Source organism: Streptomyces griseoruber (genome assembly GCF_001514205.1).
Lineage (GTDB): Bacteria > Actinomycetota > Actinomycetes > Streptomycetales > Streptomycetaceae > Streptomyces > Streptomyces griseoruber.
On record NZ_KQ948775.1, the window covers coordinates 233891 to 289268 of the forward strand.

Annotated in this window: 58 protein-coding genes (1 of these 58 only partly in view); 34 read left to right on the plus strand and 24 right to left on the minus strand. The window is 72.2% G+C overall.

Annotation, left to right across the window (positions count from 1 at the left end):
• On the plus strand, window positions 1-1155 hold a 1155-nt coding region (locus tag AQJ64_RS30000), incomplete at its 5' end, for a tetratricopeptide repeat protein (RefSeq protein ID WP_159060316.1).
• On the opposite strand, the gene AQJ64_RS30005 is transcribed toward AQJ64_RS30000, so the two are convergent.
• Window positions 1156-2877: a bifunctional 3'-5' exonuclease/DNA polymerase gene (locus AQJ64_RS30005; RefSeq protein ID WP_055638008.1), complete on the minus strand. Its 1722-nt coding sequence runs from the start codon at window positions 2875-2877 to the stop codon at window positions 1156-1158.
• Between the two features lie 69 nt (window positions 2878-2946).
• Entirely contained in the window at window positions 2947-3681 is a 735-nt protein-coding gene (locus AQJ64_RS30010; RefSeq protein ID WP_055638009.1) for a Clp protease N-terminal domain-containing protein, read from the minus strand.
• Window positions 3682-3773: 92 nt separating this feature from the next.
• Between AQJ64_RS30010 and AQJ64_RS30015 the strand changes: the two genes are divergently transcribed.
• Entirely contained in the window at window positions 3774-4883 is a 1110-nt protein-coding gene (locus AQJ64_RS30015; RefSeq protein WP_240512922.1) for a DUF2786 domain-containing protein, read from the plus strand.
• 6 nt (window positions 4884-4889) lie between these two features.
• On the opposite strand, the gene AQJ64_RS30020 is transcribed toward AQJ64_RS30015, so the two are convergent.
• The 4 genes from AQJ64_RS30020 to rpmB all read right to left on the minus strand — a co-directional run bounded on the left by AQJ64_RS30020 (window position 4890) and on the right by rpmB (window position 6794).
• Window positions 4890-5432, minus strand: coding sequence for a DUF4232 domain-containing protein (locus AQJ64_RS30020; protein WP_055638011.1), 543 nt, complete (start codon window positions 5430-5432; stop codon window positions 4890-4892).
• Between the two features lie 127 nt (window positions 5433-5559).
• A complete protein-coding gene (locus AQJ64_RS30025; protein ID WP_055638021.1) occupies window positions 5560-6048 on the minus strand; it encodes a hypothetical protein in 489 nt (162 codons plus the stop codon).
• Between the two features lie 187 nt (window positions 6049-6235).
• Window positions 6236-6541 carry a 30S ribosomal protein S14 gene (rpsN, locus tag AQJ64_RS30030; protein ID WP_055638012.1) on the minus strand — a complete coding sequence of 102 codons (306 nt, stop codon included), beginning with the start codon at window positions 6539-6541 and terminating at the stop codon, window positions 6236-6238.
• A 16-nt stretch (window positions 6542-6557) separates the two neighbouring features.
• The gene (gene rpmB, locus AQJ64_RS30035; RefSeq protein ID WP_055638013.1) at window positions 6558-6794 is read right to left on the minus strand and encodes a 50S ribosomal protein L28; all 237 of its coding nucleotides are present in this window, start codon (window positions 6792-6794) and stop codon (window positions 6558-6560) included.
• A gap of 62 nt (window positions 6795-6856) precedes the next feature.
• Here rpmB and rpmG point away from each other — a divergent pair, with 62 nt between their 5' ends.
• The 5 genes from rpmG to AQJ64_RS30060 all read left to right on the plus strand — a co-directional run bounded on the left by rpmG (window position 6857) and on the right by AQJ64_RS30060 (window position 9530).
• Window positions 6857-7021, plus strand: coding sequence for a 50S ribosomal protein L33 (gene rpmG, locus AQJ64_RS30040; protein ID WP_007383717.1), 165 nt, complete (start codon window positions 6857-6859; stop codon window positions 7019-7021).
• A 2-nt stretch (window positions 7022-7023) separates the two neighbouring features.
• The gene (locus AQJ64_RS30045) at window positions 7024-7293 is read left to right on the plus strand and encodes a type B 50S ribosomal protein L31 (RefSeq protein ID WP_055638014.1); all 270 of its coding nucleotides are present in this window, start codon (window positions 7024-7026) and stop codon (window positions 7291-7293) included.
• Complete coding sequence (locus tag AQJ64_RS30050; RefSeq protein ID WP_055638015.1) at window positions 7290-8477, plus strand: CobW family GTP-binding protein; 1188 nt, start codon at window positions 7290-7292, stop codon at window positions 8475-8477. Before AQJ64_RS30045 ends, AQJ64_RS30050 begins: the two co-directional genes overlap by 4 nt.
• A gap of 4 nt (window positions 8478-8481) precedes the next feature.
• Window positions 8482-8715: a 30S ribosomal protein S18 gene (rpsR, locus tag AQJ64_RS30055; RefSeq protein WP_055638016.1), complete on the plus strand. Its 234-nt coding sequence runs from the start codon at window positions 8482-8484 to the stop codon at window positions 8713-8715.
• A gap of 596 nt (window positions 8716-9311) precedes the next feature.
• Window positions 9312-9530: a DUF397 domain-containing protein gene (locus AQJ64_RS30060; protein WP_052183895.1), complete on the plus strand. Its 219-nt coding sequence runs from the start codon at window positions 9312-9314 to the stop codon at window positions 9528-9530.
• Between the two features lie 90 nt (window positions 9531-9620).
• Here the strand turns inward: AQJ64_RS30060 and AQJ64_RS30065 are convergent, their stop codons facing one another.
• The gene (locus AQJ64_RS30065; protein ID WP_055638017.1) at window positions 9621-10100 is read right to left on the minus strand and encodes an ATP-binding protein; all 480 of its coding nucleotides are present in this window, start codon (window positions 10098-10100) and stop codon (window positions 9621-9623) included.
• A gap of 374 nt (window positions 10101-10474) precedes the next feature.
• Here AQJ64_RS30065 and AQJ64_RS30070 point away from each other — a divergent pair, with 374 nt between their 5' ends.
• From AQJ64_RS30070 to AQJ64_RS30080, 3 genes are all read left to right on the plus strand, one after another.
• On the plus strand, window positions 10475-11299 hold the full coding sequence (locus AQJ64_RS30070; protein ID WP_055638018.1) for a helix-turn-helix domain-containing protein: 825 nt from the start codon (window positions 10475-10477) through the stop codon (window positions 11297-11299).
• Window positions 11300-11420: 121 nt separating this feature from the next.
• The gene (locus tag AQJ64_RS30075; protein ID WP_055638019.1) at window positions 11421-12881 is read left to right on the plus strand and encodes an aldehyde dehydrogenase family protein; all 1461 of its coding nucleotides are present in this window, start codon (window positions 11421-11423) and stop codon (window positions 12879-12881) included.
• Between the two features lie 43 nt (window positions 12882-12924).
• Window positions 12925-13524 carry a PadR family transcriptional regulator gene (locus AQJ64_RS30080; RefSeq protein WP_055638020.1) on the plus strand — a complete coding sequence of 200 codons (600 nt, stop codon included), beginning with the start codon at window positions 12925-12927 and terminating at the stop codon, window positions 13522-13524.
• 171 nt (window positions 13525-13695) lie between these two features.
• On the opposite strand, the gene gad is transcribed toward AQJ64_RS30080, so the two are convergent.
• On the minus strand, window positions 13696-15096 hold the full coding sequence (gene gad / locus AQJ64_RS30085) for a glutamate decarboxylase (protein WP_055638251.1): 1401 nt from the start codon (window positions 15094-15096) through the stop codon (window positions 13696-13698).
• Between the two features lie 241 nt (window positions 15097-15337).
• On the opposite strand from gad, the gene AQJ64_RS30090 reads away from it, so the two are divergent.
• Complete coding sequence (locus AQJ64_RS30090) at window positions 15338-16105, plus strand: MerR family transcriptional regulator (RefSeq protein WP_055638252.1); 768 nt, start codon at window positions 15338-15340, stop codon at window positions 16103-16105.
• A 20-nt stretch (window positions 16106-16125) separates the two neighbouring features.
• Here AQJ64_RS30090 and AQJ64_RS30095 read toward each other — a convergent pair whose 3' ends face one another.
• Window positions 16126-16491 (minus strand): YbjQ family protein, encoded by a 366-nt coding sequence (locus tag AQJ64_RS30095; RefSeq protein WP_055638253.1) that lies wholly within the window; start codon window positions 16489-16491, stop codon window positions 16126-16128.
• Between the two features lie 138 nt (window positions 16492-16629).
• On the opposite strand from AQJ64_RS30095, the gene AQJ64_RS30100 reads away from it, so the two are divergent.
• Window positions 16630-17484, plus strand: a complete 855-nt coding sequence (locus AQJ64_RS30100) for a DedA family protein (RefSeq protein WP_059203159.1) — start codon at window positions 16630-16632, stop codon at window positions 17482-17484.
• A gap of 25 nt (window positions 17485-17509) precedes the next feature.
• Here AQJ64_RS30100 and AQJ64_RS30105 read toward each other — a convergent pair whose 3' ends face one another.
• Window positions 17510-19102 (minus strand): threonine/serine exporter family protein, encoded by a 1593-nt coding sequence (locus AQJ64_RS30105; protein WP_055637901.1) that lies wholly within the window; start codon window positions 19100-19102, stop codon window positions 17510-17512.
• Between the two features lie 115 nt (window positions 19103-19217).
• Window positions 19218-19709 carry an inorganic diphosphatase gene (locus AQJ64_RS30110; protein ID WP_055637912.1) on the minus strand — a complete coding sequence of 164 codons (492 nt, stop codon included), beginning with the start codon at window positions 19707-19709 and terminating at the stop codon, window positions 19218-19220.
• A 124-nt stretch (window positions 19710-19833) separates the two neighbouring features.
• Between AQJ64_RS30110 and dacB the strand changes: the two genes are divergently transcribed.
• From dacB to folE, 6 genes are all read left to right on the plus strand, one after another.
• Complete coding sequence (gene dacB / locus AQJ64_RS30115) at window positions 19834-21450, plus strand: D-alanyl-D-alanine carboxypeptidase/D-alanyl-D-alanine endopeptidase (protein ID WP_240512915.1); 1617 nt, start codon at window positions 19834-19836, stop codon at window positions 21448-21450.
• Between the two features lie 79 nt (window positions 21451-21529).
• Window positions 21530-22663 (plus strand): zinc-dependent metalloprotease, encoded by a 1134-nt coding sequence (locus tag AQJ64_RS30120; protein ID WP_055637903.1) that lies wholly within the window; start codon window positions 21530-21532, stop codon window positions 22661-22663.
• Window positions 22664-22866: 203 nt separating this feature from the next.
• Window positions 22867-23910, plus strand: a complete 1044-nt coding sequence (gene tilS / locus AQJ64_RS30125) for a tRNA lysidine(34) synthetase TilS (protein WP_055637904.1) — start codon at window positions 22867-22869, stop codon at window positions 23908-23910.
• Window positions 23911-23964: 54 nt separating this feature from the next.
• The gene (gene hpt, locus AQJ64_RS30130; RefSeq protein ID WP_055637905.1) at window positions 23965-24525 is read left to right on the plus strand and encodes a hypoxanthine phosphoribosyltransferase; all 561 of its coding nucleotides are present in this window, start codon (window positions 23965-23967) and stop codon (window positions 24523-24525) included.
• Window positions 24526-24710: 185 nt separating this feature from the next.
• Complete coding sequence (ftsH, locus tag AQJ64_RS30135) at window positions 24711-26750, plus strand: ATP-dependent zinc metalloprotease FtsH (RefSeq protein ID WP_055637906.1); 2040 nt, start codon at window positions 24711-24713, stop codon at window positions 26748-26750.
• A 147-nt stretch (window positions 26751-26897) separates the two neighbouring features.
• Window positions 26898-27503 (plus strand): GTP cyclohydrolase I FolE, encoded by a 606-nt coding sequence (folE, locus tag AQJ64_RS30140; protein ID WP_055637907.1) that lies wholly within the window; start codon window positions 26898-26900, stop codon window positions 27501-27503.
• Between the two features lie 39 nt (window positions 27504-27542).
• Here folE and AQJ64_RS30145 read toward each other — a convergent pair whose 3' ends face one another.
• The 6 genes from AQJ64_RS30145 to AQJ64_RS30170 form a co-directional block, all read right to left on the minus strand.
• Window positions 27543-28028, minus strand: a complete 486-nt coding sequence (locus AQJ64_RS30145) for a DUF3180 domain-containing protein (RefSeq protein WP_055637908.1) — start codon at window positions 28026-28028, stop codon at window positions 27543-27545.
• Between the two features lie 77 nt (window positions 28029-28105).
• On the minus strand, window positions 28106-28717 hold the full coding sequence (gene folK / locus AQJ64_RS30150; RefSeq protein ID WP_055637909.1) for a 2-amino-4-hydroxy-6-hydroxymethyldihydropteridine diphosphokinase: 612 nt from the start codon (window positions 28715-28717) through the stop codon (window positions 28106-28108).
• Window positions 28714-29073 (minus strand): dihydroneopterin aldolase, encoded by a 360-nt coding sequence (gene folB, locus AQJ64_RS30155; RefSeq protein ID WP_055637910.1) that lies wholly within the window; start codon window positions 29071-29073, stop codon window positions 28714-28716. Before folB ends, folK begins: the two co-directional genes overlap by 4 nt.
• Window positions 29074-29311: 238 nt before the next feature.
• Window positions 29312-29827, minus strand: coding sequence for a nuclear transport factor 2 family protein (locus AQJ64_RS30160; RefSeq protein WP_055637911.1), 516 nt, complete (start codon window positions 29825-29827; stop codon window positions 29312-29314).
• Window positions 29824-30684: a dihydropteroate synthase gene (gene folP / locus AQJ64_RS30165; protein ID WP_059203160.1), complete on the minus strand. Its 861-nt coding sequence runs from the start codon at window positions 30682-30684 to the stop codon at window positions 29824-29826. The genes AQJ64_RS30160 and folP overlap by 4 nt, the downstream gene beginning before the upstream one ends.
• A 132-nt stretch (window positions 30685-30816) precedes the next feature.
• Window positions 30817-32631, minus strand: a complete 1815-nt coding sequence (locus AQJ64_RS30170; protein ID WP_059203161.1) for a phosphatidylglycerol lysyltransferase domain-containing protein — start codon at window positions 32629-32631, stop codon at window positions 30817-30819.
• Between the two features lie 237 nt (window positions 32632-32868).
• Here AQJ64_RS30170 and AQJ64_RS30175 point away from each other — a divergent pair, with 237 nt between their 5' ends.
• Both AQJ64_RS30175 and AQJ64_RS30180 read left to right on the plus strand, forming a co-directional pair.
• Complete coding sequence (locus tag AQJ64_RS30175; RefSeq protein ID WP_055632792.1) at window positions 32869-33987, plus strand: alpha/beta hydrolase; 1119 nt, start codon at window positions 32869-32871, stop codon at window positions 33985-33987.
• Window positions 33988-34090: 103 nt separating this feature from the next.
• The gene (locus AQJ64_RS30180) at window positions 34091-35638 is read left to right on the plus strand and encodes a hypothetical protein (RefSeq protein ID WP_055632793.1); all 1548 of its coding nucleotides are present in this window, start codon (window positions 34091-34093) and stop codon (window positions 35636-35638) included.
• Between the two features lie 96 nt (window positions 35639-35734).
• On the opposite strand, the gene AQJ64_RS30185 is transcribed toward AQJ64_RS30180, so the two are convergent.
• Window positions 35735-37078 carry a PH domain-containing protein gene (locus AQJ64_RS30185; RefSeq protein WP_055632794.1) on the minus strand — a complete coding sequence of 448 codons (1344 nt, stop codon included), beginning with the start codon at window positions 37076-37078 and terminating at the stop codon, window positions 35735-35737.
• Window positions 37075-37599, minus strand: a complete 525-nt coding sequence (locus AQJ64_RS30190) for a PH domain-containing protein (RefSeq protein WP_055632795.1) — start codon at window positions 37597-37599, stop codon at window positions 37075-37077. The genes AQJ64_RS30185 and AQJ64_RS30190 overlap by 4 nt, the downstream gene beginning before the upstream one ends.
• A gap of 32 nt (window positions 37600-37631) precedes the next feature.
• Here AQJ64_RS30190 and AQJ64_RS30195 point away from each other — a divergent pair, with 32 nt between their 5' ends.
• The gene (locus AQJ64_RS30195; RefSeq protein ID WP_055632796.1) at window positions 37632-38783 is read left to right on the plus strand and encodes an NADH-quinone oxidoreductase subunit D; all 1152 of its coding nucleotides are present in this window, start codon (window positions 37632-37634) and stop codon (window positions 38781-38783) included.
• A gap of 34 nt (window positions 38784-38817) precedes the next feature.
• Here the strand turns inward: AQJ64_RS30195 and AQJ64_RS30200 are convergent, their stop codons facing one another.
• On the minus strand, window positions 38818-39831 hold the full coding sequence (locus AQJ64_RS30200) for an SAM-dependent methyltransferase (protein WP_055632797.1): 1014 nt from the start codon (window positions 39829-39831) through the stop codon (window positions 38818-38820).
• Window positions 39832-39949: 118 nt separating this feature from the next.
• Here AQJ64_RS30200 and AQJ64_RS30205 point away from each other — a divergent pair, with 118 nt between their 5' ends.
• Both AQJ64_RS30205 and AQJ64_RS30210 read left to right on the plus strand, forming a co-directional pair.
• Window positions 39950-41152 carry a sensor histidine kinase gene (locus tag AQJ64_RS30205; RefSeq protein WP_055632798.1) on the plus strand — a complete coding sequence of 401 codons (1203 nt, stop codon included), beginning with the start codon at window positions 39950-39952 and terminating at the stop codon, window positions 41150-41152.
• An 81-nt stretch (window positions 41153-41233) separates the two neighbouring features.
• A complete protein-coding gene (locus AQJ64_RS30210; protein WP_055632799.1) occupies window positions 41234-41905 on the plus strand; it encodes a response regulator transcription factor in 672 nt (223 codons plus the stop codon).
• 27 nt (window positions 41906-41932) lie between these two features.
• On the opposite strand, the gene AQJ64_RS30215 is transcribed toward AQJ64_RS30210, so the two are convergent.
• From AQJ64_RS30215 to AQJ64_RS30225, 3 genes are all read right to left on the minus strand, one after another.
• On the minus strand, window positions 41933-43039 hold the full coding sequence (locus tag AQJ64_RS30215; protein ID WP_055632800.1) for a DUF5937 family protein: 1107 nt from the start codon (window positions 43037-43039) through the stop codon (window positions 41933-41935).
• Window positions 43040-43170: 131 nt separating this feature from the next.
• The gene (locus AQJ64_RS30220; RefSeq protein WP_055632801.1) at window positions 43171-44157 is read right to left on the minus strand and encodes an aldo/keto reductase; all 987 of its coding nucleotides are present in this window, start codon (window positions 44155-44157) and stop codon (window positions 43171-43173) included.
• Between the two features lie 32 nt (window positions 44158-44189).
• Window positions 44190-44918, minus strand: a complete 729-nt coding sequence (locus AQJ64_RS30225) for a thioesterase II family protein (protein WP_240512540.1) — start codon at window positions 44916-44918, stop codon at window positions 44190-44192.
• A gap of 582 nt (window positions 44919-45500) precedes the next feature.
• Here AQJ64_RS30225 and AQJ64_RS30230 point away from each other — a divergent pair.
• The 10 genes from AQJ64_RS30230 to AQJ64_RS30275 all read left to right on the plus strand — a co-directional run bounded on the left by AQJ64_RS30230 (window position 45501) and on the right by AQJ64_RS30275 (window position 53755).
• Entirely contained in the window at window positions 45501-46448 is a 948-nt protein-coding gene (locus AQJ64_RS30230; protein ID WP_055632803.1) for a Rossmann-like and DUF2520 domain-containing protein, read from the plus strand.
• On the plus strand, window positions 46445-47455 hold the full coding sequence (gene panC, locus AQJ64_RS30235; RefSeq protein ID WP_055632804.1) for a pantoate--beta-alanine ligase: 1011 nt from the start codon (window positions 46445-46447) through the stop codon (window positions 47453-47455). Before AQJ64_RS30230 ends, panC begins: the two co-directional genes overlap by 4 nt.
• A complete protein-coding gene (locus tag AQJ64_RS30240) occupies window positions 47452-49167 on the plus strand; it encodes an L-aspartate oxidase (RefSeq protein ID WP_055632805.1) in 1716 nt (571 codons plus the stop codon). The genes panC and AQJ64_RS30240 overlap by 4 nt, the downstream gene beginning before the upstream one ends.
• A gap of 5 nt (window positions 49168-49172) precedes the next feature.
• Window positions 49173-50159 (plus strand): carboxylating nicotinate-nucleotide diphosphorylase, encoded by a 987-nt coding sequence (nadC, locus tag AQJ64_RS30245; protein ID WP_055632806.1) that lies wholly within the window; start codon window positions 49173-49175, stop codon window positions 50157-50159.
• Window positions 50160-50175: 16 nt separating this feature from the next.
• Entirely contained in the window at window positions 50176-50973 is a 798-nt protein-coding gene (locus AQJ64_RS30250; RefSeq protein ID WP_055632808.1) for a type III pantothenate kinase, read from the plus strand.
• Window positions 50974-51081: 108 nt separating this feature from the next.
• Window positions 51082-51783, plus strand: coding sequence for a hypothetical protein (locus AQJ64_RS30255; RefSeq protein ID WP_059203162.1), 702 nt, complete (start codon window positions 51082-51084; stop codon window positions 51781-51783).
• Between the two features lie 83 nt (window positions 51784-51866).
• Window positions 51867-52046, plus strand: a complete 180-nt coding sequence (locus AQJ64_RS30260; protein ID WP_055631917.1) for a hypothetical protein — start codon at window positions 51867-51869, stop codon at window positions 52044-52046.
• A 173-nt stretch (window positions 52047-52219) separates the two neighbouring features.
• Complete coding sequence (locus AQJ64_RS30265; protein WP_055631916.1) at window positions 52220-52627, plus strand: BlaI/MecI/CopY family transcriptional regulator; 408 nt, start codon at window positions 52220-52222, stop codon at window positions 52625-52627.
• A 9-nt stretch (window positions 52628-52636) separates the two neighbouring features.
• Complete coding sequence (locus AQJ64_RS30270) at window positions 52637-53194, plus strand: amino-acid N-acetyltransferase (RefSeq protein ID WP_055631915.1); 558 nt, start codon at window positions 52637-52639, stop codon at window positions 53192-53194.
• 225 nt (window positions 53195-53419) lie between these two features.
• On the plus strand, window positions 53420-53755 hold the full coding sequence (locus tag AQJ64_RS30275) for a histone-like nucleoid-structuring protein Lsr2 (RefSeq protein WP_055631914.1): 336 nt from the start codon (window positions 53420-53422) through the stop codon (window positions 53753-53755).
• Here AQJ64_RS30275 and AQJ64_RS30280 read toward each other — a convergent pair.
• Window positions 53734-54375: an SCO3374 family protein gene (locus AQJ64_RS30280; protein WP_055631919.1), complete on the minus strand. Its 642-nt coding sequence runs from the start codon at window positions 54373-54375 to the stop codon at window positions 53734-53736. The genes AQJ64_RS30275 and AQJ64_RS30280 overlap by 22 nt on opposite strands.
• Window positions 54376-54805: 430 nt before the next feature.
• Between AQJ64_RS30280 and AQJ64_RS30285 the strand changes: the two genes are divergently transcribed.
• A protein-coding gene (locus AQJ64_RS30285) for an ATP-dependent Clp protease ATP-binding subunit (RefSeq protein ID WP_055631913.1) crosses the window boundary here: on the plus strand, window positions 54806-55378 show its start. 1953 nt of this gene lie beyond the right edge of the window; 573 of the gene's 2526 nt are visible here — the first part of the coding sequence; its start codon is at window positions 54806-54808; its stop codon lies off the right edge, out of view.

The following is a 55378-nucleotide window of genomic DNA, read 5'->3' on the forward strand; positions in this document are numbered from 1 at the left end:
ACCGCAACAACCACCCCCCGAACAACCGCCCTGCACTGGTACGCCGCCGTCGCCGAGCGGGCCCTTGTCGCCGTGCTCGAACCCGGTCTCGACCAGGACGACCGGTGCCGCCCCACCTCCGCCCAGCCGGCGGCCCACGCGGCGTACGTCCGGGACGTACCGGCCTTCCCGGGGCCCGAGGAGGCCTTCATCTGGGCCGACACCGAACTGGAGAACATCGTCGCCCTGGCCGAGCCGGCCTTGGCCGAGGGCGGGGCCGGGGACGTCGAGGCCGCGCTCGTCTCCACCCTCCTCCGGCTCCTCTTCCCCTGCCTCCAGCGCCGGGGGCGGGTCGCCGAGATGGAGGTGCTCGGGCAGGTCGCGCTGCGCACGGCCCGGCGGCTCGGGGACGCGCCGGCGGAGGCGTACGCCCTCGGTGACCTCGCCGGTCTGCACTTCCTGACCGGCCGGCTCCAGGACGCCCTCGCCCTCAACGGCCGTGCCCTGACCATCTGGCGGCGGCTCGGCCGGCTGTCCTGGATCCGCCGCTGCCTCAACAACCGGGGGCTGCTGCTGGAGAGCCTCGGCCGGTACGAGGAGTCAGGCGACGCCCTGCGCCAGAGCCTCGGGTACTCGCGCCAGCTGAACGACCCGCACGGCGAGGCCATCACCCACAGCCACCTCGGCAACCTGTACGAGCACACCGACCCGCGCGCCGCCATCGAGCAGCACCGCCTCTCGCTGGCCCTCGGGGACCGGATCGGCGCCGTGATCGTGCAGCACTCGGCGCACTGCAACATCGGCTACGCCCATCTCACCCTCGGTGAACCGGCCGCCGCCCTGCCGCACTTCGAGGAGAGCCTGCGCATCCTCGGCGGCCACAGCGACTGGCACGGCGAGTCGCAGACCCGGCTCGGGCTGGTCCGCGCGCTGCGGCTGCTGGGCCGGACCGGACCGGCCGCGGGGGAGTGCGCCGAACTGCTGCACCGCGCCGACGCCCGCGCCGACCGCTACACGGGCGGCCTCGCCCGGCACCAGCACGGTCTGCTGCTGCACGAGCAGGGACGTACGGACGAGGCGCGCGCGCAGTGGCGGGCGGCCCTGGAGGCACTGGACGGGACGGACGAGACCACCGTCGTGGCCGAGATCGAGGGGCTGCTCGGCCGGCCCGGGTGATCACTTCGCGTCGGCATAGCACTCCACCACCGCCGTCGTGAACGGGAACCGCACCGGCGTCTCCCCGAACGTCAGCCGCCCCGCGAGGCCGGCCGCCTCCTTGATGGCGGCGACGACCGCTTCCGCCTCCTCCTCGGGACAGTGCACGATCACCTCGTCGTGCTGGAAGAAGACCAGCTCGGCCGCCATGTCCGCGCAGGTCCGGCGCAGCGCGGCGAGCAGCAGCAGCGCCCAGTCGGCGGCGCTGCCCTGGACGACGAAGTTACGGGCGAAGCGGCCACGCGCGCGTGCGTCGGAGGAGGCGTACCCCGGTACCCATGGCCGGCTCTCCTCCGGTTCCGCGCCCTCGGCCGGGGCGACGGGGTCGACCGGGATGCCGGCTTCGTCCGTGCCCGTCTCGCCCGCGCCGGCCGCCGGCGGGCAGGTCCGGCCCAGCCAGGTCCGCACGAGCCGGCCCTCCTCGCCCGCCCTGGCCGCCTCGTCGACGTAGGCCACCGCGCGCGGGAAGCGGCGGCGGAGCGCGGCGAGGTTCTTCAGGCCGTCGCCGGAGGTCTGGCCGTAGACCGCGCCGAGCACGGCCAGCTTCGCCTGGTCGCGGTCGCCGGAGAAGGCGCGGTCGGAGACGGACTGGTAGAGGTCGCTCTCCTGGCCGGCCACCTCCATCAGACCGGGGTCGCGGGAGATCGCCGCGAGGACGCGCGGCTCCATCTGGTCGGCGTCGGCGACGACGAGCCGCCAGCCGGGATCGGCGACCACGGCCCGCCGGATGACCTTGGGGATCTGCAGGGCGCCCCCGCCGTTGGTGACCCAGCGGCCGGTGACCGTGCCGTGCGCCAGGAACTCGGGGCGGAAGCGGCCCTCGCGCACCCAGTCGTGCAGCCAGGACCAGCCGTGGGCGACCCAGATGCGGTACAGCTTCTTGTACTCGATGAGCGGTTTCACCGCCGGATGGTCGAGGGACTGCAACTCCCAGCGGCGGGTCGACCTCACCCGGATCCCGGCCTGTCCGAACGCCTTGAGCACATCGGCGGGCAGATCGGGGCGGACCCGGCGGCCGAACGCGGCGGACACCTCGTCGGCCAGCTCGGCCAGCCGGCGGGGCTCGCCACCGCCCGTGTACCGCTCGCCGAGCAGGTCGTGCAGCACCGCGCGGTGCACCTCGGCGCTCCACGGCAGGCCCGCGCGGTTCATCTCGGCGGCCACCAGCATCCCCGCCGACTCGGCCGCCGTCAGCAGCCGCATCCGGTCGGGGTGTTCCGTGCGTGTGTGCCGCCGTTGCTGCTCGGCGTAGACCTCGGCGAGGTCGGCCAGCGGCAGGGGGGCGGCCTGGACGGACCGTGGTTCGAACAGCGAGGACTGGGCCTGGGCGCCGGGCGCGGCGGAGCGCTGCGGCGGGTCCGGTGGTACGGGGCCGCCGCGCAGCCGGGCCAGGGCGGCGGCGGCCGAGCGGGGTTCGCCGTACCGCCCCTCGTGGCCGAGGAGGAGGGTCTCGGCGTCCTCGACGTCGTAGCACCGCTCCACTCGCACCCCCGTGGCGAGCAGGCGTGGGTACACCTCGGCCGTGGACCGCCAGACCCAGCGGGTGACGCCGGGGCGCTCGCGGACGGCCCGTGCGAGATCCGCCTCCCGCAGCACCGGCCCGGCGGGCAGCCCGTCCGGACCGAGGGGGGCGAGCTCCACGCCACCGTCCTCGGCCGGGGCGAGGGCCCACCGGTCGGTCATGCTGCGAGTGTCGCAGGAGGGTCTGACATTGATGCTGATACTCAGGTCGCGGTGGCCGTGGCTCGGCCCTCAGTCCTGGTCCGGCAGCCCCACGGTGAGCTTCGTGAGGGCCTGTGCGACCCACCCTTCGACGGCGGGCTTGTCGATGCCGAGGTCCGACAGGACGCCCGTGCCGTTCTCGAACTCCAGCAGCGCCAGCAGGATGTGTTCGGTGCCGACGTAGTTGTGGCCGAGGCGCAGTGCCTCGCGGAAGGTGAGTTCCAGGACCTTCTTGGCGTCGGAGCCGTAGGGGACCAGCTCCGGGACCTCCTCGGCGGCGGGCGGCAGCGCGGCGCCGGCGGTCTGGCGCACGGTGTCCAGGAGGACCCCCTGCGCGGTGATCGCCTTGGCGGCCAGCCCCTCCGGTTCGGCCAGCAGGCCGAGCACCAGGTGCTCCGGGCGGCCCTCGGTGTTGCGGGCGGCGACGGCCTCGTTGTGGGCGGCCATCACCACGTTGCGGGCGCGCGGGGTGTAGCGGCTGAAGCCCTGGCTGGGGTCGAGGTCGGCCGACTCCTTGGGTACGAACCGCTTCTGCGCCGCCTGCCGGGTGACCCCCATGCTCCTGCCGATGTCCGTCCAGGAGGCGCCCGAGCGCCGGGCCTGGTCGACGAAGTGCCCGATCAGGTGGTCGGCCACCTCACCGAGGTGATCGGCGGCGATCACCGCGTCCTGGAGCTGGTCGAGGGGTTCGGGGTGGACCTTCTTGATGGCCGCGATGAGGTCGTCGAGCCGTACGGATGACGTGATGCCTGGGTTCGTCGTCATGTGTCAACCGTAGGTTGACACTCAAGGACTGTCAACCTCGGGTTGTCAGTGGGGTGTGTCCCTGCTCCCCGCGCGCGTGGCACGATCGACCGGTGAGCAGCACCGTCGACACCGCCTTCCGCACCGCCCTCTACGACACCGTGGACACCGCCCTCGACACCGGCGCCTCCCTCCTCGCCGCCGACCCCGCCGCGGACGCCGAACTCGACCGGCGCGGCAGGGAGTTCGTGGCGTCGGCCTGGCAGCGCGGCTGGCAGCCCGCCGACCTCGTACGGATCGTGCGGCGGGAACTGGAGGACGTCCACGTGCGCGTGCTGGCCGCGCTGATCCGCGCGCAGGCACCGGACGACAAGGCGCGCGGCCCCCGCTGGGCCGCCCAGCTCGCCGAGCTGCCCGCCGGGGTCCCGGCCCGCACCGACCGCTTCTCGTCCGCGACCGCGGTCCTGGAGCTCTACCGCCTCCTGCTGCGCCTGCCCTCCCTCGACCCCCTCCAGGAGCCCCGGCCGGGGCCGGGCCGGCGGTCCGACTCCCGCATGCTCACCCGGATCCGCGCGCTGCTCGCCAAGGCGGAGGCCACCGGCTATCCGGAGGAGGCGGAGGCGCTCACCGCGAAGGCGCAGGAGCTGATGGCCCGGCACAGCGTCGACGAGGCGCTGCTCGACGCCCGGGCCCCGGACCCGGACGCGCCCGCCGCCTGCCGGATCGGGGTCGAGCCGCCGTACGAGCAGGCCCAGGCGATGCTGCTGGACGCGGTCGCGTCCGCCAACCACTGCCGGGCCGTCTGGAACGAACCTTTCTGCTTCTCCACGGTCGTCGGCTTCGAGGCCGATCTGGTGGCGGTGGAGCTGCTCCACACCTCGCTGCTGGTGCAGGCGCAGTCGGCGATGGTGAAGGCGGAGGCCGCGCAGCGGGCCGGCGGACGCAAGCGGACCAAGACCTTCCGGCAGTCCTTCCTCGCCGCGTACGCCCATCGCGTGGGGGCGCGGCTCGCCGAGGTCGCGGCCGCCACCGAGAGCGAGGCCGGCCGGGACCTGCTCCCGGTCCTCGCCACCCGGGAGGTCGCCGTCACGGCCGCCACCGACCGGATGTTCCCGGACACGGTCACCACGAGGCTGCGCGGCGTCACCGACGAGGCGGGCTGGACCGAGGGAGCCGAGGCCGCCGACCGGGCGCAGGTCGCCGCCCGGCCGCGGCTCCCGTGAGGCGGGTCAGTCGCCCGCCTGCGTGAAGGCGCCCACCGAGGCGTCCGGTACGCCCGCGCTCTTCAGCGAGACGTCGCCGTAGGACCAGGGGAAGCTCTCGCTCTTGCCGGATCCCGGCAGGCTGTACTGCGCCGTCTTCACGGCGAGGCTCTTGTCGCCGCTCTCGCCGCGGACGTAGGTGATCGTGAAGGTGACCGTGCCCTGCTCCGGGACGGTCACCTTCTGCTTCTGGGCGGCCGGGTCCTGCGGCACGCTCGCGGGGTCGCCGTCGGCGGAGAGGCCGACGGTGGGGAAGCCGTCCAGGGTGCACTCGGCACCCTTGTTGGCGAGGGTGACGGTGACGTTGCCGGTGTCCCCGGCGGCGGGGGCGGCGTCGACCGGGCCGACCTCCTGGCCCAGGCCGTCGAAGGAGCAGGCGGAACCGGCGGCCGTGCCGCCGGAGGCGGAGGTCTTGCTCCCGGTGTCGTCCGAGCCGCTGTCGTCGCCGGAGCAGGCGGTGAGCAGCAGGGCCGCGGCGAGGGCGGTGACGGTGATCGGTACGGCGCGCATGAGTGGTCCCCTGAGGTCTGTGGCGGTGCTGGAAGGATCATCACGTACGCGCACGGCGGCTCGCCGCGCGCCCCCACCCGTGCCCGCACTCCCCGGGTGCCGTGTGCTCCGGCCGACAGGCCCCGGGTCAGGAGCCGGTCCCGGCCGTCGGCAGCCCCGAGGGCAGCTGACCGTTCTCCGCCTTGGTGTACGTCTCCTTGCCCGCCGCGCCCGTCCAGGTCACCTTCAGGGTGTCGCCGTCGACCGAGTCGACCATGCCGGTCGTACGGTCCTTGGAGCCGGTGGGGCACTTGAGGTAGATCATCTTCATGCCCGCCTCCACGCTGGCGGTCCCGCTGCACACGGTCCCGCCGGTGGCGAACAGGGCGGCCTGCTTCCCGGTGACGATCAGCGCGACGGAGTCGCCGTCCGCCTTGGTGAGCCAGTTGCCCTCCAGCTCGTTCGACGCGGAGGCCGTGGCGCCGTCCGACCCGCCGGCGGTCCCGCCGGTGCCGGCGGTCGCCGTGGCGGCGTTCGCGGACGGGATCGCCGAGGAGCCGTCGTCGTCGGACCCGCCGCCGCACCCGGTCAGCGCGAGCGCGCCCGCCAGCACCGCCACGGCCGCCACGGCCCGCATCGGCCGACGGGACGTGCCGCGCGAGTAGATCGCCGAAGTCACTGCAAGCTCCCAAGGTGTAGCCGGACGGGCCGGACGGGCCGGACCGGAAGGACCGCAGCAAGCTACCAGCACGCCCACCCGGAACCCTGGGGACGACCTGTGACCTCCAAGGACACACCTGTGACCCGCGGAGCGGGCCGGTGGCCTACCAGGAAGCCTTCCGCACCCCCGGCAGACATCCCGCGTGCGCCTGCTCCCGCAGGCCCAGCCGGGACAGCCCGAACGCCCGGACGTAACCGCGCGGCCGCCCGTCCACCTGGTCCCGGTTGCGCACGCGCGTGGCGCTCGCGTCCCTCGGCTGCCGGCGCAGCTCCCGTTGGGCGGCCAGCCGCTCGGCCTCCGTCGAGGAGGGCCGCCGCAGGATCTCCTTCAGCTCGGCCCGCCGCTCGGCGTACCGCGCGACGGTCTCCCGCCGCTGCTCGTTCTTCGCGATCTTGCTCTTCTTCGCCATCGGACCCTCAGCCCCTTCAGACCCGGATGCCGCGGGCGCGGATCCGCGCCACCGCCGCCTCGACGCCGATCGCGTCGACCGTCTTGATCCCGCGCGCGCTCAGCCGCAGCCGTACCTGACGCCCCTCGCCGGGCAGCCAGTACCGCTTGGACTGGACGTTCGGGTCGAAGCGGCGGGACGTCCGCCGGTGGGAGTGCGAGATCCGGTTGCCGAACCCGGGCCGTGCCCCGGTCAGCATGCAGTGCGCGGACATGGGTGACGTACCTCTCTCTGCCAGCTATCGCTAATGGATGTCATTTTCAGTAAGATACCAGCATGGCACGCAACGAACTCCGCCCGGTCGTCAGGCTCCGGTCCACGGCGGGGACCGGCTTCACGTACGTCACCCGTAAGAACCGCCGCAACGACCCGGACCGTATGACCCTCAGGAAGTACGACCCGGTCGCCGGCCGCCACGTCGACTTCCGAGAGGAGCGCTGACCATGCGCGAGGCGATCCACCCGGCGTACGGCCCGGTCGTCTTCCGCGACCGCGCCGCGAACCACGCCTTCCTGACCCGCTCGACGATGACCCGCTCGACGATGACCGGCGAGAAGACGATCGAGTGGGAGGACGGCCGCACCTACCCGGTCGTCGACGTCGAGATCTCGAACGTCAGCCACCCCTTCTACACCGGCACCGCCCGCGTCCTGGACACCGCCGGCCGCGTCGAGCGCTTCGAGCGCCGGTACGGGAAGCGGGGCGGTTCGTGAGCCTCTCCGTCGTGATCGTCGGCGGGCTGCACGCCGACGCCCGCCGGGCGACGGTGGCACGCCTGCTCGCCGACGTCCCGGACGGCGTCGTACTCCACCACGACCTGGCGACGGCCGCCGCCGGCACGGTCGTACGGACCGTCCGCGACGCCGGCGGAGTCCGCTCCGCCGGCGAGGCGCCCCTGATCGACGACTGCGCCTGCTGCGCGCTGCGCGAGGACCTGGTCCCCGAACTGCGCCGGCTCGAGGACGACGGCACCACCCGGCTCGCGATCGTCGAGCTGTGGGACTCCGTGGAGCCCAAGGCCATGACCGAGGTGGTCGTGGCCGGCGGCCTCACCGTCACCGGAGTGATCACCGCCGTCGACCCCGCGCTGCTGCTGCCCTGCCTCGGCAACGGCGACGACCTCGCCGACGTGGGCCTCGCCGCGGCCGCCACCGACCGGCGGACCGTCGCCGACACCTTCGCCCGGCAGCTGGAGTACGCCCCCGTGCTGGCCGTCGTCGACTCCCCGGAGGCCGACGACGAGGACCGGGAGCTGCTGGCCCAGCTGCATCCGACCGCCCGCCGGGTCCCCGTCCGAGGCGGTCACCCCGCAGCGGATGCATCCGCACGTGCATATGCATCCGGCACTTCTCCCGGCCCGTCCGAGCTGGCGACGGCCGCCCTCGCCGGTTTCGACGTCGAGGCGGCCGCCGCCGCACAGCACCCCGCCTGTGCGCTGCTTCCCGCCGAGGCCGACGCGCACGGTGTCGCCACCTTCGTGTGGCACCGCGACCGCCCCTTCCACCCGGAGCGGCTGTACGCGGCGCTGGAGGACCTGACCTGCGCCGCCGCCCGCAGCCGGGGCCGGTTCTGGCTCGCCGACAAGCCCGATGTGCTGCTGCACTGGGACGCGGCGGGCGGCGCCCTGTGCGTGGAGTCGGCGGGTCCGTGGCTCGCCGCGCTCCCGGACGCGGCCTGGGAGCTGGTCCCGCCGGTGCGCCGGGCCGCCGCCGCGCTGGACTGGCACCCCGAGCACGGCGACTGCTGCCAGCACCTGGTCTTCACGTCCCCCGGCCTCGACCGCGACGGGCTCGAACGGCTGCTGGAGGCCTGTCTGCTCACCGACGCCGAGTACGCCGGCGGCCGCGACGCCTGGAAGCGGCTGCCGCCCGCCTTCGACACCCTCCTGGAGGTCTGACCCCGTGCCCCGCAAGGCCGACCGCAAGCCCGCCAAGCCCCGCCCCAACCCCCTCGACCGGGCGGGTGTCGTCCACATCGACTACAAGGACACCGACCTGCTGCGGACGTTCCTCTCCGACCGGGGCAAGATCCGCAGCCGGCGGGTCACCCGGGTCTCCGCCCAGCAGCAGCGACTGCTGGCCCGTGCGATCAAGAACGCCCGCGAGATGGCCCTGCTGCCGTACGGCAGCCGCTGAGCCGGAGGCGCTCTCAGCCGCACGAGGGAAACCGGTCGATCCGTCCACACCGGCTGGACATCGCTCCTCCCGCGCCTGGGCCGGACGGCCGAGGTGAACGGCCCCTCCGCTCCGGCAGGATTCGCCCCCGTGTACGACCGTCCGGGTCGTGCACGGGGGCGAGCGCTTTCCGCGCCCGCTCCGCCCGGGCAGGGCCATTTCCGGATCCTCCGGGCGGGACCCGCGGAACCCCCACGTCCGGAGGAACGTCCACCGGATGGACCGGAGGCCTCGCGTCCGCCTTCCAGGACCGCACGAAACGGAGGAAAACGGTGCTGGTGAGGGGTGCCGGTGGAACATGACGGGCGTGCGGAGCGTCTGTTCCTAGTGCGCGAGTGGTTCGATCCGGACTACTTCCCGGCCGGGTAAAGCGCGCGTCAACGCTGTAACCGCGCCACCACCCCTCGTGCACGTGCATCTGCTCATGCAGCTGCACATGAACGGGGTTATGATCCGGGACAGTTGACCACGGCACCAATGGCCACACGAGCCAGTGCACCACCAGGGAGCGACCTGTGGACCACCACGTTGACGGGGGGCACGACGTGTACAACGGCATGACGGCCACACAGCTGTACGGGGTTGCCTGGCAGAAGAGCCGGCACAGCAACTCGCAGGGATCCTGCGTGGAGTTCGCGCGACTGCCCGGCGGGGACGTGGCCGTGCGCAACTCGCGCTTCCCGGACGGCCCCGCGCTCGTCTACACGCGGGCCGAGATCGAGGCGATGCTGCTGGGCATCAAGGACGGCGAGTTCGACCACCTGATCGCGAGCTGACCCGCCGGCCGCTCATGCCGCAGGGGCAAACCTGCATCAAAGGGGTCGCAACGCGCGTAGAACCGCGGCGCCGAAGAGCGCCGCGGTTCATCATTCGGTGGGCGTGTGCAGCCGGAACAGCGCCCAGACCACCTTGCCGCCGAGGCTGCCCGACAGCGGGTGCCAGCCCCAGCCGTCGGCGAAGGAGTCGACGAGGAACAGGCCGCGGCCCGACTCCGCCGAGAAGTCCTCGCCCTCCTGGGGCAGCGGGCTGTCGTGACTGGGATCGCGCACCGCGCACACCAGCCGCTCGGTCCACCGCATCAGATGCAGCCGCACCGACGGGCTCTGGTCCGCCGGAAGCGGGGCCGCCTCGGGCAGCCCGTGCCGCAGGGCGTTGGTCACCAGCTCCGAGACGACCAGACAGATGTCGTCGAAGCGGTCGCCCACGTCCCACTGGCCCAGGGTTCTTCTGGTGAACTGGCGGGCCTCGCGCACCGCTTCGAAGCGGGCGGGCAGTGCGCAGGACGCGGCGTTGGACACGGCCGCGGGATCAAGCGGCGGAAGGCCCTGCCGTAACGGCTCGAGCATGGTCGATCCATTCGTCCCCATGCGAGGCACTCCCGGGATTCGCGGTCGTTGCGATGCAGCGGTGGCGCGAGACCATGGTTTCCGATGCGCACGGCGGATGCAAGGGCAGATGCACGTGCACGTGACCGAAATGGACCCGCCCGTACCGCTTCTTGGCCTTTTTTTCCGCCACTTCCCGTCGTCCAAGGCCCGTTCCCTTGCTTTCTCCACACCCTTCCCTTGCGTAGCTCTGTGCGTATCCTTTGGCTTCTTTCCATCTCTGTAATCGGACGAGTACTGCTCGAAGTGTTTTAGTGGCAGACTGCGGGCGCAGAGGACCGTTGGGGAGGCTGGCGAACGTGAGCGCGGGAGAGCCCGGATCGGTGGTGCGGCGGATGCTGCTCGGTTCGCAACTACGGCGACTGCGCGAAGCACGCGGGATCACGCGGGAGGCGGCGGGCTACCACATCCGGGCGTCGGAGTCGAAGATCAGCCGGATGGAGCTGGGCCGGGTGAGCTTCAAGACCCGTGACGTCGAAGACCTGCTGACGCTGTACGGCATCACGGACGACATCGAGCGCCAGGCCCTGGTCGGACTCGCCCGCGAGGCCAACGTGGCGGGCTGGTGGCACAGTTACTCGGACGTCCTGCCCAACTGGTTCCCCACCTACGTCGGCCTGGAGGGCGCGGCCTCGCTGATCCGCGTCTACGAGGTGCAGTTCGTGCACGGCCTGCTCCAGACCGAGGCCTACGCCCACGCGGTCGTCTCCCGCGGGATGAGGGGCGCGAGCGCCGCCGACATCGACCGGCGTGTGGCGCTGCGCCTGGAGCGGCAGAAGTACCTCGTCGCCGAGAACGCCCCCGAGTTCCACATCGTCCTCGACGAGGCCGCCCTGCGCCGGCCCTACGGCGACCGCGAGGTGATGCGCGGTCAGCTCCAGCACCTGATCGAGATCTCCGAGCGGCCCAACGTACGGCTCCAGATCATGCCGTTCAGCTTCGGCGGGCACTCCGGTGAGTCCGGCTCCTTCACCATCCTCGGCTTCCCGGAGTCCGATCTGAAGGAGGTCGTCTACCTGGAGCAGCTCACCAGCGCCCTCTACCTCGACAAGCACGAGGACGTCGCCCAGTACGAGCAGGCGCTGAAGGAGCTCCAGCAGGACAGCCCCGGACCCGACGAGAGCCGGGACCTGCTGCGTGGCCTGATCCAGCTGTCGTAGGGCCGGTTCCCGAGGGTTTCCCCCCGGGAATCCGGGGAAGGACCCAACCCCCTTGAAACACACGTACGATGACGCGTGATCAGATCGTGACGTCGATCGCAGCAGGGGATTGAGGGATCACATGTCGTCCTACTTCACGGACCTGGCGCAGCAGTACATCGACGGTAAGTGGCGTCCAGGGACGGGGTCCTGGGACATCATCGACTTCAACCCCTACGACGGCGAGAAGCTCGCCTCGATCACCATCGCCACGGTCGACGAGGTCGACGAGGCCTACCGCGCCGCCGCCCGCGCCCAGAAGGAGTGGGCCGAGACCAACGCCTACGCCCGCCGCACGATATTCGAGCAGGCGCTGCGCCTGGTCGAGGAGCGCGAGCAGGAGATCGCCGACGTCATCATCGCCGAGCTCGGCGGCACGCGGCTGAAGGCCGCCTTCGAACTCCACCTCGTCAAGGAGTTCCTGCGCGAGTCGGTCAACCTGGCGCTGCGCCCCGAGGGCAAGATCATCCCCTCGCCGGTCGACGGCAAGGAGAACCGCCTCTACCGGGTGCCGGTCGGCGTCGTGGGCGTGATCAGCCCCTTCAACTTCCCGTTCCTGCTGTCCGTGAAGTCGGTCGCCCCGGCCCTGGCGGTCGGCAACGCCGTGGTGCTCAAGCCGCACCAGAACACCCCGATCGTCGGCGGCACCCTGGTCGCCAAGCTGTTCGAGGACGCGGGGCTGCCCGCCGGTCTGCTGAACGTCGTCGTCACCGACATCGCGGAGATCGGCGACGCGTTCATCGAGCACCCGATCCCGCGCGTGATCTCCTTCACCGGCTCCGACAAGGTCGGCCGTCACGTGGCCACCGTCTGCGCCGCGCACTTCAAGCGCTCCGTCCTCGAACTGGGCGGCAACAGCGCGATCGTGGTCCTCGACGACGCGGACGTCGACTACGCCGTCGACGCGGCCGTCTTCAGCCGCTACGTCCACCAGGGCCAGGTCTGCATGGCCGCCAACCGCGTCCTGGTCGACCGTTCGCTCGCCGACGAGTTCACCGAGAAGTTCGTCGCCAAGGTGCGCGGCCTCAAGGCCGGCGACCCGCGCGACCCGGAGACGGTCATCGGCCCGGTGATCAACTCCCAGCAGGCGGAGTCGCTCACCTCGGTCGTCGAGCAGGCGCTCGCCGAGGGCGCGACGGCCCTGCTGCACGGCACGACCGAGGGCAACCTCGTCCGGCCGTCCGTCCTGACCGGCGTCCCCGCCGACTCCGCCCTGCTCCAGCAGGAGGTCTTCGGCCCCGTCTCCTTCCTCGTCCCCTTCGACGGCGAGGAGGAGGCGCTGCGCCTGGTCAACGACACCCCGTACGGCCTCAGCGGCGCGGTCCACACCGGGAACGTCGAGCGGGGCGTGGCCTTCGCCAAGCAGGTCGACAGCGGCATGTTCCATGTGAACGACGGCACCGTCCACGACGAGCCGATCGTGCCCTTCGGCGGCGAGAAGAGCTCCGGCGTCGGCCGTCTCAACGGCGAGACGACCCTCGAGGCCTTCACCACCACCAAGTGGATCTCGGTGCAGCACGGCCGCAGCCGGTTCCCCTTCTGAGCCGGGTGCCGGTCTCCGGGCCCCGGGTCATAACCTGGGGCCCATGTCAGCAATCCGTCTTCTCGTGCTGGGCGCGGTGCGCCTGCACGGGCGGGCCCACGGCTACCAGGTCCGCGGCGACCTGGAGTACTGGGGCGCCCACGAGTGGTCCAACGCCAAGCCGGGCTCGATCTACCACGCCCTGCGGCAACTGGCGAAACAGGGGCTGCTGCACGAGCACGAGACGGCCCCCTCCACGGCCGGCGGCCCGCCCCGCACCGAGTACGAGATCACCGAGGCGGGCACCGAGGAGTACTTCCGCCTGCTGCGCGAGGCGCTGACCTCCTACGACCAGAGGACCGACGTCAAGTCGGCGGCCATCGGCTTCGTCGTCGACCTGCCCCGCGCCGAGGCCGTGACCCTGCTCAAGGAGCGGATCCGCCGCATCGAACGGTGGCGCTCCACCGTCGTCGAGCACTACGACCCCGAGGGCGGCCCCCAGCAGGTGGGCCACATCGGCGAGATCATGAACCTCTGGGTCCACACGGCCGACGCGGAGGCCGAGTGGACCCACGGCCTGATCGACCGCATCGAGACCGGCGCCTACACCTTCGCGGGCGAGGGCGAACCGTTCGCCGACGTCCTGCCGGACAGGTCCCGGTGACGAGACCTAGTGCCGCGGCAGGCAACGTTCGCCCCGTCGCGACGCCCGGCACGCACTCTCGCCGCACCGGCCGAAAGCCCAAGTACGTCCAGTACGAGGACTTCCGGCCGGCACGCCGAGAGCACGCACCGGACGCCGCTCCTTGACGGGCAAACGTTGCCTGCCGCGGCACTAGTGGTGGAAGCTGGTCGCCGCGCCCTTGTCCCGGTCCAGCGGGCCCGACTGGCGGCGCAGCTCCGGCAGCAGCCGGGTGAGGTCCTCCACGAACAGGTCCGCGAGATCCTCCGAGAAGCCGTTGCGGCACACCACCCGCAGGACGGACAGGTCCTCCCGGTTCGGCGGGAAGGTGTACGCCGGGAGCAGCCAGCCGCTCTCCCGCATCCGCCGCGACACGTCGAAGACGTCGTACGACGTGATGTCCGGCGCCGTCGTGAAGGCGAAGACGGGCAGCGCGTCGCCCCGGGTGAGGAGCCGGAAGTCGCCGAGGGCCTCCACCCTGTCGGCGATGCCCCGGGCCACGTCCCGGGTGGTCTGCTGCACGGTCCGGAAGCCCGCACGGCCCAGTCGCACCAGCGTGTAGTACTGGGCGACCACCTGGGCGCCGGGCCGGGAGAAGTTCAGCGCGAACGTCGGCATGTCGCCGCCCAGATAGTTGACCCGGAACACCAGTTCCTCGGGCAGCGCCTCCTTGTCGCGCCACAGCGCCCAGCCGACCCCGGGGTACACCAGCCCGTACTTGTGCCCGGAGGTGTTGATCGACGCCACGCGCGGGAGGCGGAAGTCCCACACCAGGTCCTCGTCGAGGAAGGGGGCGACCATCGCGCCGGACGCGCCGTCCACATGCACCGGGATGTCGAGACCGGTGCGCTCCTGGAGGGCGTCCAGGGCCGCGCACAGCTCGGCGATGGGCTCGTAGGACCCGTCGAAGGTGGAGCCCAGGATGCCGACGACCCCGATGGTGTTCTCGTCGCACCGGTCGGCGGCGGCCTGCGGGTCGAGGTGGTAGCGCTCGCCCTCCATGGGGATCAGGCGGGGCTCGACCTCCCAGAAGTTGCAGAACTTCTCCCAGCACACCTGGACGTTGACGCCCATCACCAGGTTCGGCCGTGCCCCGGAGTCCGGATTCCGCCTGCTCCAGCGGCGCTTGAGCGCCATCCCGGCCAGCATGCACGCCTCGCTGGACCCGGTCGTCGAACAGCCCACGGCCGCCGACGGGTCCGGCGCGTTCCACAGATCGGCGAGCATCGCCACACAGCGCCGCTCCAGCTCGGCGGTGCGCGGGTACTCGTCCTTGTCGATCATGTTCTTGTCGCGGCACTCCGCCATCAGCACCCCGGCCTGCGGCTCCATCCAGGTGGTGACGAAGGTCGCCAGGTTGAGCCGGGAATTGCCGTCCAGCATCAGCTCGTCGTGCACCAGCTGGTACGCCGCCGTGGGCGCCATCGGGTTGTCGGGCAGCCGGTGCTTGGGCGGGGCCTCGGTCATGCCGCTGACCGGATTGGCCTCGCCGTAGAAGGGGTTCAGGGACAGCGGGCGCTCGTCGGGCTTCTCGGGACCTTTGTGCAACGCCATGGGGGCCTCCTGAAGGATCGAACGGGTGGCGGCGGACCGGAGTTCCGTCCGCGCCGGACGGCGGGGCTGGGTGGGCCGAGACCACGGGCCCACCATAAGCGGACGAAACGGACATGACATCCGGATGGGTGACAGCCTGTGACGGGACGCCCGCCCGGCCCGCGCGCCCGGGCTTGCACCTCACGCGACGTGAGGCCCCACCGTGGAACCCGTACGGACGCACACGGAAGGAGCGGAGGACGTGAGCTACTCCGTAGGACAGGTCGCCGGATTCGCCGGGATCACGGTGCGCACCCTGCACCACTACGACGAGATCGGCCTGCTCGTCCCCGGCGACCGCAGCCACGCGGGCCACCGGCGCTACGACGACACCGACCTCGACCGGCTCCAGCAGATCCTGTTCTACCGCGAGCTCGGCTTCCCGCTCGAAGAGGTCGCCGCCCTGCTCGACGACCCGGCCGCGGACCCGCGCGCGCATCTGCGCCGGCAGCACGAACTGCTGACCGCCCGGATCGAGAAGCTGCGGAAGATGGCGGCGGCCGTGGAACACGCCATGGAGGCACGCACGATGGGCATCAACCTCACACCCGAGGAGAAGTTCGAGGTCTTCGGCGACAAGGACCCCGAGCAGTACGCCGAGGAGGCGGAGGCGCGCTGGGGCGGCACCGGGACCTACGCCGAGTCGCAGCGCCGGGCCGCCCGCTACACGAAGGACGACTGGAAACGCATCCAGGCCGAGGTCGACGCCTGGAACGAGCGGTACGCCGCCCTGATGGCCGCCGGTGAGCCGCCCACCGGGGAGACGGCCATGGACCTGGCCGAGGAGCACCGGCGCCACATCGGCACCTGGTACTTCGACTGCCCGTACGCGATGCACCGCTGCCTGGGGGAGATGTACGTCTCCGACGAGCGCTTCAGGGCGTTCTACGACTCCGTGCGGCCCGGCCTCGCCGCGCACCTGGAGGAGGCCATCCGGGCGAACGCGGACCGAGGCGGCTCGAACGGCTGACGCCCGACCCGGCCCGGGGCTCAGTCCCGGGCCAGGACCACCGCGGTCCCGTACGCGCACACCTCGGTGCCCACGTCCGCCGCCTCGGTCACGTCGAAGCGGAACATCAGCACGCCGTTGGCGCCCCGCGCGCGTGCCTGCTCGACGAGCCGCTCCATGGCCTGGTTGCGGGTCTGCACCAGCGTCTTGGTCAGCCCTTTGAGCTCACCGCCGATCATCGACTTCAGACCCGCGCCGATCTGGCTGCCGATGTGCCGTGAACGCACGGTCAGCCCGAAGACCTCGCCGAGGACCTCCTGCACCCGGAACCCGGGCACATCGTTGGTGGTGACGACCAGTACGTCCGGCTCGGGCCCCTGGCCGCCGCCGAAATCATCGATGCCCATGTTCACAGCTTTGACCGGGGAGGGGCACAGTGCATCCTGGGGGAAGCCCTGGGAACCTGGTCCTGTGGCGCTGCGTTGATAGTTTGGGGCGGTCCCGCCGCCGCACCGACCGCCCTCACCCCTCAGGAGCCCAAAACCGTGACGACCCTTGCCCTCGGACCGAGCTGGCTGGACCCCGACTACCTGCTCGACTCGTTCGGCATCTGGGGTCTGCTGCTCATCGTCTTCGCGGAGTCCGGCCTGCTCATCGGCTTCTTCCTGCCGGGTGACTCCCTGCTGTTCACGGCCGGCCTGCTGATCACCTCGAACCAGCTGGACTTCCCGCTGTGGGGCGCGGTCGCGCTGATCTGCGTCGCCGCGATCCTGGGCGACCAGGCGGGCTACATGTTCGGCAAGAAGGTGGGCCCGTCCCTCTTCAGCCGCCCCGACTCCCGCCTGTTCAAGCAGGAGAACGTCACCAAGGCGCACGAGTTCTTCGAGAAGCACGGCCCGAAGTCCCTGATCCTGGCCCGCTTCGTGCCCATCGTGCGGACGTTCACGCCGATCATCGCCGGCGTCAGCGGCATGAAGTACCGCTCGTTCCTGGTCTTCAACATCATCGGCGGCGTCCTGTGGGGCGCGGGCGTCACCCTCCTCGGCTCCTGGCTCGGCAACATCGACTTCGTCAAGAAGAACATCGAGGCGATGCTCATCCTGATCGTCCTCCTCTCGGTGGTCCCGATCGTCATCGAGTTCCTGCGGGCCCGCTCCCAGGCCAAGAAGAACCCGCCCCGGCAGCAGCCCCCGGCCCCCGAGCAGCAGCAGCCGTACCAGCCCCCGTACCCGGTCATGGACGACGCGACGACCCAGCTCCGCCGCATCGACGACCACCAGCCCCCGCAGAACGACTACTACGCCCAGCAGCAGCCGCAGCCCTACGCCAACGACTACTACGGCGGCCAGCAGCAGTACCCCCCGCAGCAGTACCCGCACAACCAGAACCAGGGCTACTGACAGCACCCCGACAGGGGCGCGGGGATCAGAAGCCCCGCGTCCTCTTTGCCGCCCTGCGCTTCTCAGGTGACCCGATCCGCAGAAACAGCCGGGACACCTCCGACCCCAGATTCACCCCGATGGCGATGGCCATGGCCAGAGCGGCCGCCTTGGTGAGCGACCCCACCCCCTCGTCCACCTCGTTCTGCGCGATCGCCAGCAGCCCGAAATAGACGGCCGACCCCGGCAGCAGGGGCCCGATCGCCGCGGTGGTGTACGGCAGCGCCGAGGCGAACCGGTACCGCGCGAGGAGCTGCCCGAACAGGCCGACCACGCCCGCCGCGACGGCAGTGGAGGCCACGGGCGAGATCCCGCCGGTGTAGTGCATCGCGCCGTACACGCACCAGGCCACACCCCCGTTCAGGGTGACGGCCAGCACGGTGGATCGTTCCTGCTGGAGCAGGACGGCGAAGGTGAGCGACAGCAGCATCGAGGAGCAGATCTGCCACAGCGGCCGGTTGCTGCCGCCCAGGACCGCGTCGGGGTTGAGCCGGGCACCCAGCTGGACGCCGACGTAGAGCATCACCAGCACCCCGACGACGATGCCCACGAACAGGTACATGACCTCCAGCAGGCGGGCCGCGGCCGTGATGTAGAAGCCGGTCAGCCCGTCCTGGACGCCCGCCACCAGCGCCCGCCCCGGCAGCAGCGCGAACAGGCCGCCGGTGATGACCGCGGACGCCTTCACGTCGACGTGCGTCAGCGTCAGCACGATGCCCATCGCGACCGAGGGCATCGCGGCGACCAGGAACTGGTAGAACTCCGGCAGCCCGCGCCCCGCGCACAGCCACGCCAGCCGGTCGCCGAGCATCGCGCCCACCAGCGCCGCCACGAACACCACGGCGTCACCGCCGACCAGCACCGAGGCCGCCCCCGCGAGCAGCCCGCTCGCCCCGGTCAGCACCCAGGTCGGATACGGATGCCGGTTGCGCCGGATCTCGGCGAGCCGCCGGTAGGCCTCCTCCAGGGAGACCTGGGTCTCCGGGTCGCTCAGATCGTCCACGAGCCGGAAGACGGCCGCCAGCCGCGTGTAGTCGGTGCCCCGGCGGCGCACCGTCCGGGACGCCGTCACCGGGTCCTCCACCAGCGAGGGCTGGTACGAGATCGACAGCAGCGTGAAGGTGACGGTCGGCTCGCAGCGGTCCAGGCCGTAGGAGCGGCACACCGCGAACATCGCGGCCTCCACGTCCTCCGCGCCCTCCCCGCCCGCCAGCAGCAGCTCGCCGATGCGCAGCGTCAGGTCGAGCACGCGCGGGACGGCCGGACCGCCCTCCTCCGCCCTCCCGACCGGCTCCGGCGCGGGCCGCTCCGTCACCGGCATCCGCAGCATCGTGCGCATCCGGTCCTGCCAGGGCACGTCCTTGGTCAGGCTCACCACCGGCATCCCGCCGGGGGGCGTGAACGCGGGCGGGGCGCTGCGCGCGCTGTACGTGCTCGGCCGGCTGAACGCCGAGCCCTCCGCCTCCGGGGCGGGCGGGACCTCCACCCCCTCCGGGACGGCGAACTCGGAGGTCACCTCGGGGTCATAGGGCCCCCTCGCCTCGTCCGACTGCGGCTTGCGGTCCTCCGCCTCCGTCACTGAGAAACGCTCCCTGAACGACGCCTTCCGTGTGCCTCAGTATGCGCACGGACACGCGAAAGGGCCGCACGCGTGCGCGTACGGCCCCTCGACGCGGGGTGATCAAGCCACGGGGTCAGTGACCGCCCTGGTCCTTGAAGCGCTTGTACGACCGCTCGATCTCGGCCTCGGCGTCGGTGCGGCCGACCCAGTCGGCGCCCTCGACGGACTTGCCGGGCTCCAGGTCCTTGTAGACCTCGAAGAAGTGCTGGATCTCCAGGCGGTCGAACTCCGACACGTGGTGGATGTCGCGCAGGTGCTCCACGCGCGGGTCCGTCGCCGGGACGCACAGCAGCTTGTCGTCGCCGCCGGCCTCGTCCGTCATCCGGAACATGCCGATCGCGCGGCAGCGGATCAGACAGCCCGGGAAGGTGGGCTCGTCCAGGATGACGAGCGCGTCCAGCGGGTCGCCGTCCTCGCCGAGGGTGTTCTCGACGAAGCCGTAGTCGGTCGGGTAGGCGGTCGAGGTGAAGAGTCGACGGTCCAGGCGGATCCGACCCGTCTCGTGGTCCACCTCGTACTTGTTGCGCGAACCCTTCGGGATCTCGATCGTGACGTCGAACTCCACCGGTGGCTCCTCCATGATCAGCACATAGTTCTGGTGGTTAAGTGTCCCTCACGCAGGTGGGTGATCGCGAAAGGGGCTGGTGGTCGTGCCAGAGCTGAGGCCTTGGCGAGCCGCGAGACCGCATGTGGTGCGGATCACGGACGCCGTACGACCGCGTCTGGCACGTGCCGCAGGGATCGTACGGCCCTCCCTCGCGCGCGTCGCGGGGGCCGCCGCGCCGCAGGTCGCACGGCTGACGCGGGCGGCCGGTCCCCAGCTCGCGCGGATCACGAAGGCCGGTCCGCACGCCGGTTCCTGGCGGTACACCGCGGGTGCGGCGACCGCCGGTCTGGCGCTGGCCGCGGGCGTGGTGACCGCCGCCGGCCCCTGGGACGGCACCGGTCAGCGTACGGCCGAGCGGGACCGGGCAGTCGCCCTGGACCACACGGGTGGCGCAGATCACGGCCGTAAGGATGATTCGTCCGGTACGTCCACCGCTGCCGCCGGGGCACCCAGGCCCGCCCCCAGCGCCGCCTCCGTCCTCACCGGCCTCGGGGGCGCCGCCGGCACCGTGAAGTCGGCCCCGGACGCCCTGCCCACCACCACCGGCCTCAAGGCCGTCCTGGACCGCCTGCTCGCCGACCCGGCCCTCGGCGCCCGGCACACCGCCGCCGTCGTCGACGTGGCCACCGGCAAGCGCCTGTACGGCTCCGGGGCCGACACGGCGCTCACCCCGGCCTCCACCACCAAGATCGCCACCGCCGTCGCCGCGCTCTCCGCGATGGGCCCCGACCACCGCCTCACCACCCGCGCCGCCCTCGAACCCGACACCAGGGAACTCGTCCTGGTCGGCGGCGGCGACCCCACCCTGACCGCCCGCGAGGACGCCCAGGGCTGGGCCAGTCTGCGCACCCTCGCCGCGGCCACCGCCAAGACCCTCAAGGCGCGCGGTGTCACCCAGGTGACCCTCTCGTACGACACGACCCTCTTCGCCGGCGCGCAGATTCACCCCATCGGGGTCAACCCCAACCTCGCGCCCGTCACCGCGCTGAGCGCCGACGAAGGCCGCACCGACGACTCCACCAGCGGACCCGTGACCCGGGTGAGCGACCCGGCCGCCGACGCCACCCGCAAGTTCGCCGCGTTCCTGGCGGCCGACGGCATCACGTCCTCGGCCCCCGGCCCCTCCAAGGCCACCACGCGCGCGGAGACACTCGCCACCGTCTCCTCGCCCCCGCTGTCCACGGTGATCGAACGCATGCTCACCAACAGCGACAACGACATCGCCGAGGCCCTCGCCCGTCAGACCGCCGTCGCGACCGGCGTACGCGCCGACTTCGCCGGCGGCGGCAAGGCCGTCCGGGCCCGGCTCGACAAGCTCGGCCTGCCCGTGACCGGCGCCGTCTTCAAGGACGGCAGCGGGCTCGACCGCGCGGACCGCCTCACCGCGAACCTGCTCACCGCCCTCCTCGCCAAGGCCGGCGACCCCGGCCTCCCCGCACTGCGCCCCGTCCTCACCGGACTGCCCGTCGCCGGCTTCACCGGCACCCTCAGCACCCGCTACACCGACGGGGCCGCCGGTGTCGTACGGGCCAAGACCGGCACCCTGACCGGCGTGAACACCCTCGCCGGCACGGTCGTCGACCAGGACGGCCGCCTCCTCGCCTTCGCCCTGCTCACCTCCGACACCACCGACCCGACGGCGGCCCAGACCGCCCTGGACAAGGCCGCGACGGCACTGGCGGGCTGCGGCTGCCGGTGAGGGACGCCCGACCCTGACGTATCCCTGATCCACCCCTCGCGGCCTGCCCCAACCGGGACCGAGCACGTACGGTTGACGCATGACGAGCATCGGTGGTGCTGCTTCTGCTGGGATGGTCGACTGGAATCTCGCGGTCGCGACCGCGACCCGGCTGGTACGGCCGGGCCCCGAGGTCAGCCGGGACGAGGCCCGGACCGTCGTCGCGGAACTGCGCCGGCACGCCAAGGCCTCCGAGCACCACGTCCGCGGTTTCACCCGCATGGGCACCGAGGACACCCACGACACGCCGATCCTGGTCGTCGACCGCCCCGGCTGGGTCCGGGCGAACGTCGCCGGGTTCCGGGAGATCCTCAAGCCCCTCCTGGACAAGATGCAGGAGCGCCGCGGCGGCACCACGGGCGGCGCGGTCCTCGGCGCCGTCGGCGGCAAGGTCACCGGCGTCGAACTCGGCATGCTGCTGTCGTTCCTCGCCTCCCGCGTCCTCGGGCAGTACGAGACCTTCGCCCCCGCCACCCGCGAACTCCCCGCCGGCGCCAAGAACGGCGGCCGGCTGCTGCTCGTCGCGCCCAACATCGTCCACGTGGAGCGCGAACTCGACGTCGCCCCCCACGACTTCCGCCTCTGGGTCTGCCTGCACGAGGAGACGCACCGCACCCAGTTCTCCGCCGTGCCCTGGCTGCGCGACCACCTGGAGGGCGAGATCCAGTCGTTCCTCGGGGAGACCGACGTCGACCCCATGACCTTCCTCGAGCGCTTCCGCGAGGCCGCCCAGTCCCTCGCCGGCGGCCGCCCCGAGGGCGAGGAGGACGACGGCGGCCGCTCCCTCGTCGAGCTCGTGCAGACCCCGGCCCAGCGGGAGATCCTCGCCCGCCTCACCGCCGTGATGTCCCTCCTGGAGGGCCACGCCGACTTCGTCATGGACGGCGTCGGCCCCGACGTGGTGCCGACCGTCTCCGAGATCCGCGAGAAGTTCCAGCAGCGCCGCGCCAAGGGCGCCTCCCGGCTGGACATCACCCTGCGCAAACTGCTCGGCCTGGACGCCAAACTCCGCCAGTACAAGGACGGCGAGCGCTTCGTGCGGTCCGTCGTCGACCAGGTCGGCATGGACGGCTTCAACCGTGTGTGGACCTCCCCCAACACGCTCCCCACCAAGGCCGAGATCGCCAAACCCGCGGACTGGGTCGCACGGGTGCACCGCAAGGCCGATTCCTGACCGCGCACCGCGCCCCCGCGGAACACCGTGGACCGGATGCGGCCCACGGCAGGCAAACGCCCCTTCAATCACCCGTCCGAGGGACCGTGAGCCCTCGACAGGCGTGCGATGCTCGAGGAGCGGCCCGGTTCTGTCACCATCTACACACTCTGAGTGACCGACCTCGGGCTCACCCCCCGAACTCTTCTTGAAGGGAACCGGACATGGGTCCCCATCCAGCGGTCGCGGCGATACGCCTGGCGGTCCGCCGCGTCCTCCACGACATCCTCAACGACCACCGGCCCGCCGGCCCGCCCACCGGCGCCCTCGTCCCGGCGCCGTACACGCGCCCGACCGCGCCCCTCGTCCTCGTGGCGTGCTCCGGCGGCGCCGACTCCATGGCGCTCGCCTCCGCACTCGCCTTCGAGGCCCCCCGGCTCGGCATCCGCGCCGGCGGCGTCACCATCGACCACGGCCTCCAGCACGGCTCCGACCTGCGCGCCGCGGAAGTCGTCCTGCGCCTGCGCGAAATCGGCCTCGACCCCGTCGAGTCCACCGCCGTGACCGTCGGCCGCGACGGCGGACCCGAGGCCGCGGCCCGCGACGCCCGCTACGCCGCCCTCGACGCCGCCAGCGAACGCCACGGCGCCGCCGCGGTCCTCCTCGGCCACACCCGCGACGACCAGGCCGAGACGGTCCTCCTCGGGCTCGCCCGCGGCTCCGGCATCCGCTCCCTGTCCGGAATGGCCGCGGTCTCGGGGGCCGGCGGCCGTTACCGCCGCCCCTTCCTCGAACTCGACCGGCAGACCGCCCGCAAGGCGTGCCTGGTCCAGTCCCTGCCCGTCTGGGACGACCCGCACAACGCCGACCCGGCCTACACCCGCTCCCGGCTGCGCCACGAAGGCCTGCCCGCCCTGGAGAAGGCCCTCGGCAAGGGCGTCGTCGAGGCACTCGCCCGGACGGCCCAGCTCTCCCGCGACGACGCCGACGCCCTCGACGCCTGGGCCCGCCGCGCCGAGGACTCCGTACGGGACGCGACGGGCCTCCTGGAGTGCGCCAAGCTCTACGCCCTGCCGCCCGCCGTCCGCCGCCGCATCCTGCGCCGCGCCGCCATCGAGGCGGGCGCGCCGGCCGGTTCCCTCTTCGCGCGGCACATCGAGGAGGTCGACCGGCTGATCACCGGCTGGCGCGGCCAGGGAGCCATCAATCTCCCCGGCAAGGTCGTGGCCCAGCGGCAGGGTGGCAGACTGGTGATTCGGCAAGGCTGATTCCCGACCCTCCGCACGGAGGGTCCGGGCCGGCCGGTGGGACGACCGAAAGTGATGCGGGTGGACGCGAAAGACATGGGTGCCGACCTCCAGCAGGTGCTCATCACCAAGGAAGAGATCGACGCGAAGCTGGCTGAGCTGGCCGCGAAGATCGACGCGGAGTACGAGGGCAAGGACCTGCTGATCGTCGGTGTGCTCAAGGGCGCGGTGATGGTCATGGCCGACCTCGCCCGGGCGCTGTCCACCCCCGTCACCATGGACTGGATGGCCGTCTCGTCGTACGGCGCGGGCACCCAGTCCTCCGGTGTCGTGCGGATCCTCAAGGACCTCGACACCGACATCAAGGGCCGGCACGTCCTGATCGTCGAGGACATCATCGACTCCGGGCTGACCCTGTCCTGGCTGATCAACAACCTCGGCTCGCGCGAGCCCGAGTCGCTGAAGATCTGCACCCTGCTGCGCAAGCCGGACGCGGCGAAGGTCGCCATCGAGGTCGAGTGGGTCGGCTTCGACATCCCCAACGAATTCGTCGTCGGCTACGGCCTCGACTACGCCGAGAAGTACCGCAATCTCCCGTTCGTCGGTACGCTCGCGCCCCACGTCTACGGCGGCTGAACCCACCCGGTCACAGACCCGTAGGACGTACGGGAACCCCGGCGGCCCTCGCGCCGTTGGAGCATGCAGACGGGTTCGCCAGCCGGACCGTGCGGCTTCCCGCGACAAAGCTGGGGTACCGTCAGAAGAACTGTCTTATCAAACTCACTATGGCAGGAGGGACGGGGCGACACCGCTCCGTATGGATGGACGTGAAGCGATACTTCCGTGGGCCGGTCATGTGGATCGTGCTGGCCGTCCTTGCCGTGGTCGTGTTGATGCAGGTCGTCGGCTCGTCCGGCGGCTACAAGACGGTGGACACCGGCCAAGTCGTGGCGGCGATCAACGAGAACAAGGTCGAGTCGGCCAAGCTCACCACCGGTGACGAGCAGACCATCAAGGTCACGCTCAAGGACGGCGTGAAGGTCAAGGGCAGCTCGAAGATCCAGGCGAGCTACATCGGCGACCAGGGCGTGACCATTGCCAACACGCTGCAGACCAAGTACCAGGACAAGCAGATCCCGGACGGTTACACGGTTTCTCCGACGAAGCAGAACGCCTTCGTCGGGATCCTGCTGTCCCTGCTCCCCTTCGTCCTCATCGTGGTCGTCTTCCTGTTCCTGATGAACCAGATGCAGGGCGGCGGCTCCCGTGTCATGAACTTCGGCAAGTCCAAGGCGAAGCTCATCACCAAGGACACGCCGAAGACGACGTTCGCCGACGTGGCCGGCTCGGACGAGGCCGTCGAGGAACTCCACGAGATCAAGGAGTTCCTCCAGGAGCCCGCGAAGTTCCAGGCCGTCGGCGCCAAGATCCCCAAGGGTGTGCTGCTGTACGGCCCGCCCGGCACCGGCAAGACCCTGCTCGCGCGCGCCGTCGCCGGTGAGGCGGGCGTCCCCTTCTACTCGATCTCCGGTTCCGACTTCGTCGAGATGTTCGTCGGTGTCGGTGCCTCGCGAGTCCGTGACCTCTTCGAGCAGGCGAAGGCGAACGCCCCGGCGATCGTCTTCGTCGACGAGATCGACGCGGTCGGCCGCCACCGCGGCGCCGGCCTCGGCGGTGGTCACGACGAGCGCGAGCAGACCCTGAACCAGCTCCTCGTCGAGATGGACGGCTTCGACGTCAAGGGCGGCGTGATCCTCATCGCCGCGACGAACCGGCCCGACATCCTCGACCCGGCGCTGCTGCGCCCCGGCCGCTTCGACCGCCAGATCGCGGTCGACCGTCCGGACATGCAGGGCCGTCTGGAGATCCTCAAGGTCCACCAGAAGGGCAAGCCGGTCGCGCCCGACGTCGATCTGGCCGCCGTCGCCCGCCGCACCCCCGGCTTCACGGGCGCCGACCTGTCGAACGTGCTGAACGAAGCCGCGCTCCTCACCGCGCGCAGCGACAAGAAGCTGATCGACAACCAGATGCTGGACGAGGCGATCGACCGTGTGGTCGCGGGCCCGCAGAAGCGGACCCGGATCATGTCGGACAAGGAGAAGAAGATCACCGCGTACCACGAGGGCGGTCACGCCCTGGTCGCGGCGGCTTCCCCGAACTCCGACCCGGTCCACAAGATCACGATCCTGAGCCGCGGCCGTGCGCTGGGCTACACGATGGTGCTCCCGGACGAGGACAAGTACTCCACCACGCGCAACGAGATGCTGGACCAGCTGGCCTACATGCTCGGCGGCCGCGCGGCGGAGGAGCTCGTCTTCCACGACCCGACCACGGGCGCGGCGAACGACATCGAGAAGGCCACCGCCACCGCCCGGGCGATGGTCACCCAGTACGGCATGACCGAGCGTCTGGGTGCCATCAAGTTCGGGGGCGACAACACCGAGCCGTTCCTCGGCCGTGAGATGGCTCACCAGCGCGACTACTCGGAAGAGGTCGCCGCCCTGGTGGACGAGGAAGTCAAGAAGCTCATCGAGAACGCGCACAACGAGGCCTGGGAGATCCTGGTCGAGAACCGCGACGTCCTCGACAACCTGGTCCTTCAGCTGCTGGAGAAGGAGACGCTGGGCAAGGAGGAGATCGCCGAGATCTTCTCCGCCATCGTCAAGCGCCCGGCGCGACCCGCCTGGACCGGTTCCTCGCGGCGTACGCCGTCCACCCGTCCGCCGGTGCTCTCCCCCAAGGAGCTCGCACTGACGAACGGCGCCAACGGCGCGACGCCCGCCATCTCCACCGCGAAGTCGACCGCGGCGGAGTCCGCCACGGTGACCGAGCCCGCCCCGGAGGACCGCCCCGAGAGCTGACCCGGCTCCCGGAGCCGCCACCAGGCCCGGAATGGATGCCGCGCCCCCCAGGTTCTAGCCTGGGGGGCGCGGCATTCCCATATGGCCGAATCCATACGGTGTTGTAGGACATCCAGGAACATCGAACATCCAGGAACGAGGCAGCACATGACCGACCCCGTGACGCTGGACGGCGAGGGCTCGATCGGCGAGTTCGACGAGAAGCGAGCCGAGAACGCCGTACGCGAACTCCTGATCGCGGTCGGTGAGGACCCGGACCGTGAGGGCCTGAAGGAGACGCCGGCGCGGGTGGCGCGGGCGTACCGGGAGATATTCGCGGGGCTGTGGCAGAAGCCCGAGGACGTGCTGACGACGACGTTCGACCTGGGGCACGACGAGATGGTGCTGGTCAAGGACATCGAGGTGTTCTCGACCTGCGAGCACCACCTGGTGCCGTTCCGGGGCGTCGCCCATGTCGGCTACATCCCGTCCACCTCGGGGAAGATCACCGGCCTGTCCAAGCTGGCCCGGCTGGTGGATGTCTTCGCGCGCCGTCCCCAGGTGCAGGAACGTCTCACCACGCAGATCGCGGACTCGCTGATGGAGATCCTGGAGCCGCGCGGGGTCATCGTGGTCGTCGAGTGCGAGCACATGTGCATGTCCATGCGGGGCATCCGCAAGCCCGGGGCCAAGACCATCACCTCGGCGGTGCGCGGTCAGCTGCGGGACATGGCGACGCGCAACGAGGCGATGAGCCTGATCATGGCGCACTGAGGCGCGCCCCGGTCGTCAGGCCGGTCGTCAGGCCGGTCGTCAGGCGGGGGAAGCGGCGCCCTTGTCGTGGTCGTCGTCCTCCGGGAGCCGGCAGACGCGCTCCAGGAAGAGGGCGGCCGCTATGACGGCGATGCCGGCCAGGACCGAGAAGCCGGCGTAGATGGCCTGGTCGCGGCGGGCGGGGATGTCGAGGGACTCCAGGAGGAACACCCCGGTGCCGCCGTACATGCCGGCGACCAGGGCGGCGACCAGGGCGCTGGCCTGGCCGAAGACGACCGCGCGGGCCGCCATGAGGGGGTCGACGCCCTTGGCCTCGGGGCGCCGCTCGCGCTGGGCCTTGAGGCGGGCGCGCAGCGAGAGCGCCGTGGACAGCAGGACCACGGCGATCAGGGCGAGGACGATGGGGGCGGCCAGGGGGACGCTGGGCAGGGTCCCGATCGAGTTCCAGAGGCGGGCGCCCGCCCAGGACAGCACGCCGGCCACGACGAACACGCCGGCCAGCACCCTGATGTGCAGCTCTCTCACGGTGTCCCTTCAGCTCCCCCGGGGTCCGCGGGTCCTTCCGCGGACGAGTGTCGTGGTGGTCGTCTTGACCTTAACGACTACTCGGGCAGCTGGAGTTCCAGGTCCTTGCGAGCGGTGACGCCTTCGCGCGTGACCGAGTCGAGAAGCCGCGCCACGGCGCCGTGGCCGGGAAGCTCTGCCTCGGGGTCCACGTCGTGCCAGGGGGCGAGGACGAAGGCGCGTTCGTGGGCGCGCGGGTGCGGCAGGGTGAGCTGCGGGTCGTCGTCCACGACGTCGGCGTACGCCACGATGTCGACGTCGAGGGTGCGCGCGCCCCAGCGCTCGTCCCGGACGCGGTGGAAGGCCTCCTCGACCGCGTGGGCCCGCTCCAGGAGCGAGGACGGGGGCAGGGTGGTCTTCAGCAGGACGACCGCGTTGAAGTACGAGGGCTGGCTGCCGGGCTCGACGCCCCACGGCTCCGTCTCGTACACCGGGGAGACTGCCTTGACGCGGACGCCCGGGGTGTCCTCCAGGGCGTCCACGGCCCCCTGGAGGGTCTCCAGGCGGTTGCCGAGGTTGGCGCCGAGGGACAGCACGGCCCGTTTGGGGTTGTGCAGGGTGGTGTCGGCGGCGTCCACCTGCCGGACGACGGAGGCGGGAACCGGCTGAACGGTCGGGTCGCTGTGATCCTCGGTGAAGGACGCGGTCATACTCGGCTCCGGGTGATGGTGACGGTCACGTCGTCGAAGGGGACCGTGATCGGGGCGTTCGGCTTGTGGACCACGACCTCGACCTCTCGTACCCCCTCGTGCCGCAGACACGCCTGGGAGATGCGCTCGGCGAGCGTCTCGATGAGGTTGACCGGTTCGCCCTCGACGACGGCCACGACCTCCTCCGCCACGATGCCGTAGTGCACGGTCTTCGCCAGGTCGTCGTCGGCGGCGGCGGGCCGGGTGTCCAGGCCGAGGACGAGGTCCACGACGAAGGTCTGGCCCTCCCTGCGTTCCTCGGGGAACACACCGTGGTACCCGCGGGCCTTCAGGCCGCGCAGCGCGACACGATCCACGCGAATCACTCCTGCAATCGTCGGTTGCGGCCGGTGCGTACCGGGTGCGGGCGACACCCCCGACCCGGCCGGCCTCGAACGAATCTACCTGCGCGCACCGACGGGGCCGGGCGGTGGGCGCGCGGGGACGGCGGTCCGCGGCGCGGTCTTCACCCGGTGTTTCCCTTGGTGAACCCGGTGGCTCACGGGCCGGTGGCCGCACCTCCTCACGGGTTCGTGATTCCAGCCACTTCCCGGATCAGGAGGGGCTGTCGTCGTCCTCGTCGGTGTCCGGCCCGCCGTCGTTCTCGGCGAGGACCGGGGAGGCGTGGTGCGACCAGAGCTTCCAGCCGTCGGGGGTGCGGCGGAACACGTTGGTGGCGACCACCAGCTGGCCCACGAGCGGCCCGAGCTCCTCGCCCGCGCGGGGCGCGGGGCCGCCGCTGAGGATGTTCTCCGTGCAGGTCACCAGGGCGGTGTCGCCGGTGACCGAGACATGCACATCGGTGAGGAAGAACTGGATGTAGTCGGTGTTCGCCATGATCAGGGCGTACGAGCGCAGGACCTCGCCGCGCCCGGTCAGCACCGGCCAGCCGGGGTGCACGCAGGAGACCACCCCGGTGTCCGCGGGGTCGTGGTACTCCTCGTCGACGCCCAGGTCGGAGGGGGTGAGCCAGAGCGAGGACACCCCTTCGAAGTCGCCTTGTTCCAGCGCCTCGTAGAAGGCGGCGTTGGCGGCCTCGACCTGCTCGACATCGGTGTGGGGGGCGGTCACCGCGCTCCTTCCACGGCGCGTGCGACCCGTACCGCGTCGGCGGTCGCGCGCACCTGGTGCACGCGCACCGCCCATGCGCCGGTGTGCGCGGCGATCGCGGACACGGCGGCGGTGGCGGCGTCGCGCTCGCGCGCGGGCGGCGGCGCGCTCCCGGGACCGGCCAGGACGCGGCCGAGGAAGCGCTTGCGGGAGGCGGCGACGAGCAGCGGGTGTCCCAGCGCGTGCAGCCGGTCGAGGTGGGCGAGCAGGGTGAGGTCGTGCTCGGCCTCCTTGGAGAAGCCGAGGCCGGGGTCGACGACGATGCGGTCGGGGGAGACGCCGCCGGCGAGAACGGCCTCCACGCGCGCGTGCAGCTCGTCGACGACCTCGGTGACGACGTCCTCGTAGGAGCCCTTGACGTTGCCGCCCTCCAGGAAGCCGCGCCAGTGCATGACGACGAAGGGGGCGCCCGCCTCCGCGACGGCCGGGATCATCGCGGGGTCGGCGAGGCCGCCGCTGACGTCGTTGACGAGGACGGCGCCGGCGGCGAGGGCCTGGGCGGCGACGGAGGCCCGCATGGTGTCGACGGAGACGACGGCGCCCTCGGAGGCGAGGCCCCGGACGACGGGGATGACCCGGCGCAGTTCCTCGGCCTCGTCGACCCGGGTGGCGCCGGGGCGGGTGGACTCGCCGCCGACGTCGACGAGGTCGGCGCCCTCGGCGACGAGCTGGAGGCCGTGCTTGACGGCGGCCGTCGTGTCGAACCAGCGGCCGCCGTCGGAGAACGAGTCGGGTGTCACGTTGACGACGCCCATGACCGCGCAGCGGTCCCAGTCCGGAAGGCCGGCGACCTGCCCGCGTCCGCTCTGCTTGCTCATACGTTCAGCCTAGGCCCAGCGGGGCACCGGGACGCCGGGAGGCCCGGGCGCGGGCCCCCGGGCTGGGAGGGGCGGGGCCTGCGCCCGGGCCGGTCCGGGAGGGGACGGGGGGCCCGGCGGGTGGTCGCGGGTTCAGGCGGCCCTTACGTCCTGTCTCTCGGTGAGTCCGTGGGCGCACGCGCGGGCCGGCTTGGTGCGGCGGCGCAGGAAGCGGGGCAGCGGGAGGGCCAGGTTCACGAAGCCCTCGGCCTGCATGGCGGCGAAGCCGATGCGCGGGAGGTCGCCCGAGGCGCGGTACACCACGAAGCGGGGCTCCCAGCGGGGCTGGAACTTGGCGTTGAACTTGTACAGGGACTCGATCTGGAACCAGCGGGAGAGGAAGACCAGCAGCCCGCGCCAGGCGCGCAGCACCGGCCCCGCGCCGATCTTCTCGCCGCGGGCGAGCGCCGAGCGGAACATCGCGAAGTTCAGCGACACGCGCGTGATGCCGAATTTCGGGGCGGCCTGGAGGGCGGCGACGATGAGGAGTTCGTTCATGCCGGGGTCGGCGGAGCGGTCGCGGCGCATCAGGTCCAGGGAGGCGCCGTCGGGGCCCCAGGGCACGAAGTGCAGGATCGCCTTCAGGTCGCCGTACGGGCCGGGCGCCTCGTCGGCCTTGTGGGCGGTGGCGATGAGGCAGTCGCCGTCGGCCGCGTCGCCGACGCGGCCGAGCGCCATGGAGAAGCCGCGCTCGGTGTCGGTGCCGCGCCAGTCCTCCGCGGCCAGCCGGATCCGCTCCAGTTCGGCCTCGCCCAGGTCACGGACACGACGTACGCGGGTCTCGTAACCGGCGCGCTCGATGCGCTTGACCATCTGCCGGACGTTGCGCATCGCGCGGCCGGCGAGCGAGAAATCCGCCACGTCGACCACCGCCTCGTCGCCGAGTTCGAGGGCGTCGAGGCCGGTCTCGCGGGTCCAGACCTCGCCGCCGGTCTCCGAGCAGCCCATCACGGCGGGCGTCCAGGAGTGCGCCTTGGCCTCGTCCATGAAGCGTTCGATGGCGCCGGGCCAGGCCTCGACGTCGCCGATGGGGTCGCCGCTGGCGAGCATCACGCCGGAGACGACGCGGTAGGTGACGGCGGCCTTGCCGCTGGGGGAGAAGACCACGGCCTTGTCGCGGCGCAGCGCGAAGTGGCCGAGGGAGTCGCGGCGGCCGTGCCGGTCGAGCAGGGCGCGCAGCCGGGCCTCGTCCTCGTCGGTGAGGCGGGCGGCCGGGTGTTCGGGCCGGAAGGCGAGGTAGATGGTGGTGACGGCGGTGATCCAGCCGAGGGCGCCGAGGGAGAAGGCGACGGTCCAGGAGGTGCTGCCCTGGTAGTCGACCGGGCCCTCGAAGCCGAGGAGGCCGTACAGGACGTGGGTAATGCGATCGGCCAGGCTCGGGTCGCCGATCATGCGCCGCGGGTGGACGCTGACGATGATCAGTCCGAGGACGAGGGAACCGGCGCCCATGAGGACGAAGTTGGCGAGCGCGCGCCACCGGCTGCGCGGGTCCGGCAGGGCCCTGAACTGGTCCCGGTGGGCGATCAGCGGGATCAGCAGCGCGAGCGAGATGAGCGCGCCCACGACCGAGTGCCGGTACACGAACTGCGCCACCGCGCCGGCCGGGAGCAGCGCCACCGCCGCCCGCCAGGCGCGCCGCTTGCCGCGCCTGAGGCCGTGGGCGAGCAGGAGCAGCAGCACACCGGCGCTGAGCGAGAGCGCCGCCGCGAACGGGCCGAACGAGCCGGGCAGCACCTCGGCGAGCGTGTGCATACGGCTCTGCCGGAACCGCGGGAAGATGCCCGCCGCGACGTCCAGCAGCCCGACGAGGGCACAGGCTCTGCCGACGAGGGCGGGTACGGACTCGGGGCGCGGGCCACGCATCAGCGGCCGCACCCGGCTTGATCGGTTCGGAACCCCGTCCGACATTTCCCCATCTTCCCTGACAGACATCGCATCCCGTTGTTCCGCGAGAGACCTTGGATCCGGATCCGATTCGGGCATCCGGCGACATTGCGCCCTCTAGGACGGTGTCTCGGGGAGAGAGGTTCACTCCCCTCTTCAAAGCCGCTGAAAAGGCCAAGGAAAGTCCGGGACAAGCCCTCGCGAAGGAGTCGGGAGGGAACGCGTGTGCGCCCGGGCCAGGAGCAGGCAGGAAACCGTCGTATGGGTCTCACGAGCAACACAGTGCTGCTGTTGTCCATCCTGTTCGCGTTAATGCTGTTCGCCGGCACGGTATGGCTGTGGCCGCGGCTGGCGCGGCGTTCCTGGCGGGCCGTCGGTGGGCGCGTCGGTCTGCTGCTCTGCACTCAGCTCGCCCTCTTCGTGTCCGTGGGCCTGTCCGCCAATCAGGCCTTCGGTTTCTACGCCAGCTGGGCGGACCTGTTCGGCCGGGAGACGGAGCCGGGTGTGGTCGTCGACCACACGAACGGCGCCCCGGCCGGGCCGCTGCGGGTCGTGGGCAGCCGCCGGGTGGAAGGCGGCGGCGGGCGGCCGGACTTCGGCGGGCAGATCCAGAAGGTGGTGCTGGTCGGCCGTACGACGCACATCAGCACGCCCGCCTACGTGTATCTGCCGCCCGAGTACTTCGCCGCGAAGAACCGCACGCGCACGTTCCCCGTGGCCGTCGTCCTCACGGGCTACCCGGGCACGGCGGAGGCGCTCGTCGACAAGCTGCACTACCCGCGCACCGCGCGGCAGCTCGCCGGGGACGGGCGGATGCAGCCGATGATCCTGGTGATGCTGCGGCCGACGGTGGCTCCGCCGCGGGACACGGAGTGCGTGGACATTCCGGGCGGGCCGCAGACCGAGTCGTTCTTCGCCAAGGACCTGCCGGACGCCGTGGGGGCCCACTACAGGGTGGGCAAGAGGCCCGCGAGCTGGGGGATCATCGGGGACTCCACCGGCGGCTACTGCGCCCTGAAGCTCGCGATGCACCACCCGGAGGTGTACGCGGCGGGCGCGGGCCTGTCGGCGTACTACAAGGCGCCCAGCGATCCGACCACCGGCGACCTGTTCCGCGGCGACGAGACCCTGCGCAAGGAGGCCGATCTGCGCTGGTTTCTGAAGAATCGTTCCGCTCCGGACACCTCGCTGCTCGTCACCAGCAGCAGGGCGGGAGAGTCCAACTACAAGGCCACGCTGAACTTCATAGACCTGGCCAAGGCCACGGACCGGACCCGGATCTCGTCGATCATTCTGGAAAGCGGCGGGCACAACTTCAACACCTGGCGCCGTGAGATCCCGCCCGCCCTGGAGTGGCTCAGTGGCCGGCTGAGTAATTGATCTTGACTTCCGTGGCCATCCGTGGCCTGTGAAGGCTTCGGTATGGCTGTGTTTTTACGGGGCGGGGCGCCAACATTCGCCTACGCGCGGTAAGTTTCTGGCCATGCCACGTGGACGTCACCGCCATTCCCCGCCACTGCACAGGCTGTTGCCTCCCTCGGCGATCGCAGGCGTCTCGCTCATCTGCGCCTTCGGTCCCTGGGTGCTCTCGGATCCCGCCGTGCTCCGCGTCGTCGCCGCCGTCGCCGCGGCCACCGCGATCGTGGGGGCCGCCGTCCTGCGCCGCTGGGACACCCACGCCGGCAAACAGGTCGCCGACCTCACGCGCGCGCGGGCGAGCGACGAGTGGCGCTTCGAGGAACGCGTCGCCGAGCTGGAGACCGACCTCGACGAATCGCGTGAGCTGCGCGGCAAACTGGAGAAACGGCTGCGGGCCAAGCGCGCCGAACTGGCCGGCCTGCGCAACGAGCACGCCGCCCTGCTGCGCCGTTACGCCACGGCGGAGACCGAGCGGGCGAGCGCCCTGGAGGGCCGCCGACTGCTCGAGATCGAGAACACGGCCGAGCCGGAGCCGCACGCGCTGCCTTCCGCGCACGGGTCGGAGCCGGCGGAGCAGGACACGGAGACCGCGGTCTCCGAGACGCCCGAGGCCGCGGAGACCGTCGAGAGCGGCGCGACCGCCGACGCGGAGCCCAAGGCCCCGGCGGCCTTCTCCCCCGAGGGTTCGCAGCTGTACGCGCGGGCGCGCTCGGCGCTGGCGAAGCTCGACCCGGACGCGGCTCCGGCCGGGGCCGCCGACGACTCCGGCGCACAGGAGCCCGTGAAGGTTCCGTCCGGCAAGGCCGGTGGCGAGGACTCCGCCCAGGAGGACGAGGCCGAGGGGCAGCCCGAGGCGGCCGACGAGCACACGCGCGCGGTCGCCCCCCACACCGCCGACGAGACCGACGCGGGTCGGGCGACGGACAGGACTGCTCCGGAGCCGACGCGGACGGGCACCGACGAGGCCACCTCGGACGAGGCCGCCTCCGACCGGACCGCTGCCGCGCGGGCCGCCTCCGAGCGGGCGGCTGCCGAGCCGGCCGCCTCCGAGCGTGCCGCCGCGGCCGCGGCGCACTCCGGGGGTGTGGCTTCCCCGGCGGCTCGTGCCGAGGGTGTGGCTTCCCCGGCGCCCGCCGCCGGGCGTGCCGCCTCTCCGGCGACCGCCGACGCGGTGGGCGCCGCCCCCGCCGCCGTCTCCGAGGCCGCCGACCGCGCCGTCTCCGAGCCGGTGCCGGCCGAGGCCCCCGCCGTGTCCGCCGCGCTCGTCCCGCGGCCCGCCGCGCCGGTGGTGCGGCCGTCCGGGCACTTCACCGTGCCGACCGCCGTGGCCGTCGTACCCGCCGCGCAGCCGGTACGGCGTCCCGCGGTGCAGGGCGGGTTCGACTTCTTCGGTACGAAGAGCGCGACGCCGAACGCCCTGGAGTCGGTGCAGAACGAGGACCTCGCCGACGTCGTCGGCCAGGAGGCGCTCGCGCTGCACAAGGCCGAGGCCGAGGCGGAGTTCAAGCCGGCCGGCGAGGAGGCGCGCGGCGTCGGCCAGGTGATCGACCTGACCGCGCACGACGAGACTGAGGTGATCGACCTCCAGGGCCTGCGCAGCGCGGTGTCCTGACCCGCCGTCACCCCTGGTGCGGCCGAAGGGCCGTGCGGCCACCGTCTTCCGGAGTCCTCCGGACGGTGGCCGCACGGCCCTTCGGCTTGCGGGCCCTCACGCCATCCAGCGGTCGGGCCGGGCGTCCCGTCGGCCGGTGCGGGACCGCTCGGCCTGGGCGCGGAGCAGCTCCGCGGCCTCCTGAGCGTCCCTCAGACGGGCCGTGACGGTCTTGTCGGCCCCCGTGTCCACATGGACGGCGGCGAGCCGCCACAGCCGCTGCCAGGGGCCCTGAGTCAGCCGTACGCTCTGGACCTTGGCGTGGGGCACGAGGGCCAGGCTGCGATGCAGCAGTCCGTGCCGGCTGGCGAACACGGCGTCGGTGACGGCGATTCCGTCACCCCGCCACCACAGCGGCACGCACCGCCCGGCCCGGCGCGGCGGGCGCGACAGCGAGGCCGCCGCCGGCACGGTCACCCCGGGCAGCACGCGCGCGACGACGGCCTCCGCGACCGCGCGCGGGGCGACCGGCACGAGCACGGAGTTGGCCGAGCCCGCCACGGCCAGCTCGACGCGCACCCAGTCGCGGCGCCGCCACAGCAGCGGCTGGACGATCCGCACGGTCTGCACCCGCCCCGGCGGCACCGTCTCGTGCGTACGGTCCAGCAGCCCCCGGTCGATGCGCAGGCCGTCCGGGGACTCGGCGACCGTCCAGTCGTACTCGCCCACGAACCGCCCGGCGCTGCGCGCGCCCGCCGCGCCGAGCAGCGGCAGGCCGGTCGCGAGGACCGTCACCACGCTGTGGGTGAGCAGCCACAGGACGGGCGGCACGACCAGGGCGACGGCGACGGCGCCCCAGGCCGAACCGGTCAGCACCAGCGCGATCACCAGCTCGCGCGCGGGGACGCGCAGCAGCTCGCGCGCGGGCGCCTCGCCGACCTCGTGCGCCGTCTCGGGGGCGAAACCCGCCGCCCGCGCGAGCAGTTCGGCCCGCAACGCGCGTGCCTCGTCCTCGCCGAGGAAGGCGAGTTCGTCCTTCTTCTCGGCGCCGACGACATCGAGCCGCAGTTTCGCCACGCCCGCTATCCGGGCGAGCAGCGGCTGGGTCACGTCGATCGCCTGGATGCGCTCCAGACGGATGTGCGCGGTGCGCCGGAACAGCAGGCCGGTGCGGATGCGCAGTTCGCTCTCGGTCACCGCGAAGTGGGTGAACCACCAGCTCAGGAAGCCGTACGCGGCGGACGCCGGGACCAGGACGGCGAGCGCGATCAGCAGGGTCGTCGTGGTCAGCCGGGTGAGCTGCTCCTGTGCCTGGTTGGGGTCGTGCACCGCCCAGCCGACGAGCACCGCGACCGGGGCCCAGGCGCGCCGGAACGGCGTGACGGGGTGCAGCCGGCGCTCGGCGACGGCCGGCCGCACCGCCGCCACGGGGACGTCGTCCTCGAGGCCCTGGGCGGTCACAGGCCCGCCGATCGGGCCTGGCCGAGCTGGGTGAGCCGGTCGCGCAGCCGTTCCGCCTCGGCCGGGTCGAGACCCGGGATCGTCGCGTCGGTGGCGGCGGCCGCGGTGTGGAGCTGGACGCTGGCGAGCCCGAAGTGCCGTTCGACGGGCCCGGAGGTCACCTCGACCAGCTGCATGCGGCCGTACGGCACGACGGTCTCCTCGCGCCACAGCACGCCCCGGCTGATCAGCAGGTCGTCGGCGCGCTCGGCGTACCGCCAGGAGCGCCAGTTGCGGCCGAGGAGCACCCAGCCCCAGCCGGTCCCGGCCAGCGGCAGCAGCGCGAACGCGGCCCAGGAGGGGCCGACGCACAGGCCGAGCACCAGCCCGACGGCGACAGCCGCGAGCCCGAGCCACACCACCAGCAGCAGCCGTCGCATCCGCAGCAGCCCCGGCGGCAGCCCGGTCCACACCGGAGGGGCCCAGCTGGTCCCCGCTCCGGCCTCGGTCGTCCTGGCGCCCCCTGGGCTCCCCGTTTCCATACCGCCAGCGTACGTAGGGGAGACTGGATGCCATGACTCCTACGACGGAGACCACGGTCGGGATCGGCGGCGCCGCGGAGAGCACCGACATGGTGCTCAACATCGGCCCCCAGCATCCCTCCACGCACGGCGTGCTGCGGCTGAAGCTGGTGCTGGACGGCGAGCGCATCCGGCACGCCGAGCCGGTGATCGGCTATATGCACCGGGGCGCGGAGAAGCTGTTCGAGGCGCGCGACTACCGGCAGATCGTCATGCTGGCCAACCGCCACGACTGGCTGTCGGCGTTCTCGAACGAGCTGGGCGTGGTCCTCGCGGTGGAGCGGATGCTCGGTATGGAGGTCCCCGGGCGCGCGGTCTGGACGCGCACGCTGCTCGCGGAGCTGAACCGGGTGCTCAACCACCTGATGTTCCTGGGGTCGTACCCGCTGGAACTGGGCGGCATCACGCCGGTCTTCTACGCGTTCCGCGAGCGCGAGGTGCTCCAGAACGTGATGGAGGAGGTCTCCGGCGGGCGGATGCACTACATGTTCAACCGGGTCGGCGGCCTCAAGGAGGACCTGCCGGCCGGCTGGGCGTCCCGCGCGCGCGGCGCCGTCGCCGCCGTCCGCTCGCGCATGGACGTCTTCGACGACCTCGTCCTCGGCAACGAGATCTTCCGGGGGCGCACCCGCGCGGTGGGCGTGCTCTCGGCGGAGGCCGTGCACGCGTACGGCGTGAGCGGGCCGATCGCGCGCGCCTCGGGCGTCGACTTCGACCTGCGCCGCGACGAGCCCTACCTCGCCTACGGGGAGCTCCAGGACGTCCTGAAGGTGGTGACCCGCGAGGAGGGCGACTGTCTCGCCCGCTTCGAGTGCCTGCTCGCGCAGACCCACAACGCGCTCGACCTCGCGGACGCCTGCCTGGACCGGCTGGCCGAGCTGCCGCCCGGCCCGATCAACCAGCGGCTCCCCAAGGTCCTCAAGGCACCCGAGGGGCACACGTACGCGTGGACCGAGAACCCCCTCGGTATCAACGGCTACTACCTCGTCAGCAAGGGCGAGAAGACGCCGTACCGCCTGAAGCTGCGCTCGGCCTCCTACAACAACATCCAGGCCCTCACCGAGCTGCTGCCGGGCACCCTGGTCGCGGACATGGTGGCCATCCTGGGGTCGATGTTCTTCGTGGTCGGAGACATCGACAAGTAGGGCCACGCAAGGCTCGGGGGGCGACGGGCGGAGGTCAGCGGATCGGGTCCGGAATTCCAACCGACTGGAGCAGCCAGCCGAAGTCGCCGAGTCCGCCCGGTGCGGTGAGTTCGGCCGCCTCCCCGGCGCCCGCGAGGGCGCGGACGTAGGCGGCGGGGTCGGTGGAGGCGAGCGCGAGCGGGGGGCGCGCGCCCGTGAGGCCCAGGGTGTGCAGGGCGGCGCGCTGGGTGAGCAGCCGGGCGCCCGGGAGCGCGCACGCGTCCAGCGCCACATGTGCCGTGATGTCGCACGAGCCGTCCGGCACGGGTGCCGTCCCGCGTCCTTCCCGGAAGCCGGTGAGCGTGCCGAACAGGGGGCGGGCGTCCGCCGTGTGGGCGTAGTCCACGGCCACCGCGAGCCCGCGCGCGACGGACGAGACGGCGGACGCCCAGGCCGTGTCCCGGGGCAGCCCGATCTCCGCCCGCAGCCCCGGCTCGTCCGGCAGCGGCCACCAGCGCGCCAGCCATTCCGCCTCCGCACCGGACACCGGCTCCCCGAGCCGCTCGGTGCCGTCTGGCCCTACGAGGACCAGCCGGGGCACGCCCGCGGGGTCGACCTCCGCCACCTCCACCGGCACGTTGTCGAGCCACTCGTTGGCGAACAGCAGCCCGGTGACGCCGGGCGGGGGCTCCGCCCGCCACGCGATCCGGGCATCGAGTCCTGCCGGGCGGCCGGCGAGCTCGACGGCGTACGCGCGCGTACGGTCCGCCACCTCGGCGGGGAGCGCGGCGAGCACACCGGTGACGAGTTCGCCCCGGCCGGCGGCCAGGTCGACGAAGTCGAGGCGCTCGGGCCGCCCCAGCGCCTCGTCGACCCGGCACAGCAGCCGGGCGACGGCGAGGGCGAAGAGGGGCGAGGCGTGCACGGACGTACGGAAGTGGCCTGCGGGGCCCTCCTGCCGCAGATAGAAGCCGCCCGGCCCGTAGAGGGCGGCCCGGGTCGCGGCCCGCCACCCGCGCCAGCCGCCGGGGCCGCCGGGGCCTTCGGGGGCGCTCACTTCGTCCGTCATCCGGTCAGACTAGGCGTACAGCTGATCACAGCCTCCACCTTGCGGAGTATGCGCGCCGGGACCGGATCGGTCCTTCGGTTGACCCCCGCACACACGGCACGTCCCTACGCTGGGTTACGTGCAGCGCCTCTATGACTTCCTCCGCAGACACCCGACCGGGGTGGACGGCTTCTGGGCCGTCGTCCTGTTCGGGATCACCGCGGCTGCCGGAACCGCGGGTCAGGACCGGGGCGGCACCGACTCCGCGGCGTTGCTCGTGCCGGTCGTCTTCCTCCTGTGCCTGGTCATCGCGCTGCGCCGGCTCATGCCCGAGAAGATGCTGGTGCTGGCCGCCGCGCTCGGCCTGGCCCAGCTCGTGCTGAACGTCGGGGTCACGGCCGCCGACTTCGCCCTGCTGGTGATCGTCTACACGGTCGCCGCCACCGGCGCCCGCTGGGCCTCCCGGCTCGCCCTGGCCATGGCCCTGAGCGCGGCCACCCTGGCCCAGGTGCGCTGGCCGCACGAGCACGCGAGCGTGCCGGGCCAGTTCGCGGTCATCGTCTTCCAGACCGTGCCGTTCGCCCTCGCCTGGGTGCTCGGCGACTCGATACGCACCCGGCGCGCGTACTTCGCGCAGCTGGAGGAGCGCAACGCCCGGCTGGAGAAGGAGCGCGAGGCGCAGGCCAAGGTCGCGGTCGCCGCCGAGCGCGCCCGGATCGCCCGGGAGCTGCACGACGTCGTCGCGCACAACGTCTCGGTGATGGTGGTGCAGGCCGACGGTGCCGCGTACGTCCTCGACGCCGCGCCCGACCAGGCGAAGAAGGCCCTGGAGACGATCTCCTCCACCGGCCGGCAGGCCCTCGCGGAGATGCGCCGGCTGCTGGGCGTGCTGCGCACGGGGGAGCACCAGGAGGTCGGGGAGTACGTTCCGCAGCCGGACGTGGAGCAGATCGAGGACCTCGTCCAGCAGTGCCGCGGCTCGGGACTTCCGGTCGACTTCAAGATCGAGGGCACCCCGCGGCCGCTGCCCAGCGGCGTCGAGCTCACCGCGTACCGGATCGTGCAGGAGGCGCTGACGAACACGCGCAAGCACGGCGGGCCCAACGCGGGCGCGAGCGTACGGCTGGTCTACTTCGACGACGGTCTCGGGCTGCTCGTCGAGGACGACGGCAAGGGCGCCCCGCACGAGCTGTACGAGGAGGGCGGCGCCGACGGACAGGGCCACGGCCTGATCGGCATGCGGGAGCGGGTCGGTATGGTCGGCGGCACGCTGGACGCGGGCCCGCGCCCGGGCGGAGGATTCCGCATCAGCGTCCTGCTCCCGCTCAAACCGGCGCATTGACGCCGGCGCACGCCCTTCGTTGACACCTGTCACGCCCCCGCCCTCCCCCGCACAGAGACCCGACCCACGGAAGAGGACCCGATGACGATCCGCGTGATGCTCGTCGACGACCAGGTGCTGCTGCGCACCGGGTTCCGGATGGTGCTCGCCGCCCAGCCGGACATGGAGGTCGTGGCGGAGGCGGGCGACGGCGTCGAGGCCCTTCAGGTGGTGCGCTCCACGGCCGTGGACGTCGTCCTGATGGACGTCCGCATGCCGAAGCTGGACGGGGTCGAGGCCACCCGGCGGATCTGCGCGGAGCCCGAACCGCCGAAGGTGCTGATCCTGACCACCTTCGACCTGGACGAGTACGCGTTCTCCGGGCTGAAGGCGGGCGCCTCCGGCTTCATGCTGAAGGACGTGCCGCCCGGGGAGCTGCTCGCCGCGATCCGCTCCGTGCACAGCGGCGACGCCGTGGTCGCGCCCTCCACCACGCGCCGTCTCCTCGACCGGTTCGCGCCGATGCTGCCCAGCACCGGCAAGGAACCCCGGCACAAGGGGCTGGAGCGGCTCACCGACCGTGAGCGCGAGGTGATGGTGCTGGTCGCGCAGGGGCTGTCCAACGGGGAGATCGCCGCCCGGCTGGTGCTGTCCGAGGCGACCGTGAAGACCCATGTCGGCCGCATCCTGACCAAGCTGGGCCTGCGCGACCGGGTGCAGGTGGTGGTGCTGGCCTACGAGACGGGGCTGGTGCGGGCCGGCGGACACGGCTGACCGGGGCGGGGGCCGCCGGGTCGCCGGTCAGCGCAGGAGACCCTCCAGGAAGTCGCTGCCCAGCCGGGCCACCACCGTCACGTCCAGCTGGTGCAGGACGTACCGGCCGCGGCGGCGGGTGGTGATGAGCGAGGCCTTCTTGAGGACGCCGAGGTGGCGGGATATCTCGGGGGCCGTCATGCCCAGCGACTGGGCCATCTCGCTCGTGGTGTGGGCGCTGCGGGCCAGCAGCCGGCAGATCCGCATCCGGACGGGGTGGGAGAGCGCGGTGATGCGCAGCGTCAGCTGCTCGACCGAGGGCGGCGAGGCCAGCTCGGGGGAGCCGACCGGGTAGTGCAGGACCGGCTGCCAGCCGTACCGGTGCAGGACCATGAGATGTGGCCAGCCGAGGCTCGTCGGGATGAGCAGGAGCCCGCCGTCCGCCGTGGCGGTGCGGCCGTGGGCCATCTTGTCCACGGAGATCAGCGCCGCGCCCTCGTCCAGCGACACGGCGGAGGACACCGAGGTGAGCGCCTCCGCCAGGCCCTTGCGGCGCAGCAGATCCGTCTTGTGGCGGGCGTCGGCGGCGAGCGGGTGGCTCACCCGGGCCCACACGTCGGCGAAGAACGCCTCGTCGCAGTCCCGGAGGAACTGCCGCAGCCAGGCGCGCACCCCGGGCGGGTCGTCGAGCAGCCGCCGGGTGAAGTGCACCTGCCGGGGCCCGCGCGAGGCGGCCAGGTCCAGGGCGCGGCGGTGCTGGGCGGGGTCGGCGAGGACGTCGAGGCCCGGCGTGTCGTACCCGGGGGTGCACATGAACTCCGTCGCGGCGTTCACGAACTGTTCGTCCGTCAGCTTGTCGAGGAGGTCCAGTTCCTCGGTGAGCGTGGCGCCGGGCAGGGCGTCACGGCCCGGGAGGCCGGCGTACGGCAGGAAGAGATCGGAGAACGTCGTCCGCCACAGGAAGTCGGCCTCGCACATCCGGTCGGCCAGATACGGGTCCAGGCGGGCGGTGACCCCGGTGACCCAGCCCTGCAGACCGGGGTGGTGTCCGGGCTCGGAGAGCGCGTGCAGGGCCATGCCGAGTTCGGCCAGGGGCGAGGGCACGACGGTGACCCGCTCCGGCCGCAGCCCCGTGATGTCGATGCAGACGCTCATGCCCTCATGGTGCACCCGGCCACTGACAACGCGGCTCCCGATTGACGGCAGCCGTCAATCGGGACGGAGAGCGGGCATCGGGCGGGCATTGGACAAGCATCGGGCGGACATCGGGCGGGACACGGGCGGCGTCAGTTCACGCCGTCCAGCTTCGCGCGCTGCTCCGCCGTCAGCTCCAGGTCGACCGCCGCGAGGCTATCGTTCAGTTGTTCGATCGATGAGGCGCCGACCAGCGGCAGGATCGGGATGTCGCCGCCGAGCAGCCAGGACAGGACGACCTGGTTGACGCTCGCGCCGGTCTCCTCGGCCACCTCGCGCACCGCCTGGAGGCGGGGCCGGGTGCCCGCGTGCTCGAAGCCGGGGCCGAGCGGCTTGTCGTCGCGGACGTACGCCCCCGACAGCAGCGGGGAGTAGGCGACCTGGGTGAGGGAGGGGTGGGCGCGGACATAGCTGAGCAGGTCGGCGCTGACCAGGCCCTGGTTGCCGTCGGGCGAGCGCAGGCTCGGGAGGTCGGCGCGCTGGCGGAGGTAGCTGTGGTGGTGCTGGAGGACCTCGTAGCCGGGCAGGCCGGCCGCCCTGGCGAGGTTGCGGGCGGCCTCGATCCGCCAGGCCCAGTGGTTGCTCGCGCCGAGCAGGCCGACGACACCGTCGGCGACGACCTCGCCGAAGCCCCGGACGGTCTCCTCCAGGGGCGTCTTCTCGTCCATGATGTGCGCGTACAGCAGGTGGATGCGCTCGATGCCGAGCCGGTCCCGGCTGCGCTCGGCGGATTCCCGGATGGTCTTGGCCGAGAGTCCCTCGACGTCGAGGCTGAAGCCGCGCGACGGGGCGTTCGGGCGGGCACCGAGTTTCGTGGCGACGGTGATCCCGTCACCGACGCCCCGGCTGCGGATCCAGCGGCCGAGCAGTTCCTCGCTCTCGCCGCCCTGGGTGCCGTCGACCCAGAAGGCATAGTTGTCGGACGTGTCGATGAAGGTGCCGCCGGCCTCGACGAAACGGTCGAGAAGGGCGAAGGAGGTCGCTTCGTCGGTCACCGTCCCGAAGAGCATGGAGCCGAGGCTCAGGACACTCACCTCACGGCGGGTGGCCGGGTCGCTGCCGATGACGCGGTATTTCATGAGAGTCCTCTTCGGGGAATCCGGGCAATCGGTTACGGATTTAATGGTTCCGGGGCGCTGGAAATTGATCCGGAAATTGATCCGGAAATTGATTCTGCGACGTTCCGTGCGACGGCATCGATATGCGGCACGAGAAAGAAATGGCCGCCCTCGAAGGTGTGGAGCGCGAACTCGTCGGTCGTGTGGGTGGCCCAGGCCCGGGCCATGGGGGCGTCCACGCGCGGGTCCTCGTCCCCGATGAACGCGGTGACGGGGCAGTCGAGCGGGGGCGCGCCCCGGTAGCGGTACGTCTCCGTGGCGAGGTAGTCGCCGCGCACCGCGGGCAGGATCACCGCGAGCAGCTCGGGACTGTCCAGCATCCGGGGGTCCGTGCCGCCGAGGAGCTTCATGTCGGCGATCAGCTCCTCGTCGCTCGCCCGGCGCACCGGGCCGGGAGCGGGCACCGAGGGCGCGCGCCGACCCGACACGAACAGGGCGCGCGGACGGGCCCCGGCGGCGTGCAGCCGGCTGCCCACCTCGAACGCGAGCGTGGCGCCCATGCTGTGCCCGAACAGGGCGTACGGCTCCTCGGCCCACTCGGTGAGCTCGGCGGCGACGGCGTCGGCCAGCTCGTGCAGATCCTCGACGCAGGGCTCGTGGAACCGCTCCTGGCGGCCCGGATACTGCACGACCAGCACCTCGGCCCGGGGTGCGAGCCGCGCCGAGAACGGGTGGAAGAAGGCGGCGTTGCCCCCGGCGTGCGGAAACACGAACAGCCGCACGGCACCCGGCGCGGCGGCATGGAAACTCCGCAGCCACGGAGTGCCGGGCGCCCTCACGTCCGCCTCGCGTCATGGACTCTCACGGGGCGTCCTTTCGTCCGGTGGGTGGGGATGCCGCGGGCCAACGTACACGACAGGTGTCGGGTGAATTTTATCCGGCGTATTCGGCGGCGAATTCATTTTTGGCCATCCTTTTGTTCGCGCACCTTTTTTGCCGCATGGTGTTCGCCGCTCCCCGGTACCGCGGCGACCACCCGGCCGGTGTGTGACGCTGGTCTCGCCGAGGCCCTGGAGGAGATCCGGGAATCCGTCCCCGGCAACCCCGCCGGTCCCGACGGCGATTTCTTCGAGCCCGGCGGAAACCCCCTGTTCGCCGTCCGTGCCGGCGCCGCCCCGCGTGCCCGCGGACCGGCCGCCGTACCGCTGCGCGCCCTCCCCGGGACGCCCGGGATCCGGGCCTCCACCGGCGGACGCCGAAGCCTCGCCACGAGACGACAGGGCCGCCCCGGACCCCAATCGCGTTAACATGACGAGAAATCGTCCGGTACCCCGCGCGGACTGGAACGGGAAGGCCGCCCTCGCGTGAGTGCATTTCAACAACCAGACCCCAGGGACCGCCCCGCGCGGCTCACCGTCGGCGTCGTCGGCGCCGGCCGCGTGGGACCCGCTCTGGCCGCGTCCCTCCAGCTCGCCGGACACCGCCCGGTGGCCGTCTCCGGAGTCTCCGACGCATCCCGGCGGCGGGCCGCGCTGCTGCTGCCCGACGTGCCGCTGATGCCGCCCGCCGAGGTCCTCCGGCACGCCGATCTGGTGCTGCTCACCGTCCCCGACGACACCCTGCCCGGCCTGGTGCAGGGCCTCGCCGAGACCGGTGCCGTACGGCCCGGGCAGCTCCTGGTGCACACCTCCGGCCGCTACGGCGCGAAGGTCCTCGAACCCGCCCTGCGCGCGGGCGCGCTGCCCCTGGCCCTGCACCCGGCGATGACGTTCACCGGCACGCCCGTGGACGTCCAGCGCCTCGCCGGCTGCTCCTTCGGCGTCACCGCCCCCGACGAGCTGCGGCTGGCCGCCGAGGCCCTCGTCATCGAGATGGGCGGCGAACCCGAGTGGATCGCCGAGGAGAACCGCCCGCTCTACCACGCGGCCCTCGCCCTGGGCGCCAACCACCTGGTCACCCTCGTCGCCCAGTCCATGGAGCTGCTGCGCGCGGCGGGCGTCGAGGCCCCCGACCGGATGCTCGGCCCGCTGCTCGGCGCCGCCCTCGACAACGCGCTGCGCTCCGGCGACGCCGCGCTCACCGGCCCCGTCGCCCGCGGGGACGCCGGCACGGTCGCCGCGCACGTCGCCGAGCTGCGCCGGCACGCCCCGCAGACTGTCGCCGGGTATCTGGCGATGGCCCGGGCGACCGCCGACCGCGCGCTCGCCCACGGACTGCTCAAGCCGGAACTGGCCGAGGACCTCCTCGGCGTCCTCGCGGGCCGGGCCGACGGCGCCCCGGGCAGCCCTGGCACCGAAGGAGACGCCGGATGACCCCCACCCTCCTGCGCACCGCCGCCGAACTGCACGCACGCGTGCGTGCAGGCCGCCGGGCCGTCGTGATGACGATGGGCGCCCTGCACGAGGGCCACGCCACCCTGATCCGCACCGCCCGCCGACTCGCCGGGCCGGACGGCGAGGTCGTCGTCACCGTCTTCGTCAACCCGCTCCAGTTCGGCCGGGGCGAGGACCTCGACCGCTATCCGCGCACCCTGGACGCCGACCTCAAGATCGCCGAGGAGGCGGGCGCGGACGCCGTGTTCGCCCCGGCCGTGGACGAGGTCTACCCCGGCGGCGAACCCCAGGTCCGGATCAGCGCCGGCCCGATGGGGGAGCGGCTGGAGGGCGCCTCCCGCCCCGGCCACTTCGACGGCGTGCTCACCGTCGTCGCCAAGCTGCTCCACCTCACCCGCCCCGACGTGGCGCTGTACGGCCAGAAGGACGCCCAGCAGCTCGCCCTGATCCGCCGTATGGTCCGCGACCTGAACTTCGGCATCGAGATCGTCGGCGTTCCCACCGTCCGCGAGGACGACGGGCTCGCCCTGTCCAGCCGCAACCGCTATCTCTCCGCGCCGGAGCGGCGCACCGCGCTCGCGCTGTCGGCGGCCCTGTTCGCCGGCCGTGACCGGCACGCCGCCCAGGAGGCGCTGCGGGCACGCGCGCGTGAGGTGCCCGCCACACACGCGCGTGCCGAGGCGCTCAGCGCCCTCGGGGAGTCCCGCGCGGCGGCCGACGCGCACGCCGTCGCCCAGGCCGCCCCCGGCGGCGCGGGCGCCGTCCTGGCCGCCGCCCGGCTCGTCCTCGACGAGGCCGCCCGGCTCGACCCGCCGCTGGAGCTGGACTACCTCGCCCTCGTCGACCCGTCCGACTTCACGGAGATCGGTGACCGCGAGGACGGCTTCACCGGCGAGGCCGTGCTCGCCGTCGCCGCCCGGGTCGGGACGACCCGGCTGATCGACAACCTCCCCCTCACCTTCGGAACCCTCGGAGCCGCCTTGTGACCAGCACAGGCATACGACTGCACGCGCCCGCCCCGGGTTGGTCGATCTCCGCCGACGTGGTGGTCGTCGGCTCCGGCGTGGCGGGGCTCACCGCGGCCCTGCGCTGCGAGGCCGCCGGTATGAACACCGTCGTCGTCACCAAGGCCCGGCTCGACGACGGTTCCACCCGCTGGGCGCAGGGCGGCATCGCCGCGGCCCTCGGCGAGGGCGACACCCCCGAGCAGCACCTGGACGACACCCTCGTCGCGGGCGCGGGCCTGTGCGACGAGGACGCCGTCCGGATCCTCGTCACCGAGGGCCCGGACGCCGTACGGCGGCTGATCGAGACCGGCGCGCACTTCGACGAGTCCGCCGAGGGCAACCTGGAACTCACCCGCGAGGGCGGCCACCACCGGCGCCGGATCGCCCACGCCGGCGGCGACGCGACCGGCGCGGAGATCTCCCGCGCGCTCGTCGAGGCCGCCCGCGCGCGGGGCGTACGGACCATCGAGAACGCGCTCGTCCTGGACCTGCTCACCGACGCCGACGGCCGTACGGCGGGCGTCAGCCTGCACGTCATGGGCGAGGGTCAGCACGACGGCGTGGGCGCCGTGCACGCCCCGGCGGTCGTCCTCGCCACCGGCGGCATGGGCCAGGTGTTCTCCGCGACCACCAACCCGTCCGTGTCGACGGGCGACGGCGTGGCGCTCGCGCTGCGGGCCGGCGCGGAGGTCAGCGACCTGGAGTTCGTGCAGTTCCACCCGACCGTGCTGTTCCTCGGCCCGGACGCGGAGGGCCAGCAGCCGCTGGTCTCCGAGGCCGTACGCGGCGAGGGCGCCCACCTGGTCGACGCGGACGGCGTGCGCTTCATGGTCGGGCAGCACGAGCTCGCCGAGCTGGCGCCCCGGGACATCGTCGCCAAGGGCATCATGCGCCGGATGCAGGAGCAGGACGCCGAGCACATGTTCCTCGACGCCCGCCACTTCGGCGCCGAGATGTGGGAGCACCGCTTCCCGACGATCCTCGCCGCCTGCCGTGCCCACGGCATCGACCCGGTCCACGAGCCCATCCCGATAGCCCCGGCGGCCCACTACGCCTCCGGCGGCGTGCGCACCGACTCCCGGGGCCGGACGACCGTCCCGGGCCTCTACGCGTGCGGCGAGGTCGCCTGCACCGGGGTGCACGGCGCGAACCGGCTCGCGTCCAACTCCCTCCTGGAGGGCCTGGTCTACGCCGAGCGGATCTCCGCCGACATCGCCGACAGCCAGGCCGGCGACGGCCTGCACGCGCGTGTGCCCGCCCCGGTGGAACACCCGGAGAGGCCCGCGCACCCGCTGCTCGGCGCCGAGGCCCGGTTCGCGATCCAGCGGATCATGACCGAGGGCGCCGGGGTGCTCCGCTCCGCAGAGTCCCTGGCCAAGGCCGCCGACCAGCTCCAGCGCCTGCACGCCGAGGCCCGCGACGCGCTGGACGAGAACGGCAAGACCGCCGAGCCCGGTGTCGACACCTGGGAGGCCACCAACCTCCTGTGCGTGGCCCGCGTCCTGGTCGCCGCCGCCGCGCTGCGCGAGGAGACGCGCGGCTGCCACTGGCGCGAGGACCACGCCGACCGCGACGACCCGGCATGGCGCCGCCACATCGTCGTACGGCTGAATCCGGACCGGTCCCTCGCCGTACACACCACCGATACCGCAGACTTCCCCCCGACCCGGCAGCACCAGCAGGAGCAGTGACACACGTGAGCACCGACGACCTCCCCCTCGCCCCGACCGGCGGCTGCGGCGACGGCTGCGCCTGCGGCGCAGAGGGCGACCTCGGCGACGAGGAATACCTGGAGTGCGGTCTCGACCCCGCGCTCGCCCAGCTCCTGGCCGAGGCCGGGCTCGACCCGGTCGAGGTCGAGGACATCGCCAACGTCGCCATCCAGGAGGACCTGGCGCACGGCGTGGACGTGACGACGGTCGCGACCATCCCCGAGGAGGCGGTGGCCACCGCCGACTTCACCGCGCGCGAGGCGGGCGTGGTCGCCGGCCTGCGGGTCGCCGAGGCGGTCGTCTCGGTGGTGTGCACCGACGAGTTCGAGGTCGAGCGGCACGTCGAGGACGGCGACCGGGTGGAGGCGGGCCAGAAGCTGCTGTCGGTGACGACCCGCACGCGCGACCTGCTGACCGCCGAGCGCAGCGCGCTGAACCTGCTGTGCCGGCTGTCCGGCATCGCGACCGCCACGCGCGCGTGGGCGGACACCCTGGAGGACACGAAGGCGCGGGTGCGGGACACCCGCAAGACCACGCCGGGCCTGCGCTCCCTGGAGAAGTTCGCGGTCCGCGCGGGCGGTGGCGTCAACCACCGCATGTCGCTGTCGGACGCGGCCCTCGTCAAGGACAACCACGTGGTCGCGGCGGGCGGCGTCGCCCAGGCCTTCACGGCCGTCCGGGAGGCCTTCCCGGACGTGCCGATCGAGGTCGAGGTCGACACCCTGCACCAGCTGCGCGAGGTCGTCGACGCGGGTGCCGACCTGATCCTGCTGGACAACTTCACCCCGGGCGAGTGCGCCGAGGCGGTGGGCATCGTCGGCGGACGGGCCCTGCTGGAGGCCTCGGGCCGGCTGACCCTGGAGAACGCCAAGGCCTACGCCGACACCGGCGTCGACTTCCTGGCCGTCGGCGCCCTCACCCACTCCTCGCCGATCCTGGACATCGGTCTGGATCTGCGGGACGCGGAGTAGGGAGCGGGTGCCGGTCATGCTGCTGACGATCGACGTGGGGAACACGCACACGGTGCTCGGCCTGTTCGACGGTGAGGACATCGTCGAGCACTGGCGGATCTCGACCGACTCCCGCCGTACGGCCGACGAACTCGCGGTCCTGCTGCAGGGCCTGATGGGCATGCACCCGCTGCTCGGCGTGGAGCTGGGCGAAGGCATCGACGGCATCGCGATCTGCGCGACCGTCCCCTCGGTGCTGCACGAACTGCGCGAGGTGACCCGCCGCTACTACGGCGACGTCCCCGCGGTCCTCGTCGAACCGGGCGTCAAGACCGGGGTGCCGATCCTCTTCGACAACCCCAAGGAGGTCGGCGCCGACCGCATCATCAACGCGGTCGCCGCGAACGAGCTCTACGGCGGTCCGGCGATCGTCGTCGACTTCGGCACCGCGACGACGTTCGACGCGGTCAGCGCGCGCGGCGAGTACGTCGGCGGGGTCATCGCCCCGGGCATCGAGATCTCGGTCGAGGCCCTCGGCGTCAAGGCGGCCCAGCTCCGGAAGATCGAGGTGGCCCGGCCGCGCAGCGTGATCGGCAAGAACACGGTCGAGGCGATGCAGTCCGGCATCGTCTACGGCTTCGCGGGCCAGGTCGACGGCGTGGTCACCCGGATGGCCCGCGAGCTGGCGGAGGACCCCGACGACGTCACCGTGATCGCGACGGGCGGCCTCGCGCCGATGGTCCTCGGCGAGTCGTCGGTGATCGACGAGCACGAGCCGTGGCTGACGCTGATCGGGCTGCGGCTGGTGTACGAGCGGAACGTCTCGCGAATGTGAGCGGCCAGGGGGCGGATTCGCGCGCGCCACACCCGCCCCCTATGTCGAATTTGTCCGATTAGCGCGTATCGTCGGCGCATGCCCACGCCATACGGATCCCGCGGCGGCATGGCGTTCGGCGCGGAGGAGCTGCGTGTGCTCCGCCGCGCCCTCGCCCTCGCCCTCCACCCCGGCCCCGCCAGCGACGAGGACGTCCAGGACTGTCATCGCCTAGCCGAGTCCCTCGACGAGGCGCTGTGCGAGGCCGCCCGGTTGCGGGCCTTCCTGGTGGCCGACCTCGGCCGGTACCGCGCCGCCCTGCCCGGCGCCGCCGTCGGCTACCTCACGCTCCTGGAGGAGGTCCTGGCCACGGGGCACCGGCCCGGCCCCGAGGACCTCGCCGCCCTGCGCGCCCTGCGCGGCGATCCGGCCGCCGCCGCCCTCCTGGCCCGCTGCCAGGTCCTCGCCGAACAGGACGTACGGGCCCGCCTGGCGCGCCGTACGCCCCGCCAGGCCTCCCCGGCCGTCCCGCTGGTCCCGGCGTCCCGTACGCGCCTTCTCGCCCTCCCGGGGGGCCGTTCCGCCGAAGCCGAGGGCGTCCTGACGGCCGCCGCCGACGATCCGCGCGAGGAACCCCGCAAGAAACCCGCCGAGAAACCCGCCGAGAGGCCCGCCGCGCCCGCTCCCGGCCCCGTGAAGCGGCCCGCCCCCGAGCCCGGCCGCCGCCCCGTCCCCACCCCGGGCGAGGTCTTCCCGCGCCGCCGGCCCACCCCTCCGCCGCCGCCCGCCGAGCCGGAGCAGCGGCAGCCGCGGAGACTGGCGGTCGGCTGAGGCGCACGCGCGTGTGCGGGGGGCGCGGCGCGTCGGGCCGACCCCGCCCCGGTGTCCCGTTCCCCCGTGGCTACCCTGGATCCATGGACTATGTCTCCGCGCTGGTGCCCCCCGTCGTCATGGCCGTGTTCTTCATCGGTGTGATCAGGGTGATCGTGAAGACCCAGGGGGGCGCCAACAAGGCCAAGGAGGACGCGGCCGTCGACGCCGCCCTCGCGCGCACGCAGAGCGCCGGTCGGACCCCCGCCGGTCCCGACGCCTGACCCCGCCGTCCCGCAGGGGAGGGGCGGCACCCCGGCGTACGGCTCCCCCGGAGTCGTACGCCCTTTTTGTGCCCGTCTGACATCGAAAGCGCACGTCCGGCACGCGATTGCCGAGATCTCCCACTATTGTGCTGAGAGTGCCTCGCCCATTGGGAGAACTCGAAGACGCGGTCATGACGCGGGTGTGGAAGTGGAACCGCCCGGTGACGGTTCGGGAAGTCCTGGAAGACCTTCAGCGGGAACGGTCCATCGCCTACACCACGGTGATGACCGTTTTGGACAATCTCCATCAGAAGGGCTGGGTGCGCCGCGAGGCCGAAGGCCGGGCCTATCGATATGAGGCGGTCTCCACCCGCGCCGCCTACGCCGCCGCCCTCATGAACGACGCCTGGGCGCAGAGCGACAACCCCGCCGCCGCCCTCGTCGCCTTCTTCGGGATGATGAGCGACGAACAGCGACAGGCGCTGCGCGACGCCGTACGCATCGTCCAAGGCCCCGAAACATCCGAAGCCGCATCTGCGGGCACCACCGGCACTGCCGGGGAGAACCCCGCCTCGGCATCCGGGGGCGGCGGGCGATAGCGTCCGCACATGTCCGCAGAGAGCCCCGCCGGCGAGAACCCCGAGAACCCCGAAGTCAGCGCTAAAGCCATCACCGTCCGGCGGGCCCGGACCGCCGATGTCCCCGCCGTACGCCGACTCCTTGACGCGTACGTCCGCGGCGGCATCCTCCTCGACAAAGCGACGGTGACCCTTTACGAGGACATCCAGGAGTTCTGGGTCGCCGAACGCGACGACAACGCCGAGGTCGTCGGCTGCGGCGCGCTGCACGTGATGTGGGAAGACCTCGCTGAAGTGCGCACTCTCGCGGTGAAGCCCGGCCTGAAGGGCTCCGGTGTGGGTCACCAGTTGTTGGAGAAGTTGCTGCACACCGCGCGCTGGCTGGGCGTTCGGCGCGTTTTCTGCCTGACCTTCGAAGTGGACTTCTTCGGCAAGCACGGCTTCGTGGAGATCGGTGAGACGCCGGTCGACACCGATGTCTACGCGGAGCTGATGCGTTCCTATGACGAGGGCGTAGCGGAGTTCCTCGGACTCGAACGAGTGAAACCGAACACCTTGGGCAACAGCCGGATGCTTCTGCATCTGTGATCGTGGCCCCCCATTCCGGCGGACCGGTCTTGACCGGTGCCCTATGTCCGAAACGCGCACGTTTCCGGGCGAGGGGCGGGCTGTCGGTCTCTCCCAGGGGTTTGTGTTTTTCCGGCAAAAGCGGTTTGCTTTCCGACGTACTGCAGTACTGCATATAACAGGGCGCGGCTAAACGGCGGACGCCGCGGACCCCCGTCCCTCACGTTATCGATGAAAGGAAATCCGGTGGCACAGAAGGTTCAGGTCCTTCTTGTCGACGACCTCGACGGCGGCGAGGCTGACGAGACCGTGACGTTCGCGCTGGACGGCAAGACCTACGAGATCGACCTCACGACCGCCAATGCGGACAAGCTGCGCGGGCTTCTCGAGGCCTATGTGAAGGGTGGCCGTCGTACCGGAGGCCGCGCCTCGGGCGGGCGTGGAAAGGCGCGTGCCGCTTCCGGCAGCAGCCAGGACACCGCTCAGATCCGCGCGTGGGCGAAGGAGAACGGTTTCGAGGTCAACGACCGTGGCCGTGTTCCGGCGACCATTCGCGAGGCTTACGAGAAGGCCAACGGCTGAGCGGCGAGCCGACCCAGCCGGACACGGTGACAGTGCGCTGCCAGCGTGTCCACCAACCGCACCAGATCGGGGGCGTCCTTCGCGCCCCCCGGCGCCGACACCGTCGGCAGCGAGGCCTCGACCTCGCACCCCGCCACGGGGGGCCGCAGCCAGACGGCGGCCCCCTGCACCGGCGTATGACGCCGGCAGCCCGGGACGAGCCACGGCGGCATCGGCGCTTCCATGAGGGAGCCCTCGCCGATCGCCGTCAGATCCAGCGGCACCGCGCCCCACTCCAGCCACTGGAGGATCCCCGGCAGTTCCTCGGCGCTCCCGGCGGCCACCAGGAGCCGCATCCGGCAGCCCTCGCCCGCCGTCCCGACCGTCCCGCCCGTTCCGCCGTGCACGGCCACCGGGAAGCCCGGTGCCCCGCGCCCGAGCGCCGCGCGGCCGGCCTCCGCGGGGACCTCCAGGACGTCGAAGCGCTCGCCCACCGAAAGTCGTACCGGCTCCCCGGGCACCGTCGCCCACCCCAGTTCGTTCTCGTACCAACCGCGGACCGGCCCGCCCGGGCGGGCGCCCGCAGGAGCGGTGTCCGCGGGGTCGAGCGGCCGACGGGGCGGAGGGACGGAGCGGACCATGCCGAGTAGAACCATCCGAAGAGCCCCGGAGTTACGCTGGGTTCCTTCACGGTCGCGCACAGTGGCGAACGGCGGTGCGCGCAAGGGGCTCGGGAGGCGCAAGGTTGTTCGCCCGTAGCGGAGGGAAAGGGCGCACACGGCATGGACTGTCCGTCGCGGCGGGTAAGACTTCCCTAGTGGGAGGGGGCGACACGCAGGAAAGGGCGTCTCACGTTCGCCATCGGCGTACTGATGGTGAGGGTAACTGCCTGGCCTGCGGGAACATCGTCTCGCACCATCGGGTTGGAGCAGATGTCGGCGTTCGGGGTCAGGAGGCCATCGACGGTGTCGGCAGTTGGAATGAGCGGTCCCTGCTTGCGGGACTAAGCTGCGGTAGGACAGGGAGGGGAAGTTCCCCCCACTGCCTGACCGCTCTGAGGAGCGATTAACGATGTTCGAGAGGTTCACCGACCGCGCGCGGCGGGTTGTCGTCCTGGCTCAGGAAGAAGCCCGGATGCTCAACCACAACTACATCGGCACCGAGCACATCCTCCTGGGCCTGATCCACGAGGGTGAGGGTGTCGCCGCCAAGGCCCTTGAGAGCCTCGGGATTTCGCTCGAGGCGGTCCGCCAGCAGGTGGAGGAGATCATCGGGCAGGGGCAGCAGGCCCCGTCCGGGCACATCCCCTTCACCCCCCGTGCCAAGAAGGTCCTGGAGCTGTCGCTCCGCGAGGCCCTTCAGCTGGGCCACAACTACATCGGCACGGAGCACATCCTGCTCGGCCTGATCCGCGAGGGCGAGGGCGTCGCCGCCCAGGTCCTCGTCAAGCTGGGCGCTGATCTCAACCGGGTGCGGCAGCAGGTCATCCAGCTGCTCTCCGGCTACCAGGGCAAGGAGACCGCCACCGCCGGCGGGCCTGCCGAGGGCACCCCCTCGACGTCCCTGGTCCTCGACCAGTTCGGCCGGAACCTCACCCAGGCCGCTCGTGAGTCCAAGCTCGACCCGGTCATCGGGCGCGAGAAG

Excerpts from the sequence above, each read along its gene's own strand:
- hpt (WP_055637905.1), top strand. The coding sequence starts at position 23,965 with ATGCGGGTGGACGCGAAAGACATGGGTGCCGACCTCCAGCAGGTGCTC.
- AQJ64_RS30120 (WP_055637903.1), top strand. The coding sequence starts at position 21,530 with ATGACGAGCATCGGTGGTGCTGCTTCTGCTGGGATGGTCGACTGGAAT.
- AQJ64_RS30255 (WP_059203162.1), top strand. The coding sequence starts at position 51,082 with ATGGCGTTCGGCGCGGAGGAGCTGCGTGTGCTCCGCCGCGCCCTCGCC.
- AQJ64_RS30095 (WP_055638253.1), bottom strand. The coding sequence starts at position 16,491 with ATGGGCATCGATGATTTCGGCGGCGGCCAGGGGCCCGAGCCGGACGTA.
- AQJ64_RS30260 (WP_055631917.1), top strand. The coding sequence starts at position 51,867 with ATGGACTATGTCTCCGCGCTGGTGCCCCCCGTCGTCATGGCCGTGTTC.
- AQJ64_RS30075 (WP_055638019.1), top strand. The coding sequence starts at position 11,421 with ATGTCGTCCTACTTCACGGACCTGGCGCAGCAGTACATCGACGGTAAG.
- gad (WP_055638251.1), bottom strand. The coding sequence starts at position 15,096 with ATGGCGTTGCACAAAGGTCCCGAGAAGCCCGACGAGCGCCCGCTGTCC.
- AQJ64_RS30170 (WP_059203161.1), bottom strand. The coding sequence starts at position 32,631 with ATGTCGGACGGGGTTCCGAACCGATCAAGCCGGGTGCGGCCGCTGATG.
- AQJ64_RS30070 (WP_055638018.1), top strand. The coding sequence starts at position 10,475 with ATGCTGCTCGGTTCGCAACTACGGCGACTGCGCGAAGCACGCGGGATC.
- AQJ64_RS30020 (WP_055638011.1), bottom strand. The coding sequence starts at position 5,432 with ATGCGCGCCGTACCGATCACCGTCACCGCCCTCGCCGCGGCCCTGCTG.
- AQJ64_RS30220 (WP_055632801.1), bottom strand. The coding sequence starts at position 44,157 with ATGAAATACCGCGTCATCGGCAGCGACCCGGCCACCCGCCGTGAGGTG.
- folK (WP_055637909.1), bottom strand. The coding sequence starts at position 28,717 with ATGACCGCGTCCTTCACCGAGGATCACAGCGACCCGACCGTTCAGCCG.
- AQJ64_RS30045 (WP_055638014.1), top strand. The coding sequence starts at position 7,024 with ATGCGCGAGGCGATCCACCCGGCGTACGGCCCGGTCGTCTTCCGCGAC.
- folE (WP_055637907.1), top strand. The coding sequence starts at position 26,898 with ATGACCGACCCCGTGACGCTGGACGGCGAGGGCTCGATCGGCGAGTTC.
- AQJ64_RS30195 (WP_055632796.1), top strand. The coding sequence starts at position 37,632 with ATGACTCCTACGACGGAGACCACGGTCGGGATCGGCGGCGCCGCGGAG.
- AQJ64_RS30175 (WP_055632792.1), top strand. The coding sequence starts at position 32,869 with ATGGGTCTCACGAGCAACACAGTGCTGCTGTTGTCCATCCTGTTCGCG.
- tilS (WP_055637904.1), top strand. The coding sequence starts at position 22,867 with ATGGGTCCCCATCCAGCGGTCGCGGCGATACGCCTGGCGGTCCGCCGC.
- AQJ64_RS30190 (WP_055632795.1), bottom strand. The coding sequence starts at position 37,599 with ATGGAAACGGGGAGCCCAGGGGGCGCCAGGACGACCGAGGCCGGAGCG.
- panC (WP_055632804.1), top strand. The coding sequence starts at position 46,445 with ATGACCCCCACCCTCCTGCGCACCGCCGCCGAACTGCACGCACGCGTG.
- AQJ64_RS30210 (WP_055632799.1), top strand. The coding sequence starts at position 41,234 with ATGACGATCCGCGTGATGCTCGTCGACGACCAGGTGCTGCTGCGCACC.
- AQJ64_RS30060 (WP_052183895.1), top strand. The coding sequence starts at position 9,312 with ATGACGGCCACACAGCTGTACGGGGTTGCCTGGCAGAAGAGCCGGCAC.
- rpmB (WP_055638013.1), bottom strand. The coding sequence starts at position 6,794 with ATGTCCGCGCACTGCATGCTGACCGGGGCACGGCCCGGGTTCGGCAAC.
- rpsN (WP_055638012.1), bottom strand. The coding sequence starts at position 6,541 with ATGGCGAAGAAGAGCAAGATCGCGAAGAACGAGCAGCGGCGGGAGACC.
- AQJ64_RS30080 (WP_055638020.1), top strand. The coding sequence starts at position 12,925 with ATGTCAGCAATCCGTCTTCTCGTGCTGGGCGCGGTGCGCCTGCACGGG.
- AQJ64_RS30005 (WP_055638008.1), bottom strand. The coding sequence starts at position 2,877 with ATGACCGACCGGTGGGCCCTCGCCCCGGCCGAGGACGGTGGCGTGGAG.
- AQJ64_RS30250 (WP_055632808.1), top strand. The coding sequence starts at position 50,176 with ATGCTGCTGACGATCGACGTGGGGAACACGCACACGGTGCTCGGCCTG.
- ftsH (WP_055637906.1), top strand. The coding sequence starts at position 24,711 with ATGGACGTGAAGCGATACTTCCGTGGGCCGGTCATGTGGATCGTGCTG.
- AQJ64_RS30010 (WP_055638009.1), bottom strand. The coding sequence starts at position 3,681 with ATGACGACGAACCCAGGCATCACGTCATCCGTACGGCTCGACGACCTC.
- AQJ64_RS30215 (WP_055632800.1), bottom strand. The coding sequence starts at position 43,039 with ATGAGCGTCTGCATCGACATCACGGGGCTGCGGCCGGAGCGGGTCACC.
- AQJ64_RS30180 (WP_055632793.1), top strand. The coding sequence starts at position 34,091 with ATGCCACGTGGACGTCACCGCCATTCCCCGCCACTGCACAGGCTGTTG.
- folP (WP_059203160.1), bottom strand. The coding sequence starts at position 30,684 with ATGAGCAAGCAGAGCGGACGCGGGCAGGTCGCCGGCCTTCCGGACTGG.
- AQJ64_RS30200 (WP_055632797.1), bottom strand. The coding sequence starts at position 39,831 with ATGACGGACGAAGTGAGCGCCCCCGAAGGCCCCGGCGGCCCCGGCGGC.
- rpmG (WP_007383717.1), top strand. The coding sequence starts at position 6,857 with ATGGCACGCAACGAACTCCGCCCGGTCGTCAGGCTCCGGTCCACGGCG.
- AQJ64_RS30025 (WP_055638021.1), bottom strand. The coding sequence starts at position 6,048 with ATGCGGGCCGTGGCGGCCGTGGCGGTGCTGGCGGGCGCGCTCGCGCTG.
- AQJ64_RS30270 (WP_055631915.1), top strand. The coding sequence starts at position 52,637 with ATGTCCGCAGAGAGCCCCGCCGGCGAGAACCCCGAGAACCCCGAAGTC.
- AQJ64_RS30280 (WP_055631919.1), bottom strand. The coding sequence starts at position 54,375 with ATGGTCCGCTCCGTCCCTCCGCCCCGTCGGCCGCTCGACCCCGCGGAC.
- AQJ64_RS30265 (WP_055631916.1), top strand. The coding sequence starts at position 52,220 with ATGACGCGGGTGTGGAAGTGGAACCGCCCGGTGACGGTTCGGGAAGTC.
- AQJ64_RS30065 (WP_055638017.1), bottom strand. The coding sequence starts at position 10,100 with ATGCTCGAGCCGTTACGGCAGGGCCTTCCGCCGCTTGATCCCGCGGCC.